The following is a 57,671-nucleotide window of genomic DNA, read 5'->3' on the forward strand; positions in this document are numbered from 1 at the left end:
TATTTACTTAGCTTACAAATGCTTTAAATGTAATTTCATTATTGCAACATATATACATTATATCTTTATTAACTTATTACTCTTAAATTTATTATAGCTTTCAGATATAATTGTATAAATTTGATCCTTTATATTAGCTTTGTAATCTTCTTTAAAAATAAAGCTTTTTGTTAAAAGATTCTCAAAAAGCTTGTACATACTATAATTATATACACTATAAAAAAAGCGTACCATTTTAATGTATATATGTCAAACTACGCAAATATCTTTATATTTATAAATTAAAAGTGATAAGTATAGAATAAAAGATTAAATTTACAAAAACAACTCTCATTAAATCCCTTTATTCTTAAACCTATCACTTATTATTTCTAATTTATAAATACTTATATATTATCCTTCTTGAGGTGGGTATTCTTTTTGTATTGATTCTGCTTTTTGTTCTGATAGTAGATCATCATAATACACAGTAATTATCTCTTGAATGGACTCATCGTTTGTTTTATAAGCTTTAGTTCTTATTTTATTTGCATATTTTCCACTCATACCATCAAGATATATATTTTTTATAGCTTCTAATATTTTAGGATTGGCTCCTTTCATTTTATTAACATCATACCCCTCCATTCCACTCCATATTGCTATTTGTGTCGCGAAATATGCTTCATTTTCATTATCTAGATTTAACTCAGCTACAGACCTGTTAGGATATCCTGCTGCAACTATATTATTAATATTTTCACTAAGGGCCTCAGGCGTATTAAAAGTTTGACCTGATGGGTAATTCTTATTTATCTCTAAACAATATACAACATTATTACTTCCTTCTATTCTAATTCTTCCAGCAGTAAGATCATATCCATCATATTGAATTGTATATAATGGAGTCTTATCTGTAATAACTTTAAAAGATTCTTGGACATCAGCTCCAATTATAATTCCCATGAGTATAGTAACGCTTATTAAATAACTCAAAAATTTTATAAGTCTTTTCATCGTATCATTTCCTCCTATATATCTATTTAGAAATAGTTTTCGTTTAAATTGTTCAATATATTCAAAATTAACTTAAAAAGTTAATTATTTATAATTTCACTATACATTTTAGTTTTTTGTATTTATAAATTTACTTAATATAAAATACCCTGTATAGTCTATTTAGCTTCTCAGCATAAATTTAGTCGACTTTACAGGGCATCTTTATAAAAGGTTTGAAATTCATGAGAGTGAACTATTTTCAATTTTGAAATACTCTTTAAGTATTTTATCTCACAAACTTCACTAAGTTATGTCATTTCAAAGATACCTGGCATCTTTAAATGCTTCTAGTACATTTTTTGGAGATTCGGCTTATTAACCTAGGTTTATAGTCCTTGTTCGTAGCTTTCTATCATTCTTTTAACCATTTCTCCTCCAACACTTCCATTTTGCCTTGAAGAAAGGTTTCCTTTGTCTGTGCTTTCATAGTTTGATAATCCTATTTCTGAAGCAACTTCAGTCTTTAATCTGTTTAAACCTGCCTTTGCTTCTGGAATTAAAGTTCTGTTATTATTTGAAGCCATATCTATCTTCCTCCCTTAAATTTAATTTTGCCTGGCAGTAATATATTAACCATCATTTTTAAAAATAATCTATTAAAATATTCCCAAAAGTGACATTAAAATGTGGCATTAGATTTGTTTAGACAATATTCCTTTATAAAAAAGAGAACATGCAAATTCCTGCATATTCTCTATAAATCCTAATAATTTAATTTTATTAAATTATAAACTGCATTATCTTATGATAAAGTACCGCTATTTTATTCTGCTTCATTCATTATTCCTAATTTATCGAAAATCATAAAACATATACTTAGTACCATGGCTACTAAAGTAGCTAGTCCCATTCCAGTTATTTCAGTACTTCCTAAAGTTAATTTTATTCCACTTAACCCAACAATAAATATTATTGATGTAAGTATTAAATTTCTAGATTTAGAAAAATCAACTTTTTCTTCAATAAAGGTTCTAAGACCTGAAGTAGCAATTGTTCCAAACAATAGCAGACTAATCCCTCCTATAACAGGCGTTGGAATTGTACTAATAAGCGCTGACATCTTACCCGAAAATCCTAAAATTATCGAAATTAATCCTGCCCCACAAATTACATATACACTATATACTTTAGTTAATGCTAAAACTCCAATATTTTCACCGTAAGTTGTTGTAGGTACTGAACCAAACATTCCTGAGATAATAGTAGATAATCCATCTCCAAGTAAAGATCTATGAAGACCTGGATCTTTTGTTAAATCCTTCCCCATAATGCTTCCAGTAACCTTCAAGTGTCCAACATGTTCCGCTACTACTACAAACGTAGCTGGTATTATTGTTAAAATTGCATTTATATCAAAATGAGCAATTTTGATATTAGGGAGTAAAATGAAACTCGCATTGTTTACTGCGCTAAAGTCAACTAATCCCATGAATAATGCTGAAATGTAGCCTACCACTACACCTATTAATATAGGTATAATCTTCAAAAAACCTCTCAATAAAACATTGCATAAAACTACCGTAACTAGTGTTATCATAGATACAATTACCCAAGGAACGTTTAAAGTCTGCGTATTGCTTCCTCCTACTGGAAAACCTGCCATGTCGGCTGCAGTATTGGCTAAACTTAAACCTATTACAGTTATTATTGCCCCCATTGCTGCTGGTGGAAACAACTTATCAATCCATCCTATTCCTGCATATCCAATAATTAATGCTATTATTGAGAAAAGTACACCTACTGCCACAAAGCCACCTTGTATAGTCTCAAAATTATAACCTTGGCTATATAAAAGTAACACTGGTGATATAAATGCGAAACTTGATCCTAAATAAGCTGGAATTTTCTTTTTAGTAAGAAATGCATATAATAATGTCCCTATACCGTTAAAAAACAAAACAGTTGCCGGGTCAATTTTAAAGATAAGGGGCACTAGAACCGATGATCCAAACATTGCAAACATATGTTGAAAGCTTAATGGTATTGCCCTCTTCAAAGAGATATTTTCTGTAAGTCCTATAAATTCATTTTGCTTTTCTAATACTTCATTATTTATCATTTTTTCCCCCTTCTTAGTTTCTCTGAACTAAATTAAAAGTATACCTTACACAAGGTAACATAAATATATAGACTTTGTCAATAACATTACGAAAATATTAAGTAATATCTTTAATAGTGCAAAATCATGTAATTTTACTAAAATTTTATTGTTATAATTTCTCTTAATATTGACATCGCTGGAATATTGAAGGTATAATATAATTGAAAAGTAGTTAAATATTATTTACCCCTTATTAACTTACTTTTTTTGAATGACTTATTCCCCTAAGTAAGTCATTCATTTTTTATATAATTATTTATTATCTAATCCAAATTTACTCAAAGATGTATAAAACTAAAACACACAATGATTTGAATAAACACATCTATTAAAATCTTCTTATATTTTCTTAACTTCCCTATATATAAGTATTATCATTCTTGATAATTAATTTTTAATTTAGTTTTGAGATTATAGAAAAATTAATAATGATAGAGATATAAAGTGAATAAAGCTAGGGACTATTGAAACCCTAGCTTTATCTTTTCAGAAAGATGAGTGTACTTATGTGACTTTAAAATTATTTTCGGAGTAATCCTAGAATATTATTATTAAAATCATTGTCCATGAGAATCACCTCTTTCATAATTATTGTGTGCAAAACAAAATAAAATATACCTATAATCAATCATAATTACAATTTCTTATATTTAAAGCTTAACATATTTTTTATCTTATCATAACAATTATATTTTATAATTATCTACAATGATAAACTTTTTTCATTTATATTTCCTATTAGAAATATTTATATGTAACAGCTTATTACCCCAATAAGCTGTTTTTTATTAACCATTTGAATTATGGACATAATAAAACATTCAAACCTTAAGTATCTTTTCGTATAGTTTTTACAAGCAATTTACTATAATATTATTTATCATTTTGATTTTGTTGAAATTTTAGGTAACAAAAAAACACTTTGATATATTGATTAAAAATCTAAAAATCAATATATTAAAAGTGTTTCTATTTACATATTTATAGGTTTAAAATTTACGCTTTCATATTCTGATACCAATAAACTAATGACTTTATTAGTTTATTGCTTAAAGACTAATTTCATAACCACTCGGTCAAATTAGCTGACTTTATTCTTAAGTCTTAATTTCTCAGCTATTATAGCTATAAATCTACTATTTGGGGGCTTGCCTTTATAATTATGAATTATATATCTAAATAATCTGTTAGTTTATCCCATTCGTTTTCTTCCCCATGCTTACTAGCTTTTAAAACTTTTAATAAAACAAATTTATTATAATTTTATAGTAATTTTTCTTAATAAAACTGAACTTGATCAGTTTGTTTCAAGTATATCACTTTGTTGGATATACTTTTTATGTAATACTATATCTTTGTTTACTACAGTAATAAATTCCTACATTATAAATATATTTCCTTTTCACTTCTCATTTCTTCACTAACTTCTTTTAATATCCTATTATTCATTTCTACAACCTGTTCTTTGGTAAGCCCCTTTCTTTTGATAGCATTAACAAAAGCATTGGTTATTTGTTCCCAATTATTAATATTATCCGAATGTAATTCGATATCTTTTAATAGTTCATAAATATTTTTATCCATTATTATCTTGCCCCTTATTAATTGAATATTATATACATCATTATAGCGAACTTATGTTCCTATGTAAATATAGAAATAAAAAAATAAGGGTAATAAACAATATTTCTACTGTCTACTACTCTTAAAAATAATCATTGAGCTTGTAAGAATTCTTCATAGCTTTCTATCTTATCCTCTACATTTGTTTTCTTTAACCAACTGTTATATTTTTTAATGACTTCTTCTACTGTCTGTAAATTAAGTTCATTTTTCTTTTTACTTTCATATTCAGCATACAAGTTAATCTTCATTAAATTTCCCATATCTATTTCACCTCACTTTATCAATAATATATTATTTTATGTAAATGATATCAGCTTCACTTTTAAAATAAGGATAGTAAAAATTTTGCTTTTAACTATCCTTATTTAAATTTAATGTTTAAGAAAAAATATATTGTAATTATCTTAGGAGTCTAACGCTATTGCTGTTAGCTTAGTGTGTAAATTAATATTATCATAAATTCATATTTTATACAATACTATTTTTATCGGATTTATTGGTTTTTTAAAATAAGAGCACTAAAGATTCCACTCTACTCCTCTAACTTTGTAAATATAGATGTTTTCTAATAGACTTAGGAATGCCCATTAGTATTACTAATTCCATTTATGCAATAAGATACTATTATAAAATATTTAATATATACTAATAATGATTATTAATTCTTTCAAATTAAATTAGAATCCTTTTCAAATAACAAAAGTTTTATTTTCAAATAATTTCTCTAATATTTCAATTTTATTATCATACTTATCAACTTTACAATCATGTTCTTCTATCTTTTCTGCTATTAAATCTTTTTCTCATTTATTAACCTCCATTAATAAACATAATATAATTTTCAGGATAACTTATTGTTCCCTGATAAGCTACCCTTTTTTATTTATTTTTTAATATAAAGTTTATATAAGTTTAACGAACTTATTATAATATCGTAACAATTGTTGCTTATAATAATACTATAATAATGATTTAGTTTTTTCATCGTTATTTTTCCCTTAACACACTGTACAGTAAAAAGGATAGCTCTTTTAATAGGTTATCCTTTTTATTTATACTTTAATTTTGAGTTAATATATTTGTCATAATACTGTCACAAACCAATAATATAATAAAATCATAAAATATTTAAGAATTATTATTTCCCCTAAAATAATAATATATATAACACAGTATTCAGGATGGCTTGTTAAGGAACAGGTTGTCCTTTTTATTTTTCAACCATTTGCTGTAACTCTTGAATTAAACTATATTAAGTTTTAACGTATAACTTAATTGTTTTAACAGATAAATTTTTGTAACTCCAATAATAAAAAAAATCTTGAATTAAATTTATTATTTGTTTGGATTTTTTAATAATTCTTGGCAAACAAAAATACCTTTTGTATATTAGTCTTTAAAACAATATACAAAAGGTGTTTACCTAATAATTCAATTTAATAGTTATATACATAAATCAGTAAAATCTATAGCAATTTTTATTATGTTTATCGACATAAGATTTCTGCTAAATGGTACCATGCGGTCAAATTAGCTAACTTTATTCTTAAGTCTTAATTTATCAGCTATAATAGCTATAAATTCACTATTTGTTGGCTTGCCTTTATCATTGTGGATTGTATATCCAAATAGTCTGTTAATAGCTTCTATTTGGCCTCTGCCCCATGCTACTTCTATCGCATGTCTTATAGCCCTTTCAACTCTTGAAGCTGTTGTATTATACTTTTTAGCTATTGATGGATATAATTCCTTTGTTACTGCTGATAACAACTCCATATCGTTTACTACCATAGTTATAGCTTCTCTTAAGTACATGTATCCTTTTATGTGTGCCGGAACACCTACTTCATGTATTATGTTTGTTATTTCTGTTTCTAAATCTACAGGTGCTTTTGATTTAGTTTCTGATACTGAAGACATCATTGTTGATGATTGATATGAACTTCTAATTGACGTTTCTCTAGTTATATTATTACTGAACATTTCTCTTATTCTCTTTGTAAACACTTCCATATCAAAAGGCTTTACAGTATAATAATCTGCACCAAGAGTTATTGCTTGTTGAGTAATTTTATCTTGACCAACAGCTGATAAAATAATTATTCTTGGAACCTTTTCTAGATCCATGGTATTTAATTTTTCAAGAACACCTAATCCATCTAAATGTGGCATAATAATATCTAGGATAACTAAATCCGGCTTTTTCTCTACTATTAATTCTAATGCTTCCCTACCATCCTTGGCAATTCCTGTAACTACAATATCTCTTTGGTTTAATAAGTAGTCATTTAATATGCTGCAAAATTCTTTGTTATCATCTGCAATAAGTACAGATATTTTTGAATCTTCCATAATTCTTTCTCTCCTTTTGTCCATTCTTTTTTATGTTTAGTATTTAATATATAATTTTAACCCTTCTAACCACATCTTATTCAGTAATTATATAATCATATTCTGTTACATTATTGCTTGTGTATTTTGCTAAGACTTCGTTTCATTATCAGGGTATGTACTAAGGTATTAATAATACATAATAAATCCTATTAATATATTTCTTTTTACATAAATCTTACTACATATAATTATCATAATGCAATTATCTTCCACTATTTGTAAATTATACACTTTTTTTCTCGTAAAGTAAATACTTTATTAAAAAATACTTTTTAGGCGTTCTTTTATAAAAATGCAACTATATTTTTCCTTAGCTATCAATTATTAAATTATTATATATTTATTATATAATTATATTTATTTTTCTACAATGTATATAGTGTTTTTATTTAAGAAGTTTTATCCAAAATTCACTTTTTTTATTTTAACTATATATTTTTAATAATATTTCATAATAAATAAAAAAATGCTGTAATAAAAGCATGTTTTTATATCTTTAATATTAAATATATTTAAGAATAAAGCAAGGTGGAATTTTATTAAATTCCACCTCACCTAACATTACTTTATTATTCCTGCATCTTGAAGCATCCATTCTATATATATCCCATATCCTGTATCAGGCTTATTAATTAGTACATGTGTCACTGCTCCTATTATTTTATTATTTTGAATTATAGGACTTCCACTCATTCCTTGAACGATACCTCCAGTTTTTTGTAATAATCTTGGATCTGTGACCTTTATCACCATACTCTTAGAATTTGGAACAGATTGATTTAAAACTTTCTCAATTTCAATATCAAATTCTTGCGGTCCATTTTCATCAATAGTTGTAATTATCTTTGCTTTACCTACATATATTTCGTCTCTAAATCCAACTTTAAGTGGCTTTACACTTTTATTTAAGCATTCTGTGTTCGTAACTTCTCCAAAAATTCCACTTTGAGTATTTTTTTCAATTGTTCCACTTGGATTATTTTCGTTTAAGAAAATGCCTTTTAGTTCACCTGGCAGTCCTTTTTCGCCTTTCCTAACGCTTATTATAGAAGATTCCAGCATATCTCCTTTTTTAATTAAAAACGGCTCATTTGTATCACAATCTGTAATTGGATGTCCTAATGCACCAAATGTTTTAGTTTTATCATCGTAAAATGTCATTGTTCCAACTCCAGCTGTAGAATCTCTAATCCATAGCCCAATTTTATAGTTTTTACTATTTTCTTTCTTTAAATGAATTGTCTTTGTAAGATTTTTTCCGCTTCTTAATATATTGACCTTTATATACTCATTATCAGATTCTTTTATTGTTTTTAGTAAATCAAGAGAGTTTTCCATATCTTCACCATTGACTTTTAAAATCACATCTCCAATTTCAAGACCACCAGCTTTTCCCGGACTTTCTTCTTTTTTGTTATCAACTTCAATATCAGAATATCCAACCACAAGCACACCCTCACTATTTACCCTCACACCGATAGGATTTCCACCTGGACATATCTCTAAGTCTTTTATTTTTTGAACTTCTACTGATTTTAATGGAATCATTCCTAAAAATTTTATTTCATATTCATTTCCAACATTTCCGATTTTTTTGATTGTATTTCCTATAGGTGCAATAGACTGAACCGTTTTATCATCTTTAGTATATATTTTGCTTGGCAATTTTCTTATACTAATTGCAGTAATTAAAATCAAAATAAAGATTGGAGTTATAATTAAACCAGTTGTACATAAAAGTTTTTTCTTCATATTTCTCTCCTCCTTTACTTTCTAATTTTAATTTTCCCACTAGATTAATGTCTTATCCTATAGGAAGTCTGTTATTCTAGACAAAAAATTTAGCATATACTAAATTTTTAATGTATAATAATTTTATTTCTTTTATATAAACAAAATTTCTTTAATTTACGATAAAAAAATAAAACCATGCATCACTCACATGGTTTTATTTTTACCAATTTTTTATTGTATATGTATTTATTTTTTAATTTCTATTTTTTTTTGCTCGCTTATTTCTATCATCTCTCTTACATTATTTAATGTTGCTTCTGTCACGCTATCTCCTGCTAACATTTTACATATCTCAAATTCTTTTTCCTCTTTTGATAAAACTTTTATTTTGGTAAATGTCTTATCATCTCTTACCTTTTTAGCAACAAAATAATGGTAATCAGACAATACTGCTATTTGTGGCAGGTGAGTAATACATAAAACTTGATGTGTTTTTGACAATTGATACATTTTCTCGCCAACTCTTTGAGCAACAGCTCCGCTTATTCCTGTATCTATTTCATCAAATATCAAAGTTGGTATTTCATCCTTTTCAGCAAAAACACATTTTAATGCTAACATTATTCTCGATAGTTCTCCACCCGATAGCACTTTTTCCAGAGGCATAAGAGGCTCTCCAGGATTTGTTGAAATTAAAAAGCTAACCTCGTCAAATCCTCTGTCATTAAAATCTTCTTCGCGGATAACTTTTATCTCCATCCTTGATTTTTCAAGTCCTACAAACACAAGTTCTTTTAAAATTTTTTCTTCCAATAACTTACCTTTGCTTACTCTAAGTTCATGAATAATCAAAGCCTGTTTTTCCATTTTAGATAAGATTTCTTTTTCCTTTTCCTTAAGTTCTTCTATTATTTTCTCAGAGTTAACTATTTCATTATATTGTTTTTTTATTCTCTCATGATATTGTAATATTTCCGGAACAGATGGGGCATACTTTTTCTTATACGTATTTATTTCATAGATTCTTCCATTAACTTTGTCTAAAGCCTCTTGATCAAAGACAACCTCTTCAGACATATCACGAATTTCATGACTAGCTTCTTCTATTGCATAATATGCCTCTTCTATTGCTTGTTTATTTTTCTTTATCCTCTCAAAATGGCCTTCAACACTTGCGAGTTCTGCAATAACCTTTGAAATTGAATCAATCACACCAAATTCTTCATTTCCATTCAGTATTCCATAAGATATTGCCAAACTATTATTTATCTTTTCCACATTTGCTAATATATTATACTCTTCTTTTAATGTCTCTTCTTCATTTTCCTTAAGCTTTGCCTTTTCTATATCTTCAATTTGAAATTTCAAATAATCTAATAATTTTTCTCTATCTGAATTTCCATTAATTCTTTTGATTTCTTCTCTAATCTTAATTAAATCTTCTCTTAAGCTGCCAAACTTATTTAATGGACTTTGTATTTCATTTCCTATAAATCCATCTAAATATGATATATGAGTATTTCTTTGCAAAAGTTCTTGATTTGCATGCTGGCCATGAATGTCCAAAAGTTTTGCTCTTATTTTCCTAAGCTGAGATGTAATTAAGCTTTTTCCGTTAACCTTTATTAAATTTTTGCCACTGACATGACTTTCTCTTGAAATTATTAATATATCTTCATATTCAATATCTAGTTCATCTAAAACTTCGCTTACTTTAGACTTATCAAGAGTAAATAAAGCTTCCACATATGTTTTTTCTTCACCTGTTCTTATTAAATTTTTAAAAAATTTTCCGCCAAGAACACAGTCTATTGCATCTATCATAATAGACTTTCCTGCTCCTGTTTCACCTGAAAGTATATTAAATCCTTCACTAAAGTTTATTGTTATTTCCTCTATTAATGCAAAATTTTTAATATTTAATTGAATTAGCATTTCATCCCACCCTTAATATCTATGATGACATTCTTTTTCTAATTTTATCTACTAAATCTTCAGCACTTTCAATGCTTCTTACTAAAATAAAAATAGTATTATCACCCGCTACAGTGCCTGCTATATCAGCACTTTCCAAATTATCTATTGCTTCAGCTGTAATTGGTGCTGAACCTGTTATAGTTTTTATAACAACCATCTTATCTACATTTTCTACTGTAAGTACAGTGTTAGCTAAAATATTACTCAACCTGTCAATAATATTCTTCTGTTCTCCTGCTGATACAACATACTTAGATTTACCATTAGATGATTGCATTTTTATTAATTTTAAATTTTTAATATCTCTAGATACAGTTGCCTGAGTTACATCAAATCCTTCTTTTTTCAATGCTTCTGCTAGTTCCTCTTGAGTTTCAATTTCTCTTGAACCTATTATTTCAAGTATTTTTGTATGCCTTTTTGATTTCAAAGTTCATCACCATCACATTCTTTAGAATTATTTAAAACCTTACTTCTTAACACTTTAAAATAGTCATAATCGTCAAATAATAGTAATTTTACATTTTTATTATTCTTACTTAATTTTATTGAAGTATCGTCATCAACTTTAATTGATTTCTGACCATCTACTGTTAAATAAATATTCTCATCCTCATGGTCTGCACATACTTCTATAACACTATTACCATTTAATATAATAGTCTGCATGCTTTTAGTATGTGGACATATAGGAGTTATTGATATAAGTTCCAAATCCGGATATATAAATGGTCCTCCAGCAGAAAAAGAATATGCTGTTGAACCAGTAGGTGTTGCTATAATAAGTCCATCACCTTTAAAGGTAGAATATATTTTACCATCTACATATATTGTGAATTTTACCATTCTCGATAAAGTTCCTCTAGCTATTACTACATCATTTAATGCTCTAATATCCTCTTTGTATTCTTGCGATTCAACTTTACAGTTTAACATCATTCTTTCCGCTATGTTATATTTGCCTTCTTCTATCTTATCAAGAGCAGCATCAATATCAGATATATCAATACTTGTTAGAAATCCCAAGTTTCCTATATTTATCCCTAAGATAGGCGAATGGAAAGTTTCATTTAAAGCTCTTGCTATTCCTAAGAGAGTTCCATCTCCCCCTAATACAACAAGTAAATCAATACCTGTCAAGTCTTGTATTTCCATATCGTAAGCATTAAATACAAAAATATCTTCTAGCTCAAACCTATCTCTGAATTTCTTTATAACCATATCTAATATTCTATTATCTTTATCTTTTAACGAATTAATTGCAAATCCAATCCTTTTCATAGCCCCTCCTAAAGAAGTTAAATTTCCACATGCGATGCTTCAACTACTATATCAATATCTTCATTTTTAAAATCGCTTTCTTTATTTTTATCCTTTGTAAAATAGACTAAATATTCTATATTGCCTTCTGGACCCTTTATAGGAGAGTATCCTACGCCTAAGATATTTAATTCCTGTTCAATTAAAAAATCTATAATACCATGAACAACCTCTTTATGAGTACCTATTTCCCTTACAACACCTTTTTTACCTACTTTTTCACGTCCTGCTTCAAATTGTGGCTTTATTAAAGCTACAACTTCACCATTTTCATTTAAAAGATTTAAAGTCGCCGGCATTATTTTTTTTAATGATATAAAGGATACATCAATGGAAGCAAAATCTAATGATTCTCCTATATCTTCAAGAGTTACATATCTTATGTTCGTTCTTTCCATGCAGACTACTCTCTCATCAGTTCTAAGCTTCCAGGCAAACTGTCCATATCCCACATCTACTGAAAATACCTTTTTAGCCCCATTTTGAAGCATACAATCAGTAAAACCTCCTGTAGATGCACCTATATCCATACAAACCTTACCTTCTAATGAAATATTGTATGTGTTCATTGCCTTCTCTAATTTAAGGCCACCTCTGCTGACATACTTAAGCGTTTCACCCCTATATTCTATATTAGAACTAATACTTACCTTTTCTCCTGCCTTATCTACTTTTTGATCATCTACATATACTTTACCTTCCATAATGCAGGCTTTTGCTTTTTCCCTAGAAGTAATTATGCCCTTTTCAACTAAAAGTATATCAAGTCTTTCCTTTTTTTCCGCCATTTGTTTCTCCTTTTAATCATAAAGCTCTATTACAGCTTTACTTATGTTTTCGCAATCTAGTTTATATGTTTTGTATAAAATCTCCACATTTCCTTGAGGAATAAACTCATCGTCATATCCAAGACACCTAATAGTTCCTCTGTATTTTATTTCACTCAAATAATCCTTTATAGACGAGCCTAATCCACCTTTTAAAATATTGTCCTCTATAGTTAAAATATTGTATCCTTCTTTATTAATGCTTTCCAGTAAGTTTTTATCAATTGGTTTTATAAATGTTGCATTTATTATAGTTGGATTAAGGCCCTTTTCGTATAATATATCTTTAGCAAGCATTGCATGCTGAACCATTTTACCTGTTGATATTATACATACTTTAGAACCTTTGTTTATTATCTCCCATTTTCCTTCTTCAACAGCTTTAATCGGCGATAAGGTATTAATAATATTTCCACCTCTTGGATACCTTACAGCAACCGGAGCCTTCTTATCAATAGCCCATTTTAATAAAACATCAACTTCTTCTAAACATTTTGGTGCAACTATATGTATATTAGGCATCATAGATAAATAGGATAAATCATTAATGCCCTGGTGTGTTTCTCCATCTTCTCCAACTATTCCAGCTCTATCTATTGCAAATACCACTGGAAGGTTTTGAATACAGACATCATGCAATACTTGATCAAAAGCCCTCTGTAAAAATGTAGAATAAATTGCAAACACAGGTTTTAATCCATTACTAGCCATGCCTGCTGCCAAAGTAACTGCATGCTCTTCTGCAATACCAACATCGAAAAATCTATCTTTGTATTTAGTTGAAAAACACTTAAGTCCAGTACCATCAGGCATTGCTGCTGTAATTGCAACGACTTTCTCATCTTGAGCTGCAATATTAACTAACGATTTTCCAAAGGCCTTTGAATAACTGTTTTTAGGTGACACTTTTAATTCTCCACTTTCTAAATTAAAAGGACCCACTGCATGATATTTACTCGGACTCTCTTCAGCTGATGCATATCCTTTTCCTTTTTGAGTTAATACATGTATTATTACTGGGCCATTAATTTCTTTTGCTTTTAAAAATACATCTGTCATTGCATCTATATCATGACCATCAATAGGTCCAATATACTTTATTCCTAAGTTTTCAAAGAACATAGATGGAACAACCAATTGTTTTATACTATCCTTAACCTTAGATATTTTTCCTGCAATGTTTTTTCCTAAGTTCGATGTGTCTAGTGATGCATGTATATCAGTTTTAAGCTTATTATAACCTGGTGCTATTCTAAGCTTATTTAAATATCTTGATAGTCCACCAACATTTTTTGAAATAGACATTTGATTATCATTTAATATGATTATTAAATTCGTTTTTCTAAAACCAACATCGTTTAGCGCTTCAATTGCCATTCCACCAGTTAATGCACCATCACCTATAACTGAAATAACATTATAATTTTCTCTCTTTATATCTCTAGCTCTTGCAATTCCAAGAGCAGCTGATATAGAGGTACTGCTATGACCTGTGTCAAAATAGTCATACTTACTTTCATTTCTTTTTGGGAATCCGCTCATTCCTTCAAACTGCCTAAGTTTTTTAAACTTATCTTTTCTTCCCGTTAATATTTTATAAACATAGCTTTGGTGTCCTACATCCCAAACAATTTTATCTCTATCAAAATTAAAAGCCTTAAATAAACTTAATGTAAGTTCTACAACACCTAGATTTGATGCCAAGTGTCCACCTGTTTTTGATACACTATCTATTAGAAATTCCCTAATTTCATCACTTAAGACATTATAATCATTTCCATTAAGCTTTTTTAAATCTTCTGGGAAGTTCAATTTATCTAATAATTTCACAATAATCATTCCCTCTATTAATTTTCTCTATTTAAAAGATTGTATGTTAAGCTTATTAAGCATTCTGAATTAACACTTAAATTCTTGAGAGCTAAGACACAGTCTTTTGTTAACGAATCACATAATTCATTACATTTTTCAATTCCAAAAACCGATATAAAATTAGTTTTATCATGTTCTTCATCAGTATGGATGTTCTTTCCAAGCTTTTGAGCATCACCAATAACATCTAATATATCATCTTTAATTTGGAAAACCAATCCCAGTTTAGCTCCATATTCCTCTAATATTTTCAAATCTTCTTTTGGTGCATTCGCTAAAATTGCACCAGCAACTATTGATGCCTTGATTAAAGCTCCAGTTTTCTTTGAGTGCATATATTCAAGTTCATCTTTTGAAATTTTCTTGCCTTCAGACATAACATCTACTACCTGACCACCAATCATTCCTTCTGCTCCAGCAGCAAAGGCTATTTCATGCGCAGCTTCTAATGCATTTCCTTTATTCTTCAAAGCATAATTCATCATGATTATCATTGATTCATTTAATAATGCATCTCCTGCCAGAACTGCTATATTTTCTTGAAATTTAATATGATTTGTAGGCTGACCTCTTCTTAGGTCGTCATCATCCATGCATGGAAGATCATCATGAATTAAAGAATACGTATGAATCATTTCTATAGCTGCTGCCATTGGCATTACTTTTATATATTCTTCTTTATAAATATAATAAGTCAATGCAAGTAATATAGGTCGAATTCTTTTACCTCCTATATTTAAGCTGTAACTACATGAATCATATATAATCTTGTTATATGTTCCTTTTTCTTTAAAATATTCTTTTAAATATTCATCAATATCTTCTTTTAATTTATTTATCTCCATAATTTTCACTAAACTCCACTTCTCTATCGTCTTTAATTACAGAAACTTTTGATTCATATGAATCTAAAATCTTGTAAATCTTATTTACAAGTTTAACTCCTTCTTCATAAGATTTCATTGAATCCTCAAGATTTATCTCATCAGTTTCTAAATTATTTAATACTTCCTGAAGTTTAGCTAACATATCCTCATAACTTTCTTTCTTAGCCATAATAAAAACTCCTTATACTAGCAATAAAAAAATAATTACACTATCTCATTTTATTTCATATGTCCTAAAGGTGTGAAGTTTCCATTAACTTCCCCATCTTTTAAAATAATTTTTAAATCTTTGATTTCCTTTAATTGTTCTTTTGATGTTATTAGATTTTTTTCATCATCTTCTATTATAGCATATCCTTTTGATATTACATTAATAGGGTTATGTGCAAAAAGAAGATTATTTAGACTTTTTATTTTATTCTTCTCATCCCTAATCTTTGCCTTTATAATGAAATTTAATCTATCTTGTAATTTATCTATTTCTAAATATGAGTTAGATATTTTAGTTATTGGAGAGTGAAGCTTTAAAATTCTTTCTGCAGAAATTAAATTATTTTTGCATTCACTCATTTTATCATCCATTATTTTATCCAAATCTTTAGAAATCTCAAAAAGCTTTTCTTTTATTATATTACTTAACGGAACTGCTATTTCAGCGCCTTGAGATGGTGTTGCCGCTCTAACATCTGATACGAAATCACATATTGTAAAATCTATTTCATGTCCCACGGCTGAAATTATAGGTATCTTTGAAACAAAAACAGCTTTAGCTAATTCTTCTTCATTAAAATTCCATAATTCTTCAATTGAACCTCCGCCACGGCCTACTATTATTATATCTACTGATTTCTTTTTATTAAAATAATTGATACCACTGATTATTTCCTTATATGCATCTATTCCCTGGACTTTAGCTGGATATAATACAAGATCAACTAAACTACTCCTTCTAGTTGATACATTTATAATATCTCTAATTGCTGCTCCTGTAGGTGATGTAACTATTCCTATTCTCTGTGGATACTTAGGCAATGATTTTTTATGAGCTTCATCAAAATAGCCTTCCTTAGATAATTTTTCTTTAAGCTTCTCAAATTTAATAAATAAATCTCCAAGGCCTTCTTTTTGTATTTCATCACAATAAAGCTGAAAGCTTCCTGTTGCTGGATATATTGAGGCCCTGCCTTTGATTACGACCTGCATTCCTTCTTCTAATGCAAAATCCAACAAAATTGCATTACTTTTAAACATAACGCAATTTATTCTGCCATTACCATCTTTAAGAGTAAAATAAATATGTCCACTGCTGTGATATTTCAAATTAGAAATCTCCCCTTTTACAGAGAGATTACCTAAAATAAAATCATTGTCCAGCATTCTTTTAATATAATTGGTGACTTCAGAGACTGTTAATGTTTTAATGTTCATCTTCTCTTAAAGCCTCACATGCATTTTCTATTAAAAGAGTAGTTGTAAGTGCTCCAACTCCTCCTGGAACAGGTGTTAAAAACTTGCATTTATTTATAACCTTATCAAAATCGACATCACCAGTTATCTTTCCTTCAAAGGATGAAGTTCCAACATCTATTACGATAGAATTTTCATTAACATAAGTTTCATCAATAAATTTTGGTCTTCCAATTGCAACTACTAATATATCTGCCACTTTACAAACTTCTTTCAAATTTTTAGTCTTTGAATGGCATATTGTCACTGTAGCATTTTCATTTAATAACAGCTGTGCTACTGGCTTTCCAACTATATTGCTTCTACCTAGAACCACTACATTTTTACCTGTAATATCCATATTTAAACTTTTAATCAATGTAACTACAGAATTAGGTGTACAAGGCAAAAATCTTGGTTCTCCCATATATAACTTTCCTTGGCTTTCAAAAGTAAGACAGTCAATATCTTTACTTGGAGATATTTCTTTAATGATTTTCTTTTCATTAAATTTCTTAGGAAGAGGTAATTGTAAAATAATGCCTTGAATATCATTATCATCATTTAATTTATGTATATCTGCTATTACATCCTCATCACTGCAACTTTCAGGCAATATTACCTTTAAAAACTCCACTCCTAAAGATGTAGCTACCTTTTCCTGGCTTCCCATATAATAAATTGATCCGCCATCATTTCCCACTAATATAGATGCAATTTTAGGTATTTTTAAATTTCTTTCTTTCCTGTTATTAACAAAATATTTAATTTCCTCTTTTATTTTTAATGCTACTTCTTTACCATTTATAATTTGCCCCATTATAACACCTACCTACTTAATTTAGTTATGAGTTAAAAGTTATGAGTTATGAGTTAAGGAAGAAAAGCCACTGGCTTTTCTTAAATAAAAATATTCTTTATAAATTTCTTTAGGAATTTCATCCTCAACTCCTCACTTTAACTTATCACTTTTTACTCTCAATTTGTAACTTCAACTTATCTCTTACCACTTATTACTTTTATTTATTTGTTATCTATATTATTATTTTTTCTTTTTTACAAAAATATATATATGTTGCAATAATAAAATTACATTTGGAATAGCTATAGTCTAAGTAGATATCTCGATATAAAATGCATAAAATTAATTGCAACATATGTATAATACTTTAATCGATGGTAATGTATACATTATGTAATTCTACAATATATAGAACTAATTTTCCTTAATTTTGTCTAATACTCCATTTATAAATGCTACACTTTTTTCATCTGAATATCTTCTAGCAATTTCTAAAGCTTCATTAATTGCAACATTTCTTGGAACTTCCTTATCGTACACCACCTCATATGTTGCAAGTCTTAATATACTTAAATTTACTTTAGATATTCTATCTATCTTCCAATTATGTAAATTAGCCTCAATTACCTTATCAATTTCTTCTTTGTTATTTTCAATACCAATTAATGCTTGTTTTACATAAGTCAAATCAATTTCTTTTATATTTCCTTCGTAATTTTCTACAAATCCTTCTACTACCTCTTCTATTGTATCTTTACTCAAAGTCATTCCAAATAATAACTCCATAGTTTTTTCCCTTGATAACTTTCTATTCATATATTCCTCCTAAAACACGTATCATAGTTATTATGTACGTTTATAATTATACACATTTTTAATTTCTTTTAAACCTATTAGACACATGAAAGAGATTAACAGTCAAATATATTATGATTATTTTTCAGCATGCAAGAAGGTAAATTATCTTCATAAATAATATCCTATTAAGACAGTCTGCTGATAAACAGTAACTTAATAAGTATAAATATGCTAATTGAGCTTCCTTAAGTAAAAAATAGACCGCTAACTTTGAATGTGCCTCACATAGAAACACCCTCTGAAAGCTTCAGAGGGCGAAAATCAAACTAGTTAGATTCACTTTCTTCCTTTTTAGGTAAGTAAATATTCTGAACACAAATGTTAACTGCCTCTACATATAGTCCAGTCATTGCCTCAACAGTTTTTTTCACATTATCTTGGACTTGAGATACAACATCCATAATTTTTCTTCCATACTCAACTGATACGTTCATATCAATAATTGCTCTGTCCTCCTCCAATGTTACTTTACTTGCTCTGGCAGTGTTTTTTTTACCTTTAAATATGTTTGTTAAGTTATTTGTAACACTCATTTGACCATCTAATATTCCATCAACTTCCTGTGCCGCGATACCAGCTATGACACTCACCACTTCATCAGAAATTTTAACTACTCCAATGTTCTCTTCCCTAACTAAATCTTCCATGTTGCGTAACCTCCTAGGTTTTGTAATAACAAAACATGATAATCTTGTGTTTATTATATCAAATATAATTTAACATTACAAATACATTATGGTTTTTTTGCTATTTTTGAACTTGTATTATTACATCTTTTATTTTTGATATATCTTGAACAATTTCTTGTATGGCTACAGTTTCATTTTCTTGTAACTCTGTTGCCGATTTAACGATTACTGTAGCTTTATTTGAATCTAATCTGCATAAAGCATCTTCATATCCCTTATTTTTAATACTAAGCTCTATTCTTCCTTCGTTGTCTTTTGTCATTGTCTTTTGAGTTAATTCTTTTGTAGCTTCATCCTTTTGCTCTTTTGATGTATTGGCATCTGAAATTATCGAATTTAATGTTTGAATCGTAGCTGAATCCTGTTGATCTCTTTGGCTTTTAGCATCATAAAAATTATTTTGTTGATTTAATGCCTCTGCATCCTGTTCACTAGTTGATTTATCAGCAGATAAAACTTGACTTAAATCTGTTGGATCATTTAATCCTCCATTATTAAGTTTTGCAGCTAGCATCCCTACACATAGTATTAATGCTAATAATGTAAAAATAATCCCACATTGTTTCTTTGTCATAATAAACTTCCTCCCATTCTTTTTCTATAAAATTATATGCTACTTCTTCATGCTATATACATTAACCTTATCTAAACTTAAGTTATATAGTTTAGATAATGCTTGTTCTATTTCATATTTTATCTTGCTGTTTTCAGCTCCTTCAGCAAGTACTATAACTCCAACAATTTTAGGTTTATATGTTTTTAATATGAATGGCTCATTATTTCCATCTGATGTTGACATAACAATTTTTGATGAATCTGTATCTTGATTATTTACTCTCTTTCCACCTTCTGTATCAGTTTCCTCTGTAGTTGATTTTTGAACATTTTTATCATATGCCGGAACTTTCTCTTCTCCATTTTCAAATGTCATCATTACCTCAACGTCACCAACTCCATCCATCTTTTTTAATATATTCTTTAAGTCTATCTTCTGTTTTTCTTCATAATTTACTTCTTCTTCACCACTTAGCTTAGTTTTATCTCCACTATCTGCAGTTGTTATAGCCTCTGATTTATTATTATTAATTAAGTTCTTATTACCAGATGTTAATACATTCATAGCTATCAAAATGAACACCAAAACTAAGCATATTATTATTAAATTTCTAAAATTTTTTTGTCCCAATATTTTATCAATTTCTTTTTTCAAGTTATTTTTATCCATGTTTTACCTCCTATTCTTCTTAATCACAAACAGTGTGTATATAACCATTTAATCTTTGAATCAACTAATTTGAATCCTTTTTCATTGGATATACCTCTATCTTATCTTTTGAAATATCTAATTCATCAGATATATAATTTACTATTTCTGTATATTTCTCATTTTCATCTTTTGCATTTTCATTACTGTTATCGCTTATCACAATTTTTTTCACCTTGTTTACCTTGTTATCAGCTACACCTATCTTTAGTTTTTTTACATTAAAAGTTATATTAGAAAAATCTATATCACAGTCAACTTCACTTTTAAAGTCCTCATTTTTAAATTTATTTCTAAGTAGATTATCACAATTTTTATTAAAGTTATTTACAAAAGCTTTTTTCCTGCTATTTTCATTATCATCTTTTGTAAATGCATCTCCATTATCAGAATTGATTTTATTTTCTTCCCTTGAAAAGACCTCTTCATAATTTTTAATATTGCTTATAACATCCCTTCCTCCATTTGATACAAGCTTTAAAATCGGATTTAAAATCGCAGTTATGAGTATTAATCCTAATACAAATTTAATATATTTCTTCATCTTGTTATCGGGAGCCATAAGCTCTACTGCACTTATGAATATAAGAACAGTAACAAGATTTATCACAATGCTCTTTAAAGTTTCTATAAACATAAGCTATTCCTATCCTCCAACTATAAATCTTCCAGAAGACGCCATAATGCTAATGAGAACAAAGAAAACTAAAGTTACAGTAAGAACACATGAAATTATTAATACCATTGAACTCCCTGCCGCTTCTATAGATTTTGTTATCCTCGAATCACTTATTGGCTCAATCAATGCTGCTGATAATTTATATATAAATGTAATAAGTATTAATTTAATAAGAGGATGCAATAGAATTAAAATAATAACAACTAAGCCTATTGAACTTATTGCATTCTTTATGATGAGTGAATATCCTGCAACAGAAGCGATAGCATCTGAAAATGCTTTCCCCACTATGGGAATAAAATTATCTACAGCAAATTTTGCTGTCTTTAATGTAACTGCATCAATTGTAGTTGATGTTATTCCTCTAATTGTTAATAATCCTATAAAAATTGTAACTAGTATTCCCTGAAACCATACGATAACTTGCTTAAATAACTTGCATAGATTTGTTATCTTGTGTTCTGTCGAGATATTATTAGCAAATTCAAGAACAAAGCCCATTAGTATCATTGGAATTATGACATTGGAATATATCTTTGGAATGAATACCACTGCACCAAGTACGATAGGATCCAATGTTGCAGCTTGGCTAATCCCTCCTGCAAGTGAAATCATTGTAATAAGTACTGGAAGCAAAGCATTCATAAAATTCGAGACATCACTTATTACATCCTTTGCAACTGAAATTGAAATAATAAAACTTTTTGATAACAATACTATAATTAGAGAGTAACAGGCATAAAAAGCAATCTGTGATATACTTTCACTCGAAAACGCTTCTTGCAGATTCTTAAGCAGTGAACATATTATTGCTATTGTAACTATTGAGATTATAAGTGTTAAAACGCTCTTAACTTCTTTAAAAGTTATGCTTAAAACAGCCTTTAAAATTGTATCAAGAGAAAGATTTCCCTTTCCTTCTTTTATATATGTCTTTATATATTCTGCTGGATCTAAGTTGTCCATAAGTTCTTCATCGCTTTTCATCTTGCTAATGTAATCATATAGCTTATAAATTTCTTCCTTAGCACTCCCGTCCAATTGCCCTATATTATCATCTGTGTTTTCTGTAACTTGTTTATTCTCTTCTGGCTTATTATCATAGTTTGAATTGAAATTAGATTTAGCATTCGTATCCTTATTACTATTTTCTTCTGCTGCATAAACCGTATTTATTTTTAAAACTTCAGTACCTGGAATAAATGAGACTGAGACAATAATATTTATTGCAAGACTCATTATTAATAGAAATGTAACTCTTTTTATTATCTTCATAATCTACACCTACATTATTTGCAATATAGAATTTAACACAGCCATAAGTATTGGAATTGCAAGTAATAAAATCATTATCTTGCCTGAAAAATCAATTTGTGTTGCAAGACTATCGGCATTAGCATCTTTGCAAAGTGCACTTGAAAATGATGCTATATATGCTATTGCCAAAATCTTTAATACAATTCCAATATAAACTGTATCAATGTTTGCTTTATCAGCAATTTCCTTTATAAAGTCAACTATTTCTTTAAGTGGTTCTATCATAATAAGAAGGATTAACGCACTCGCTCCTATACAAAGTAGTGGTCCAATTTCACTGCCAGATCTTCTAATAAGTACTAGAATAAATAATGCTGTAAAGGCTAATGCTACAATTTTTAATATAAGCATAATATCACCTACATCACAAACATCGTCTTAACAGTACCGAATAAATCACCAATAAGTGAAACTATCATAAGGAGAATTATTACAACTCCTGCTATGTTAGTAATAGCTGCTATTTCAGCTTTTCCGCTACTAGTTAACACCTTATCTAAGACCACTAAAAGTATCCCCGCGCCGCCAATTTTAAATAGAATACTTATATCATGCATTCATCTTCCCCCAGTCATATCATATTAGAATTCATTATCATCATGTTTTATATTATAAATATAATTATCATTGCCCCTAAGCACATTCCAAGATATCTATACAACTTTATATTTTTTTTAGCGCTATCATCAGCATCATTTAAATTCATTCTTATACCCTCAATAGCTAAAAAGAATATCTTTTCTTGACCATACACCCCAGATTCCCCAAGAGACTTAAAAAAATCCTCCATAATCTTTTTATCATCTTTATTTAAATAAAATTCTTTATCTAAACCCTTGAATTCTTCCACTGCACCTTGATGAACGCTTTCAACATTGCCCTTTGTTAGCCTGTTTGCAATAGCTTCTGTAAAACTACTTAGTGGACTGCATACTTTATGTGAAAGATTTTCTAGTGCTTCTGGTAAAGGGGTCGTTCCATACATAACATCATTTTCAAGAATGGTTAATGCTTTTAATATTTCCTTAAGTTGATTCTGTCTTTTTCTGAAAGTTTCTCCATATGCAAAGCCAATATAAGTGCTTAAAATAAATATGCATATTGATAAGCTCAATTTAAGCACATGTTGTCACCTCCTTTTAGGCTATACACTTTCTCTATAGTTCCAACACCATTTCTATTGCTTAATATTATCGCTCTCTCTAATATTTCATTATCAAGTAAATCACCTAAAACTTTTCGTTTGTATAAATCTTCAATAGTAAATCCATGAATTGTAGTAATTATATTAACTCCAGAATTAAAAGCCATAATAAGTGCTTCAATATCTCCTTTAGTTCCTATTTCATCACAAATCAATACTTCTGGAGAAAGGCTTCTAATTGCCATAATAAGTCCTTCTCTCTTTAAGCAATTATCTAATACATCAGTTCTTATTCCTAAATCACTTTGTGGAACTCCAAAATGACATGCTCCTATTTCACTTCTTTCATCTATTACTACCACTTTTCTTCCGTTTAATCCTAAAGAAGATACTCCGTTCGATATATTCCTGGCAATATCTCTTAAGATTGTTGTTTTACCACATTTAGGAGGTGATATCACTATTGTGTTATAAATTCTATGGGAAGAAGCTATATATTTCATTACTTTATCTGAACATCCTATAACTTCTCTGCAAATTCGCACATTAATAGATGAAATATTCCGTATAGTTTTAACTTCACCCTTTTCCATAACACACTCACCTGCTATACCTATTCGATGTCCTCCTTTAATCGTAATAAAGCCCTGCCTTATATCTTCTTCATATGCATATAATGAATAACTAGAAATCCTCTGAATCATGCTTTTCATATCTTCTTTTGTAGGAAAATAATTTATGATACTTTCTCCATACTTTGAATAAACTAAAATTGGTTGTCCAATCTTAAGTCTAAACTCATGAATTTGTTCATTTAAAAGCCTCTCCCTAAGTAATTCTCCTATTTTAAGCGGAAAAATTGCTACAATTTCCTCTTCACCTATCAAACTTCTCACTGCCTCCTCCACTGTTCTTTTATTTAATTAATATGTAATGTTATTCTAAAATATTACTTAATTATGTTTAGATAAAAATAGTTTATTTAGAAATTATAAATTTAGAATTTCTATTAAGTTCTCACTCTATTTCTTTGCAAATACAAAAAGGACTACCTTAACTTTTTTGTTAAGATAGTCCTTTTTGTATTTATATTATTAAGATAATTATATAATGTACTAAAAGTACCCACTAATATATAGTTTTATCCCTTAATGTTTTTATTACAATATGGACATGGAATTTCTTCGTTATTGCTTAGAGCAGATTGTTCTATAAAAATTTGTTTATGACAATGAGCACAATTTATTTCTTTATATTCATCTTCCATATCATTTAATTCATCTATCGATAATTCCTCAAACAATTCATCTTGAATATCAGATAAATCATCATCCATAAACCTTATATTCTCTTCAATGGCTTCTTGATTTATGGTTAATTCTTCTAGTTTTGCGGTCATTAATTCTAAAATAGACGATATATTATTAAAATATTCTTGATATTGTTTATTTTCTATTTTAGATAAACTCTTTTTTAAGTTTTCAACCTCTTTGCTAAGCTCTTCCATATCTTTTCACTTCCTTCTCAATATTTGCAGTTAAATGTTTGGCATACGCATCATACATATATAAATAAAGTTGCCAAGCTTCATGCTTAGCAACCTATGTATGCCTAAACTCTTTCCATATATTCGCCAGTTCTTGTGTCTACTCTTATAGTATCTCCTTCATTAACAAACATAGGAACATTTACTACTGCACCTGTTTCAAGTGTTGCTGGTTTCATTGCATTAGTAGCTGTATTTCCTTTAACACCTGGTTCAGATTCTGTAATTAATAATTCAACAAAGTTTGGTGCATCTACTGAGAATGCTTCACCCTTATAGAATTTAATTGTTGCAAACATATTTTCCTTTAAGAATCTTATTGCATCAGCAACTTTTTCGTAATTTAAAGGAATTTGTTCATATGTTTCTTGATCCATAAAGTAATACAATTCTCCATCTGAATAAAGATATTGCATTTCCTTTCTTTCAATTACAACATCTTGTAATTTTTGAGTTGGATTAAATGTTGTATCTGTAACTCCACCTGAAATTACATTTCTAAGTTTAGTTCTTACGAATGCTGCTCCTTTTCCTGGTTTAACATGTAAAAACTCTACTACTGTAAATACTTGTCCATCCAATTCAAAAGTTACACCTTTTCTTATATCTCCTGCTGTTATCATTAAAGATCCCTCCAAATTTATAAAACTAATTACACTATAACTATATCCTCAAACATTAAGCTTAATACACTTAACCGTTGACATAACACTCATATTTTATCAAAAGACGATAACAATTGCAATCTTTCTAATTATTTTATAGTAAAAATTTATAATTTTATCATTATTTAAACACTTTCTTTAGCACTTAATTCCAACTCTACATATTTTTCTTTTTCATTTTTATTCACTATAAAATTACTTATATCATAATCTTTTAGTTTAGATAATTCACTTATCAGCTGATCTTTATCTCCCTTTATTCGTACTTTTACATGCCACTTTCCACCAGTATATGTCGCAGATACAATTGTTTTATCATTTATGTAACTTAAATCATTTGTAATCTCAGTTATAGTTTTATTTTTATATTTATAATTCTGTGCATTGAATGCATTAATATTGTTCTCTCTTTCTATAGCATTTATACAAAATATTTGCACAAAAACTAACATAATCAATAATATTATTATACAATATTTACATAATTTATTCATTTAAGCCTACTCCTAGCTTATACCTGTTATCATTATCCAAACTCACATCATTTATATTTATTGAATTATCTAAATTCAAATAATTAATTTTATCAACACTTTCTACTATAATTTCTCCATTATTATTGTTAATATATGCTTCTTCAATATCATCTTTAAATACGTTTCTTATCCATGTATTAACATTATTATAATTAATATTATTTTGTTCTGTAGTGCTATGAGTTATAGGCTGCTTATGATAACTTTTTCTAATATACTTAAAAGTTGTTGAAAACAAAGATAAATTTATAAGTAAAAATAAAATTATAACTCTTCTTTCATTTTTCTGCTCTTTTAATTCCATTTTATAATAAAATTTTTCCGGAATAAAATTTTTGTTTTTCATATATTTTTTCATTAATTAAATCTCCTACGTTTAATTTTATTATCTTAACCTTGTTCTTAGAAGAAAATATATCAAAAACATTATTGTCCATGTATATTTCCTCAGAATCATTAATTTCATTTAAAATTAACTTCTCATTATCATTAACAAAACCATAATTAAATAATCCTTTTTTAAAGCTAGTAAAGTAATAAAATTCATTAAGCTTCACTACTACATCTGCATTAAAATTATTCCGTTTTAAAATTTTCTGCATTACTTCTTTTATTATAAATTGGATTGGCTTAATCTCCAAAAAGCTCGAAGCTACTGATAGCTTCTCTACTCTTTTAGCACCCTTTATAGAATATATAACAATAATGTTATTCTTCTTTTCAAAATCATATAATAAATCTCCTGTTTGAGGAAAATTATTATTAATTTTATTATTTACGAATTCGTACATCCTGTGCTTTTTAACCTTATCATTGAATTGTTTCACATAAAGATTTTCTTCTAATATGACTATTTTTAACCTAGGTTTAAATAAATCAACTATTTCATTTATTCTATCGAAATTATATTCTTTATTATTAAATACAAAAGAACTTTTATTAATTAGTATTATAGATTTTTTCATATTTTCTCCTAATTTCAGACTTATAGTTATTATTCCCTTTTTTATAAGTTTTTATTCATCCTCATTCATAAATTTATATGTTGGAATTAAAATCATCTCATCCTTTTTAAAGATATATGAAATCTCTCGCTTTCTAATTCTGTCATTTCTATTTTTAGTATTCAAAAAAAATTTATCGTCTTGAGCTTTATAATTGAGACTGCTGTCATCATCTATTTCTATATCAAAATCATTTAAAAACATGCTTTCCGCCTCATTTAATTGATTTTCTTTATATTTATCATTTAGTTCTTGCATGCATTTATAAAGAATCTCTTCTTCATCTTTATCCAAATCATAAATGTCTTTATCAAACTCATAAACACTGCGTAATTCATTATTATTTCTCATCATTTCAAATATAAGACACCCGAGAGTAGTCATCAAAGCTAGGATGATTATCGTACTTATTAAAACTGTTCCTCTTTTCTTCAGATACACTTTATAAATTCCTTTCCTTCTTTATCACGTACTATTAGATAAATTAACTTTCCTTTCTTTCTCACTTCAAGATTATCTATATCTTCAATTATTGTATTTATAGTTTTTGTAACATTCCCATCTACGTATTTCACAACAATCGCGCCATTATATGACTTAATTATTTTATCCGAATCCTCTACATCGCTATTTTTCAATAACGTAATACTATTATTATCTACCATTACCTTTTCAAAGCGTCCTCTGGATATTATGTTATCTAAATTTATAAAAAAATCCTGACATTTGTCATATTTAATAGATAAATTAGCATCATCTATGTATGATTTATAAATTGAAATATATAAATTTATTCCTTCTGATAAAATTATTGTTGTCAAAAAAATATACACTAACGATTCTATAATTGTGAATCCTTTCTTTTTCTTATACCTCATCCATCCACCAGCTTTTAGTAAACTCTTTTTCTAAAACAACTTCTTCTCCATTAGAATTAATTTTTGCTTCAATTTTTAGTTTCACTCCCATATTATTTTCACTTAATCTGCTTATTTTAATATCATCTCCGCGTTCAAGATCCTTAACATCTGTATCAACTAATCGTCTTGATAAATCCTCTTTATATTTCAGTCCTATTTTATCATCTTCTCTACTTAGCATGTCTTCTATTTCTTCTTTAGTTAAGTTATATTTAAACTCGCTGATCATATTACATATAGTCCGACTTACTTCTTCCTGCAAAATTCTTTCTTTCAACATATTTCTGCTTTGTATAATCGTACTCACCATAAATGTTGTAGTCACCATCAAAATCATAGCAGCTGCTATTACTTCAATTAAGATACTCCCTTGTTTTTTCATATAATAATCTCCACTATCCTCACGCCTTAATCTACTCCTACATTAATTGTTATATCATGTCTTTCTCCTAATCCATCAAGTATTTTTATTGTATATCCTCTTGTTATTTTTCCAGTAGGTGTTATCATTAAACTAATATCATTACTGATTATCCTCATTCCACTTGGCAGCTTAATAATCTTTTCTATACTATCCCAGCCTTCTATAAATCGCACTTCATTTTTGCTCGCCGTTATAGTAATCTTCCCATATCTATTTTTTTCTCTGCATACAGCTTTAGCATATGAAAGTAAATCTTGTATCTCATAATTATATCCTATTCCCTTAATATTATAGGATATTTTATTGCTTAATCCACTTAAAGAACTTCCTACACTAAATAAAAGAGTCAATATAAATATACTTGCCATTGTCTCTATTAATGTAAATCCACGCCTTTTCATCATCTAATTCCATTTTGAAGATTATTAAATAGTGGCAACACAAATACCAATAAAAACACAACTATAAATCCTGCCATTATCAACATAAAAGCAGGATTTATACACTTTAAATATTTTTTTATCTGCTCTGATAATTTATATTCTAAATCTTGTGATAATTCCTTAAACCCCTGTTCAATTGTTCCACTTTCCTCTCTAATTTTTATTATAGCTAGTGTATGCTTAGAAAATATTCCACTTAACATCAAAGATTCTGTTAAAGTCTTGCCTTTTAAAATATTTAAATTTATCTCCCCTGCCTTTTTTCTCAGATAAGCAGAATTTATACTCCCTTCACAATATTCAAGTGCGTGGGATATATTAATTCCAGTACTTGTTATTATTGAAAAAAGTAAAACCATCATATACTCAAAAAAGCCTTTTACTATGGGTATTCTGCTAAATTTATCTATAGTAATTTTTTTAGAACACTCTTTTAGAATAATTAATATAACTGACGTCCAACATACTATTGTTATTCCTGTTATTAGTGGATCATCTCTCATATTATTATTTATATTATATAGAATTTGGCATGCTGCAGGTAATTTAACATTCATTGATTTATATATTTCACAAAAGTTAGGGATTACTGTATTTACAAAAAATATACTTAATGCAACTAAGGATATAAGTACAAATATCGGATAAATACATGCATTTTTAATTTCAGTTTTAATAAATAGCAATTTACTATAGAATTCACTAAGACCTTTTAACACCTGATATAACTTACCAGTATTTTCTCCTATTGCAATCATTCCCACAAATAAATATGGATATAACTCTTTATATTGTCCAAAACCTTGTGATAAACTCTTTCCTTCTTTAATGTGTATTAATATATTATATAGACTGTTTTTATATACCCTATTTGAAAGAATATCAATTACTAATTCCACAGCCATAGCAATAGGTATTCCTGCATTGTACATTTGAGCTAAATTTTCAGCAATAAAAGCAAGTTGTTTTTCATCTGCTTTTTGTTTAAATATTCCTCTTAATCTGAATTTCTTAAAAACTGAATTTTCAAATATTTCACCACTTTCTTCCTTTGAAGAATAATTTCCACTAAAATTCATTTAATCTCTCTCCTTCAATGAATTCTAAATAATCCTCTTTTGATATTTTGCCTTCATATAGTAGTTTTTCTAAATCGTGCTTCATATTCTCATTTGATAAATAGCTATTATCTTCATGAAGCTCCTCAATTTTCTTTTTGTTCTTTTCCTCTAAAAAGTGAACTGCACTAATAATTTCTCTTCCCCCATATCCAGAGTAATTGCAAGTTTTACATCCGCATTTCTTATATATTTTTCTCCCATCAACTGAGTTTTCATTATCTAGTTCCTTACATCTCTCGCACAAAGTCTTTATTAATCTTTGAGAGATTATTCCAACTAACGCATCGCTTAGTAAATAAGGTTTAACGCCCATGTTTTCAAGCCTTATGTATACTTCTCTTGCCGATCTGCAGTGAATTGTGCTATAAACCTTATGACCTGTAATTGATGCTCTTACTGCCATATTGGCAGTTTCTTCATCCCTTATTTCCCCAATCATTATCACATCTGGGTCCTGCCGTAAGATGCTTCTAAGTCCATTAGAGAAATCTATGTTTAATTTTTTATTTAAGCTCATCTGATTTATATTTGGCATTACAATTTCAACTGGATCTTCAAGTGTCGTAATATTTTGAGCTTTAGAGTCAATTTCTTTTAATATTGTGTAGAGAGTAGTAGTTTTGCCACTTCCGGTCGGACCGCAAGTCAAAAATAATCCATTCTTTAAAGATATAATTTTTCTAATAAGTTTAATTTCATTTTCAGAAAACCCTAAATCTTCAAGGCTGTAATCAAAATTATCACAGTATAGTATTCTTATTACCAGCTTTTCCCCGTAAACTACTGGGATAGATGATATTCTTAAATCATATTTTAGATTTTTATAATTAACCATTATTTTTCCATCTTGTGGTTTCCTCTTTTCAGTTATGTCCATGTTTGCTTTTAATTTTATTTTTGACGCAAGAGTAGTATACTCATTTGAGTCAATTTTGTGAACCAAAACCAAGCTTCCATTTATTCTGTATCTTACAAAGACGCAGGTTTTCTGCGGCTCTATATGAATATCACTGGCTTTATCTCTTATTGCATTGAATATTAATACATCTTCTAAATTTTTATTATCTTCGCCAAAAATAATATTTTTTAGATGTTCAAAGTTGTTTTCTTCTACAGTATCGATAACTATATCTTTATTATAGATGAATTTTAAATATTCCTTGGCTTCTTCAGTAGCTTCATAGGCTAAAACTATTATCTCGTTTGTTTTTTCCTTTATCGGTATGATCTTATACTTTTCGCAAATTTCTTTTCTTAAATTCCTTGCTGTCTTTAAATCTACATCTTCAATTTTATATTCCTTTATTTAAAAACACCTTCTTTTATCAATTTGAATTCACTTATATTATAAATTTTAGACTTGGTCATGGAAAAATATTCATAATTTTTGAGATAAGAATGAAAAAAGGAGGTCAAAAGAAAAGATGATTTATAATAGTAGCTAATTTTAATGATAATTAACGCATTTAAAGAGGTTAAATCTATTATTTCAATTTCCTTGTTATACATCTTGTTATATAATTTTTACTCATACTTTAATAAAAATGTAATAAATTCACTCTCAGAACAGTATAATACCAACAATTAATATGAATCAAATCTTAATTTCTACTTTTACTAAATTCTAAAAGTTTATTGATTAACTCGTACTTCTCTTCACTAGTCTCAGAATCATATTACCGCCAAAGATTAATGTATATGCTGCTAATCTTAGCCAATTAATTTTCTTATAATTTAGTAATATAAATACGATATGAACATATGCTAGTAAATAAAATAAGTAGGCCCATCCTTGTAGCTCTTTCCACTGCAGTCCTTTCATTTTTGGTCTTACTTTTCTTAATGATGTTATAAACAATGGTATCATTAAAATAAATCCAATTATTCCACCTATAATGAAAATATTTTTAATAATAGTATTACCAAAAATAACAAATGAGCCCCTCTTTGCAGGAGCTCATTTGTTATTTTTTAAATTTCTTGCCATCTTAGTATTGTGAACTATTCTTCTACTTAATACATAATTTCTTTTCCTCTCATCTAACATATTCTGATAATTTTTTCTCAACTAAATATTATGAATATTATTATTGACAAGACGCAAAATAAAATTGAAAGGTGGTTACATATCGATGAAAAAGTTCATTATATTCGTAATTTTATTATCTTTATCATTTAATATATTTTTATCAATATCTGCATTTGCAGTCACTACTTTTAAAGAGGGTATATATAAATTATCCGATTTTAATATTTCACCTAATAATAGGTATACCATTCAGAATATTTCTCCTAGTCAAAGTGTGTATATACTACTCTTTGATGAAAATCAACTCCAAATACAGTCTATACGCTTAAAACCTAATTCAGAAAGTTATAGTCTACTACCTTTGCAGCCTAATTACAGAATTATAGTAATTGGTAATGGTGAAGTAATCATTCAATAAAAGGTCTTTTACTATAAATTTTCTACATCTTGAATATTTGTTTCCTAAGTTCACATAATAACAATGCATTTAATTGGCTTAAAATAACTTTAGAGGTGGTTAGTGCAATGAAAAAGTTTATTATTATATTTTCTATTTTCTTGTTTGTATCATTTAATTTAAATGTTATTCCCATTAGTGCCCAACCTCCAGGAACATTTTCTCAAGGTATTTATAAAATAAGTGATTTAAAATTACTTTTAAATGTTGAGTATGCTGTTCAAAATGTTTCACCCGCTGAAAGTTTCCTTATTATATTTGATAGCAACAAAAGAATAGAACAATCTATACGTTTGGAAGGAAACTCTATAAAATATGTCTTAAAACCTATGGAAGAAGATTATAGTATTATAATATTTGGTGATGGGCAGCTAGATTTCACTCCAGTAAATCCTATTACGTAATAATATTTTTAATTTTTATAATTTGTTTATTTAATAAGCTTCTTTATGTATAGAAGCTTATTTTTTTATTACTATAAATTATCTGCACATTAATGCTATTTAACTTTTCCTTTATCTTTATATTCATTTTTTCATTATCCTTGTTCTTCTTATTAATTTATTTTGTCCATATTTGCAATTTCCATAAGTAATAATTTTTTTACCAATTGGACAAAATTTAATATTTCTCTTATGATACTACGAACTTTTTTAATATAATGCATTAAAAAAACCGCAATTCAAATATCTTGAATAATGCGATTTTACAATTTAGTATTTAATTTTATTAGTTCATGATTTAATAAAATGCCTCACCAATTCCTTGCAATGCTGCAAATTGTATATTTATGAATTAATCGTATATTACATTTTTTCCTTCATCATTTAACTTTTTTAAAGATGAAAGCATATGATTTATTTCCTCATCAGAATGTCTTTCCCATGAACCTAATTCGGCTATTATTTTCAAAGGAGATTTAGACCTATAAGAGCGTGTTGGATTTCCAGGAAATCTCTTATCAGTTAAGTTCGGATCATTTTCAAATTCACCTAATGGTTCTACAATATAAATTCTTTCTTTTGATTTAGATGTGGCTAATTCAGCACCCCATTTAGCAGCATTTAATGTTGCAGTAAAATAAATATAATTAGATTTTTTATTTTGGTAATTTGATAAATGTTGTGGTTCTAATAAATCTCCAATTTTTAGTTCTGCTTTAGTACCATGAAAAAAAGGACCATTATCTAAAACATCTTTTTTGCTATTCATGCTGATACACTCCTTTTATATTTTTAAATTTGTGTACAATATATAGTATCCAACTTACAAAAAAATTGATGAACAATATATTATCGCTATGAATTTATTGTAACATACATTGCAAATATCACATTATTCAATTTTCAAAAGCACTTTTTTATTAATTACTGAACCAAATTTACATATTATAACTTAAATTTGTCACCCTCTTGACACATTGGCCAATTATAATAAAGTTACAAAGTTAATAATATTTTCTTCATTAGCATTTACTCCACAAGTAAATTTACTATAAAAAGAGCAACATATTTGATATGCTGCTCTTTATTTGATTTCAAACAATTTTTACTCGTGTATATTTTAATATTATCGTACAGTTCAATTCACTATTTTTCTTTCAATTTGACAATTTCGTCTTCAATTATTATTTGATCAGTTTCCTCTAAATAGTTCAAAGTGGGTTCCATAAGCTCCATTGGCCTTAAAAGTGTTGATCCGATTAAAATTTTATTATAAGTTGCAAAACAGACTTCATTCAATTCACGAAAACTCATACCATATGGTTTTATTTTAAGATTCATAATAACTCTTTCTATTGCATTCATAATTCTCACCATCCTCATATAATTAATTATACAAAAATTAGAAATTTCCTTTCAAATTATAGCAACTTTAATAATCATATAATCATTACTTTGTTCATTAGACAATCATCAAAAAGGTAGCATATCATTGAGTAATTATATGAAAGTTGCTATTTACTAAAAAAAAATCTAAATATACAGAGAAAGGTGATTTTATTAAAATAATATTATCAAACAGATGATATAAAATGTGGTATAATATAAAGATTACTTAAAGAAAATCATGGAGGTCTGTTTATGGATAAGAGTATATTAAAGATGGTACTTATAGTAACAATTATAGCAATTACGTTATTAGTTGGCAGCTTATGTATAGCAATGCATTATGGAGGCTTAATGATGCGCTCTATAAATACATCAAGTCAAGAAAATTAAAATAATTGAATTTAATATAATAGATATATTTATAATCCATTAGCAATCTTATAACTACTTTCTAATTCTCCTGTTATATAACTTTTTTGTATGTCTCTTATATCCCTTTCTGCTAATTTTTCTGCTAATGAATAATAAGTTAAATATAAACATAAAAACAACCCACGAAATCCATATTTTCGTGGGTCTTATTATAGAATTGGAACATAATCTTTAAAATTATGCAATGAATTTTAATTATATGATTTCCTTCACTATTTATATAATTACTTAAATACTTTAATACGTTCTTCTAATGGCTTAAATTCTTTTTCACTTGGCTCTGCTGTGGGTTTTCCAAATGGCATTTGTCCAATAATCTTCCAGCTATCAGGTATATGCCATTCTTTCTTCACATCTGTTTCAATAAGTTCATTATAGTGTTGTAATGATACTCCAAAACCTTCAATTTCCAATGCTGTCCAAATAACAAATTGATGCATTCCACTTGATTGCTGCGACCAAATTGGAAAGTTATCCTTGTAAAGCGCAAATTTTTCTTGAAGAGACTCTATTATACTGTTATCCTCAAAGAATAAAACTGTGCCATATCCACTTTTAAAAGAATTTATCTTATCTTCAGTATCCTTAAACTTGTCAGCTGGCACGATCTTTCTTAAAGCCTCCTTTGTAATGTCCCATAATTTATCATGTTCATTGCCGAGCAATAAAACTATCCTTGCACTTTGTGAGTTAAATGCTGATGGAGTATGTTTAACAGAATGCTCTATAATTTCTTTAATTCTTTCATCTGAAACAACTGTTTCCTTACTTATTCCATAATATGAACGTCTATCTGCTACTGCACTTAAAAAATCTTTTGACATAAATCATTCCTCCTCATTTATAAAACATATTTATAATAATTTTTAATTATAATGAAATCTACTATTCTTTTCTCATTTCTAAAACTAGAATATGAGAATTTTCCTTTGCTTTAATTAACACATCTTCTTCAACTATTTCTAGTCCATCTTGAGCATTTAATTCGATATTATTTATTTTAGAAGCTCCCTCTATCTGAACTAAATACGCTTGCCTTCCTTCATCTACAAAGAATTTAATTTCTTTTTCTTTCTCAAGTTCTAAAGAGTAAATATTTGTATTTTGATTTATTTTTATTGGAGCATCTCCTTCTTTACTTGAAACCATATGAAGCCATTTATTTTCTCTGTCATTCCACTTGAACCTATAGTCTCCATAATCAGGATTATGCCCTGATTTGTCTGGTAATATCCATATTTGTAACAATCTTAATCTTTCTTCACCATAATTAAATTCACTATGGTATACTCCTGTTCCAGCGCTCATGTATTGGACATGTCCGCGAGTTATTGTGTTTTTATTCCCCATACTATCTTCATGTGTAAGATCACCATTAATTACGTATGTTATTATTTCCATATCTTTATGAGGATGTGTATCAAATCCGGTATCGGGTTCAATTAAATCATCATTTATAACCCTTAAAGTTCCAAACCTAATATTAAATGGATTATAATATTCTGCAAAAGAAAAATGAAATTTACTTCTTAACCATCCCAGATCACTACTTCCCATACTCGTATTATCAATCTTTCGTAACACTTTACATCCCTCCTATTCATTACTATTAATATATAATCAAAATATCCCAAATCTTTCTATTAAATTCAGCGAACTTACAAAAACTCATTTAAATAACTTAATATAGTTCATTACTTTTAGTAACTAACTATACATAAATTATAATACACTTATTATTGCTGGTCAATAATATTTAAAACTATTTTTCTAAATATTATTTTAAATACCAGTTTTTCATAAAAGCTAAAAAAGTGGCTGCCTCAAATTCATTTTGATTAAGCCACTTTCTTATACATTTTATAATATATTAGCTAAGTCCATTTTTCTGCCCATTTTTGAATTTCATCCATAGCGCTTTGAAGATCTCTTCCTTTTTCCGTCAACTCATATTCTATTCGTACTGGAGTTTCTGGATAAACCTTTCTTATAATAATTCCTTCCTTCTCCAATTCCTTAAATCTTTCTGTAAGCATACGAGCACTCATATTAGGAATTGCTTCTGCTATATCTGAAAAACGATTTTGATCATTCAATAACGTTCTTATAATCAAACCGGTCCATCTTTTCCCTAGTAGTTCAAAGGCATTTTCAAACTTTGGACACATATGAAACTTTTCCATTTTCAATCACCACCTTTAGTTATTTTATCACACTTACTTTATAATAGTAAGTACGTTATTTTATTCTTAATCTTTGATTATAATTAAACCACCTTTTCTGATGAAAATTAGATTTGTAAATCAATTTTACATCAGAAAAGGTGGTTTTAATAATATAAATTTAAATTTTAATATATTATAATCTTATTGTTTCTCCACATTTAACTTCCACAGCTTTATCGTCTACGCTAATCCATACTGTTATTGCAGTAGGGTTATATACAATATCTCCTTTTGCAGAGAATTCAAGTTTTTTTAATGCCTTAATATATCTCATTACCTCAATGTTTGTTGCAAACCAAATTTCTTTATTTTTAGAAACTAACTCGCAAAAATTCTCAATCAAATTCCAGTTATTATTTCTTTCAAACTCAAAGCTATGTCCCCAAACATACATCAGCTTTAACTTTCCCTTAAATTCATAATCAGAAAATTTTTGTCCAAGCTCCATAAGATTATCATCGTGATGACAAGTTGCATTCCAAGCCAAGAAATTTTCTGGAATATAAAAATCATGATGTGAAACTACAGTTCTTGAATACTGAATTCCAAGACTCTCAAGAGTTTTTATAAGCTTTCCATTAAAAGCTCCATAAGGATAAGACATTCCTTTAATAGGATAATCAACTAAAGACTCTAAGCATTTTCTATCTTCAACTATTTCTTCTATGATACCTTCAACTGGTATGCAGTCTAAAAATGGATGCGTTTTTGCATGTAGGGAAACCTCATGACCTTCATAAAGCTTTGCAACTTCAGCTTTAGTTATAAAATTCTCCTTATCTAGGATTCCTGAGTTTAAATGAAACGTACCTTTTATTCCATACTTATTAAATATGCTTATTAATCTCCTATCAAAAATTTGTCCATCATCATAACTCATGGTTAATGCTTTTGTTTTTCCTTCTGGAAATAAATCAAAATTAATATTCATACCTTTCACCTCAAATTTTATATTTTTAACTCAGTAAAAAACAATATACCAACGCTATAACATATATTTATTCTTAATCATTCCCCTTGACTAAATGCTCTTTGGAACAGATTCAACTAAACTTAACTACAATATAAAATTTCATCTAAAAAGTCTAATTTGTCTTATACATATGACTTTAACTTTTTGCCCTCATAACCTTATTTCCACATAGAGTTGTTGGGATATGGACAATCTTTCTCCTGCTGCAAGGCTCTAACCTGCACAATACATCCACATTCTCTGCAGGTTGTATTATACTCTAGATATTTACAGCTTTCGCATTTCTGAAGTCTTCTACTATACACTTCCTCAGATACTAAATTAAAATTTTTGCTATTAATAATACTTAAGATCATTGCTTTTATATCCTCTGGTGGAACCTTGACACTTGCCGAGCACCCTTTACAGTTATCTATATATGCCATCTAATTACTTTAGCTCCAATGTAACTAAGGACATAGCAGGAAGTACTGCTGTAAGTCTTCCTTCTGCTATACTTGCAGCATCAAATGATTTTAGTGATACTTTATCTGGATCTTCAAAGGTATTATGAGCATTCATTGCATCTGCAGTAAGTATAGTTCCTGTCACCTTATCCATTACTTTCCCTCTAAGCTCGCACTGAATATCAGCGGATTTTATAGGACTTAAATTACATAATGATATATGGAGCTTGCCATCCTTGTCCATCGAGGCAGTAGCCGTTACCTGTGGTATCTTATCTTCACCAAAAATATAGTCACCTGATTCAATATTTAGATCAATTAATTCAGCATCATGGTGAACCTTATACATATTAAAAGCATGATAAGTTGGAGTTAATATCATCTTTGAACCTTCTGTAAGTATAACAGCTTGAAGTACATTTATGGTCTGAGCTATATTCGCCATTTGCACTCTATCACAGTGCTTATGAAAAATATTAAAATTTACTCCAGCAACTAAGGCATCCCTTATTGTATTTTGTTGATACAAAAATCCCGGATTTGTTCCTGGTTCAACATCAAACCAAGTCCCCCATTCATCCACTATTAAAGCAACTCTCTTCTCTGGGTCATATTTATCCATAATTGCTGAATGCCTTGCAAGAAGCTCTTCCATCATCATTGATTTTTTTATGGTAAGAAACCATTCTTCTTCATTAAACTCCGTAGCAGAACCTTTACCTAGCCAGAAATCCCCCGGTATTGTGTAATAATGCAAGCTCATTCCGTCCATAAATTTGCCTGCCTCTCTCATAAGCACTTCAGTCCAGTTATAATTATAATCATTAGGACCACAGGCTATTTTGAATATTTTATTATCCCCAAAGTTCCTTACATAGGTTGAATATCTTCTATATAGATCAGCATAGTATTCTGGACGCATATTACCACCACAGCCCCAGTTTTCATTTCCAACGCCGAAGTATGTAAGCTTCCAAGGCTCTTTATTACCATTTTCTGCTCTTAAATTTGACATTGGTGACTCTCCATCAAAAGTCATATACTCAATCCATTCTCTCATTTCTTGAACAGTTCCGCTTCCTACATTACCACAAATATATGGTTCTGCTCCTAACAGCTCACAAAGTTCAAAAAATTCATGCGTACCAAAATGATTGTTTTCTGTAACTCCACCCCAATGTACATTCACCATCTTAGGCCTTGACTTTTGATCACCTATACCATCTTTCCAATGATATTCATCAGCAAAACATCCTCCTGGCCATCTAAGAACTGGAAGCTTTAACTCTTTTAAAGCTTCTACTACATCTTTTCTTATCCCATTTATATTTGGTATTTTCGAGTCCTTTCCTACCCAAAACCCACCATAAATACATCTCCCTAAATGTTCAGCAAAATTACCATAAATATTCTTATTTATTTTTCCTTTCTTAATATCTGTATTAATAATTATCTTTGCCATTTTACACCTCTCAAAACTAATTTTTAGTGCACAGAAATAAAAACAAATTATTACTATTCAATCATTTTTTAACCATGCATCATACAAATGCTTTATATTATTCCTTTACTGCACCAGCAATAAGGCTCTTTTGTACTTGCTCACTTAAAAGTATATATATCACTATTGTTGGTATTGTTGCAATAACAAGTCCTGCACCTATATCTCCCCATTTTGTTACATAATTACCTACCATAGACATAATACCTACAGTAAGCGTTTTAAATTCAGCTTTATTTATAAAGGTTACTGCAAACATCAGCTCATTCCATGAAGATAGATATGTGAATATAGCTACGGTTGCCATAGCTGGTCTTATAATAGGAATAATTATAGAAAAGAATATTCTAAAAATACCGCATCCATCTATTACTGCCGCTTCTTCCAATTCCTTTGGAATCCCTTGTAAAAATGCTGCTAATATAATAACCGCCATTGGAATAGCAAAAGCTGTGTAAGGTATTATCAAGGCCCAATATGAGTTTAACATTTTTAAATTCTTAAGAACCATAAATAACGGCAATAATGCTGCATGAATTGGCACCATCATTCCTATTAATATTATTATCAAAGTAGGTTTGCTAAGTTTCCATTTCATACGGCTGATTGCATAAGCTGTCATAGAAGACAACAAAAGCACTAAAGCTATAGTGATTACTGTAACAATTACACTGTTAAGGAAATATTTCATGACATTAGCCTGTTTAATAGCACTTTCATAGTTTTCAATACGCCACACATGTGGAAGGCCAGCAATGTTACCACCAAATATCTCACCATTATCTTTAAAAGAGAATAGCACCAACCATACAAGTGGATATATCTGTATTATTGCAACAATAATGAGAAATATCTGTACAGGTATTTTACCTATCATCCTTTTACCGTTTGAAGAACTTTTAAGCATTTTCATCCTAACTCACTTCCTTCCATTTTTACTCTGTTTTAATAAGTCTATCGAGCATTACTGTAAGTATCAAACATTCTATTATTATAAATACCGACATTGCACTTCCATAGCCGTATTTATAATTATCAAAAATAGTAGTATACATCAAGGTACTTGGAACTTCTGTCGAGAAAAATGGCCCACCATTAGTTAATACATAAATCAAATCAAATACCTTCAACGCACCAATCAATGAGAAAGTCATACAAACCTTTAAAATAGGTTTTAAAAGTGGAATAGTAATATACCATGCTGTTTTTATAGGAGAAGCTCCATCTATCTTTGCTGCTTCGTTAATATCTGAAGAGATTGACTTTGCTCCAGCATACATAATCAACATATGATAGCCTACATACTGCCATAATATAGGAATAAAACAACTTATTAGAGCTGTATCTTCTTTTCCTACCCAGTCATGGGCTAATTGGCTTTGTCCAATAGCTCTAAGTATAGTATTTAGTAGTCCATAATCAGCATTATATATTTTAATCCATAGTTGTCCAATTACAACAGTAGAAATAATTACAGGTATAAAATACACTGTGCGATAGAACTTTTCAAATTTAACTCCTGAAGCTAAAATTAACGCTAAAAGAAGAGATATTGGCAATTGGATTACTATAGAAACAAATGCAAATAATAATGAATTCTTAACTGAATGCAAGAATCTTGCGTCCATAAACATATTCTTATAATTATCTAATCCAATAAATGTTCCGCTTCCTACACCACCCCAATCAAGCATGCTATATTTTACCGATAAGATAATCGGAATAAATATAATTGTAAACATTATGATTAACGTTGGAAGCACAAATATACAAATTGTTTTTTTACTTGATAAAATAGAGTTTATGATAATCACTCCTTTAATAAAGCATGTGGTAAAACCTTTTTGCTTTACCACAAGCCCTATGCTGTTTTACTTTTCCCCTTCTACTTTAGACATTTTATCGCAGAATTCTTCTGGAGTAATCTTCTTTCCTAAAAGTTCTGCAATGAGATTTTTATGTGTCTCTGAAGAATCTGCAGGGAGTATATTATCCCACCAGTTAATAAATGATGTACCTGTTGCCATTAGCTCTGCTGATTTCTTTGTTAAATCAGAAACTGTAGAGGTATCCAATCCTTTTGTATCCCAGCATGGTAGACCTGCATTTGCTAAATAACCTTCTTTACCTATTTTTTCACTTAAGTAAATTAAGAATTGAGCAGCCTCCTTAGGATATTTTGTATTTGCATTAACATAGAAACCATCTACCCCGCCGCCATAAAACTCTGTTGCCTTACCCGCACCATCTTTAAATAAAGGAAATGGCACTGCTACAGTTTTTCCACTACTAGCTGCTGATTTATCTTCTATTGGTGAGTTTACCCAATTCGCTTGAAACATCATTGCAGAATTACCTCCTGTGAAAGCACCTAACATTTCATCGTAACTCATACTAAACATGTTATCGTTAAAGGCTCCAGCATCAGCCATTTCCTGAATCTTTTTTGCAGCTTCTATGAATTGAGGTGAATTAAATTTTGATGGATCTTTTAGTGCTGCCATGGCTGCATCATTTCCTGCCTGACGCATAGCAAAGATATCAAACCAATACATTCCAGGCCATCTATCTTTTTCTCCTAGTGCTATCGGAGTTATATTGGCTGCGCGTAACTTCTTTACAGCATCAAGCAATTCATCATATGTGGTGGGTATTTTGGCTCCAGCCTTATCAAATAACTCTTTATTGCAATATAAGCTTGCTATAAATGAATACATTGGCAAACTATAAGTCTTCCCATCAACTACGCACCCATCTATAGTACCTTTAACTAGCTTGTCTTTAACGTCTTGAGTAAGATATTCATCAAGAGCCAGCATATTTCCTGATTGTATATAAGGTTTAACAAAACTTCCTCCATACATATACTCTATATCAGGCCCCTCATTTGCTGCTATAGCTGTTTTAATCTTTGTTTTGTATTGCTCCCCTGTAACTCCATCTTGTTCTACAATTATATCTGGATGTTCTTTGTTCCACTCTTCAACAGCTTCTTTTAGTAATTTTGAAGTTGGATCAGTATCGCCAACAGATTGATGCCACATTGACAATTTAATTGTTCCATTTCCTCCACTAGAACTATCTACACTTGTTGAACTTGAACATGCAGTGAAGGAAAGCGCCATTGCACCAACAAGTGTAGCAGTTATTATTTTTAAGACATGTTTTTTCATTAAAGATCCCCCTTATATATGTTTTTTACTTCTCTTAATATTCTAGAAGCATCTGATATTGTTTACAATTCAATATCTGCACATAAATATTCAAAAAAACAACATGTTATCTAGACTTTTTTAAACTTTTTAAATTCATTAATGCAAAGTCCTGTATGCTTTTTAAATAGAATGCTTAGATAATGGGAATCACTTATTCCAACCCTTTCACTAATCTGAGATCCATTTAAATTTGTTTCCAGCAAAAGTTTTTGAACTTTTTTAATTCTTATTTCAGTAAGATACTCGATAAAAGTCTTAGAAGTTTGCTGTTTAAATAGACGTCCCAAATGTCCTGAGCTTATAAAGAATTCTTTTGCAACACTAGATAGTGATAAATCTTGATTGGAAATATTGTTATTTAAATATTCCTTTACATTTTTAATAAATGTATTCGCTTTTACTGCATTCGATTTTTGCATCAATTCAGTAATGTCTTTTACACATTCTCTCATGCACTGTTTTAGTTCTGGCAAATTATCAGCTTTTAAAATTAATTCATTTATTTTTTCATGGCTTTTCCAAATGTCTGTAGGAGTAATTTTCTGTTCACTAGCAATGCGTTGGCAGACAAATAACACATCTAAAGCCTGTAATCTAGCTTTTTTCATAGCTTCCAGATAACCAATAGCTGAAATGGTAAATATCTGTTCTAAAATTTCTAAAGCATTTTCCTTTGCTCCTGCATTAATGAATAGGCTTAACTTCCCCATCCTATCTTCATCTCTGTTATGAAAAATATTTTCACCTACATGTATGTCAGTGTAACTTATAACCTGGTTCTTTCCAGCAATAACTTTGTAGTTCACTGCTTCTATGGCCTCTTTGTAAGAAAACCTGATATTTGGAGCCTTTCCTTTTTTCATACCAACTCCCAAACTAACAGAACACTCTAACTTGTCTATAATTATTTTTTTTAGTAATTCACAGCTTTCTATTAAATCTACCTTCTCACTATTTGATAATATTGCAATTCTTCTTCCATTATCAAAAAATACAAAAACATAATTATCTTCTTTAAAGAAATTTTGTATAATATTAAAGCACTGCATAGATAGCAAAATTTTATTTTCTTCTTTTCTCTCATCTTTTATTAAATTATCCACTTCTATCAATGCTATCTGGAATACATTATAGTAAGGATCTGCATTAATCTTAAAATACTCAAATTTACTCATGATCTCTTCCGAAGTTAGCTGATCAAATAAAAGTTCATTCAAAAATTTCTCTTTTAAAATTGGTAAACTTTCATGAACCTGATTTTTCAATTGATTATATTCCTCTTCATGATTTCTTTCTGAGTTTATTATATTTCTAAGCTTACTTAAGGTCTCCATAAGTTCAGATGAATTTATAGGTTTTAAAATAAAATCATATATTCCAAGTTTAATACCACTTCTTGCATATTCAAAATCATCATAACCTGTAACAATAATAATTTTAATATCCGGATACTTTTCTATTATATTCTTGCTAAGTTCAATTCCATCTATAGAAGGCATGCATATATCAGTAAATATAATGTCTGGATTTAATTTATCTATCAATTCTAAAGCTTGCTCTGCATTTCCTGCTTCTCCCACAACTTCCATATTTACATCTTCCCAATTAACCTTCATCTTTATGAGATTTCTAATTAAATATTCATCATCTACAATAATAACCTTTAATATACCTTTCATTTTTATAACCATTCCTTTCTTGAAGCATAAAGCATTATGAAATCATTTCTTTCAGACTTCAATAGTCTTTATGCTCGGTATTTATATACAATAAAATTTTCGTTCCTCCTCCAAGCTTGCTTTCAATTTTGCAAGCTTCATCATCCCCATAAAAAATTCTAATTCTTTCAAAAGTTCCTCTAAGTCCAAAGCTTTTATTATTGTTACTTATAATATCTTTTATTTGCTTCTCACTCATTCCAGCGCCATCATCTTCCACTGATATAATAATAATTTCGTTATTCATATAAACTCTAATTTTGATAGTTCCACTTTTCCCATTTTCTCTAATTCCATGATATAGTGCATTTTCAACAAGTGGCTGCAAAATAAGCTTAGGAATCTTATAATCTAGGCAGTTTGCTTCAATTAAATATTCTGCTTTGAATAAATCCGGATATCTTATCTTTTGAATTTTGAGATAGTTTTTAACCATTTCTATTTCTTCTCTAATTGTTATAATTTCCTTGCCTTTACTAACGCTTGTCCTATAATAATTACCTAAAGCCTCTACTAATTCGCTTACCTCTTTATTGCATCCTGAAAGAGCCAGTGAATTAATTGAATCTAACGTATTATATAAAAAATGAGGTTTAATCTGAGCTTGAAACGTATACAATTCTGCTTTTCTGATTGTCTTTTGTTCTTCTATAACGTGAACAATAAGTTTTTTTATTTCTTCTATCATTATGTTATAGCCGCTGCAAAGTTTTTTTAATTCATAACCATAAGCCTTAATATGTACCTCATTGAATACGCCTTTCTCTATATCTTTCATAGAATTCAACAAATATCCAATAGGCATAGTGAAAATTCTAGATATACCAATGGAACAAACAAACAGGATAATGCCATTAAACAATATAACTATAAAACCAATAAATATCATAGTCATATTTTCTTTATAAAGTTTAGTAAAAGGAATAACACTTACAAATTTCCAATTATAATCATTTTTAGAGCTGTAACTAATAAGATATTCTGTTTTATCTATTTTTTTCATCTTATAGCCTATATCCTTACCTACAAACTCATCCCCTGCTCGTATCATTTCATTATCTATATTTATATTCTCTTGTACACTTCCCTCTTTGCTATTTAGGCTTTTTAATGATGTAATATTCTGATTTTTTTCATCTAATACTGTTATATTAGTTTCAACATCACTAGAGATATTATCAAAAACTTGTTTAAATGATTTTTGTGGAATATTAATTACTAAAACACCTAACTTATCTACATTATCCATATCTCTTATTAGACGTATCAAAGAAACATAGTTATCTTGGCTATTTTCAAAGGTTACCCCTCCTCCATTTAATTCCAGTATAAACCCTCCGTTTTTTTCCTTTACACGTTTATACCATTCTGCATTAATAATTTTATGAGCTGAAAGACTTGGTAATACATCTGCTCCTACTGAATAGACATTGCTAGAGTTATCTAAAATATACACTGAACTTACATAAGTTACAGACTGAATAAATTTATACAAGTATGAACTTACTTTAGCCTGTGCATTTAAATCCTCATACATACCACCTTGCCTTAAAAGCTTTTGCAAATCACTATTGGATAAAACCATTTTAGACAAGCTGTCTGCATTATTAATCATCAAATTAATATTTGTCTGTATAGAATTTAATGTTTGAACAGACACTTCACTGACTTTTTTCTGTGTAATATTAAAATATATTTTTTCATAAAAAAAACTACTTACAAAAGTCGAAGCCACAATAAGTACAAAATAAAACAAAGCTATTATCAGTCCAATTTTACTATCAGATAATTTTTTATTTAGTTTTTTAATCAACATTCCTATACACCCCATAAACTCAAATTCCACATTTATCGTAAAATTCAACAATTATCCCTTGAGAACTTACAGCATTCCCCATTTAGAAGTTAATTTTCCAGAAATAATTTTGAGAACATTGGAATTACTTTTTCCATATTATATCCTCTAAAATAAATTATGAATTAAATAAATCACACAATACCATAACATCAATTATTCTAAAAATTATATCACAATTAAGTTGTATATTTTATCATTTATTGTAAATAATGTATTTTATATATTATTTAAATAAAATCATTACTTTAAAAAGATGTAATTAAATAAAAAAGTCCCCACAAAAATCCAACTGTTAGATTTTGTGGGGCTTGTTGATATAAGAAAATTTAACTTTCTAAATCACGAAAAATGTTTAGATTCGCTTTGAATAATCTATCTAATATTATTAACTCAAGATATTTAATCTATAAGTGTATACATGAGCTTTCTAAGTTCACCCTTATCCCTGCCATTCCTCTTAACATAATCTTCAAACTGATCTTCATCAATTTTATTAATGTCAAAATACTTAGCATTCTTATTTCCAAAATAAAGGCCGCAGGTGCTTGCTGTTGGGGACATCATATAACTATCCGTAAGTTCTACTTTTAACTCTCCCTCTTTATCAAGAAGATTAAATAGTTTTACCTTTTCTGAATGATCTCTAAGGGAAGGATAACCTATTGCTGGTCTTATTCCTCTATAGTTACCTTTAAAGATATCTTCCATTAATAAGTTTTCCTCTTTTGAATATGCCCAGAATTCTTTTCTTACTTTTTCATGAATATATTCTGCAAAGGCTTCTGCAAGTCTATCTGCAAGTAAGATTACCATTGTTGCACTGTAATCATCACCAGAAGCTTTAAGTTTATCTGCGTATTCCTTTGCTCCTACTCCACCTGTAGTAATGAAGGCACCTAAATAATCTTTTATTTCACTATTCTTTGGTGCTATATAATCTGATAAACAAAGGTACGTGTTATCTTTTTTCTCCTCTTGTTGTCTAAGAAGATTAAAAGTGGTTACCTCTGAGTTATTATAAACTTCAATATTATCACCTACAGAATTAGCTTCAAAAATACCAAAAGCTGCATTTGCTTTTAGGATATTTTCACTTTCTATTTTATCAAGCATCTTTTCAGCATCAGCTAATAATTTTTTAGCTTCTTCACCGTATTTGGGATCTTCAAGTATTTGTGGATATGGCATTCCCATATCCCAGCCTATGAAGAAAAAGCTCCAATCTATATACTTTCTTAATTTTCCTATAGGAAAATCTATGAATTTCTTTATTCCTAGCATCTTAGGTTTATCTATTTGTTCCTTATCCCACTCTATCTTTAAGTTATTTTTTCTTGCATAATCTAATGGAATGAATTTTCTAGGCACTTTGTTGAAAAGTTCTCTTATTTTTTCATATTCTGCTTCTAAAGCTTTAAGATATTCGGCTTTTTTATCTTTATTTAAAAGATATTTCGCGGCCTCAACAGCTTTTGATGCATCGGTTGTATGAATTACTCCACCTGAGTATTTTGGTGCAATTTTAATTGCAGTATGAGCTCTCGAGGTTGTTGCTCCACCAACCATTAGTGGAATTTTAAAGCCCTGCTTTTCCATCTCTTCAGCGACAGTTGCCATTTCTTCTAGAGAAGGAGTTATAAGGCCGCTTAAGGCTATAATATCTGCATTTTCATTTTTAGCTGTTTCTAAAATAACTTCTGTAGGTACCATTACTCCAAGGTCGATGACTTCAAAGTTATTGCAAGAAAGTACCACTGATACAATATTTTTACCTATATCATGAACATCACCTTTTACAGTTGCAAAAACTATTTTTCCTGCACTAACACTTCCACTGCTGCTTTTTTCTTCTTCTAGATATGGCATTAAAACTTCAACAGCCTTCTTCATAACTCTTGCACTTTTTACAACCTGAGGTAAAAACATCTTTCCGTCACCAAAAAGTTTGCCTACTTCATTCATACCATCCATAAGAGGTCCTTCTATTACCTCTAAAGATTTGCTATATTCTGTTCTTACTTCTTCAACATCCTCTTTAATATATTTATCTATACCTTTTACTAAGGCAGTTTTTAATCTCTCTTTAACATTTTCGTTTCTCCAAGCTTCTTTGCTCTCTTCTGCTTTGTTGTAAGCTTTGTTGTAGGTTGCTGCAAATTCCAAAAGCTCCTCTGCTGCATTTTCACTCTTATTAAAGATAACTGCTTCTACTTTTTCAAGTAACGCTTCATCAATTTCATCATAAATCTGTATCATTCCAGGGTTTACGATGCCCATATCCATTCCAGCTTTAATTGCATGATATAAGAACACTGAATGCATAGCTTCCCTTATTACATTGTTACCTCTAAAGGCAAAGGAAAGATTACTTACACCACCGCTTACTTTTGCATAAGGTAAATTTTCTTTTATCCACTTAGTTGCATTAATAAAGTCCACGGCATAATTATTATGTTCTTCTATTCCTGTTGCAATTGTTAAAATATTAGGATCAAAAACTATATTTTCTGGAGGAAATTTAACTTCGCTTACTAAAATATCATAAGCTCTTTTACAGATGCTTATCTTTTTCTCATAAGAATCTGCCTGACCATTTTCATCAAAAGCCATGACAACAGCCGCTGCCCCAAAGTCTTTTATAACTTTAGCCTGTCTTTTAAATTCCTCTTCTCCTACCTTAAGACTTATTGAATTTACTATTGGTTTCCCTTGAAGTGCTTTAAGTCCAGTTACAAGAACCTCAAACTTAGAGGAATCTATCATTACTGGCACTTTAGAAATTTCAGGTTCACTTGCTAAAAGTTTAAGGAAATTATCCATCTCCTCTTTTGCCTCTAAAAGAGCATCATCAAAGTTTATGTCTACTACTTGAGCTCCATTTTGAACTTGATCTTTTGCGATAGATAAAGCTTCTTCGTAATTTTTCTCTCTTATTAATCTTGCAAATTTCGCTGATCCTGCTACATTTGTTCTTTCACCAATATTTATGAAATTATTTTCTTTATTTGCTCTAAGGGCTTCTAAACCGCAATAAACTGTTTCCTTCTTAACATCAGGTATCTTTCTTGGTGGTATATCCTTTATTGCTTCACTTATTGCTTTTATATGATCTGGAGTTGTACCACAACAACCGCCGACAATATTAAGACATCCATCCTCTGCTAAACTTTTTATTAAAGCAGCTGTATCTTCAGGTTTTTCATCATATTCACCAAAAGAATTTGGAAGTCCTGCATTTGGATACATGCTTATAAATCTATTTTGAGATTTTGAAAGATATTTTACAAAAGGTATTAAATCCTTTGCTCCAAAGGAACAATTTAAACCTATTGCAATTATGCTTTCATCAACCATGGTATTTACAAATGCTTCTAAGGTCTGACCTGAAAGAATTCTTCCACTTTTATCTGCGATAGTCCCAGAAATTATTATAGGTAAATCCTTGCCCTTTTCTAAAAATGCAGACTTTGCTCCCATAAGAGCAGCTCTTGCATTTAATGCATCAAAAATTGTTTCTATAAGAATTAAATCTACTCCGCCATCTATAAGTCCTAAAACCTGCTCTTTGTAAGCCTCCATTAATTCATCAAAGCTTATGTTCCTATAACCTGGATTTTCAACATCTGGAGATAAAGATGCAGTTTTGTTTGTAGGTCCAAGTGACCCTGCTACAAAACGAGGTTTATCTGGATTTTCTGCTGTAAATTTATCTGCAGCAGCTCTTGCTAGCTTTGCTCCTTCAAAATTAAGTTCATAAGTTTTATTTTCCATTTCATAATCCTTTTGAGATATACTCGTACTATTAAATGTATTTGTTTCAATTATATCTGCTCCAGATTTTAAATACGCCTCATGAATCTCTCTTATTATATGAGGATTTGTAAGATTTAAAATATCATTGTTTCCCTTTTGATTGCAGGAAAAGTTTAAATTTCCTCTATAATCATTTTCTTCTAATTTATAATTTTGAATACAAGTTCCCATGGCTCCATCTAGAACTAATATTCTTTCTTTCAAGAAATCTTTAATTTGTAGTTTCATTAAGTTTCCTCCCCAAGTATTTCATCTTATTGCTTATCTTGTTTTCATCCATCTAAATTCAATAAGAATTTATGAAATTATCTTTTAGTATTATATAAAAATCCGCTTTACCTGCTACTAAAAGACAAATATATATTTAATTTTAAATGATTTATTGCAAAGAGTCCAATTTTTTATGTTTTATTATATTTTTTTACTTTTCACCAAACGCTTATATTCATACATTCGCGCATCAGCTATTTTTAATAGTTCATTAAATTTCATTCCGTCCCTCTGACCGTTGACTATTCCATAACTATAACTGCAAACAATAGTCCTCTCACCAAAGCTTATTGGATTGCTCTTAAAACTCTTAGCAAGTTCCTCAAATCTATTCACCAAATCTCCTTGATCTATATCAAAGAAAATCCCTATAAATTCGTCCCCACCAAATCTTCCTATAATGTCAGAAGTTCCTCTTAAAGTACTTAATCCTTTGGCAAAAGTTTTAATCAACTCATCACCACACAAGTGCCCATAATTATCATTAACGAATTTTAAACTATTTAAATCAAAAACAGCTGCACAAAATTCTTTTTTATCTGCACTCTCACTATAAATATTTGTATTAACCAATTGCTCAAAATAACTTCTATTATAAACATTAGTTAATTTATCGTACCTAGATAAATACAAGGTTTCTTCATAAAGTTTATGTTTGGCAATTGCAATGGAAGCTTGATTTCTCATATACTCCATTAACTCTATATCTCCTTCATTAAATGCATTATTATATATACTATCAATATTTAAAAATCCATACAATTTACCCTCTATAATAATAGGCGAACTAATAGAAGACCTTATTTTTACTCCTTCCATTGTATCTAGCATATTTATATTCTGCGATTTATATATATCATTGAAAATAACAGTTTCATTTATTTTTTCTCCGTTATTAAATCTTAAACGATGTTCATCCAGTTTAATTGAAAATGTCTTAATTTCTTCTGAATCATAACCTTTTGCTACAGCTATTTTTAAATTTTTATCTTCATCCAAAAGTAATATTGAACCACTGTTTTGCTCATCAATGCAATTAATAACTTCATCTAATATTAGTTGGAGTAAATCATTAATATTAGTTATTTCATTAATAGAATACCCTATCTTAACCATTACTTCCTTTAACTTTAATAGCTTATCTATTCTTTCTCTATTCTTCTTTTCTTCTGTAATATCCATTATTACACCGACTAAGCCCTTATTTTTGTCATGCTCATCTTTAACAACTGATTTACTAAAAATCACATCATGATATGTATTATCATTATGTTTAAGCTTTGATTCATAAACTTGAGTCCCATTTTTCTCAATTAAATTTCTATCAGATTCATAATATCTTTCTGCTAGACCCTTTCCAAATACATCATAAGCAGTGTTTCCTATAAGTTCTTCTTTCGTTATTCCCAAAAATTCTATAAATGCAGTATTAAAGTGGTTATATCCCCCCTGTTCATCTTTAGAATATATTGGATGAGGAATAGCATTCATAAGAGTTTCAAGAAATTTAAAATTATCAGCCAACTTCTTTGCATGAAGTTTAATTTCAGTAACATCGTTAAAAATTAAGATTTTTCCAATGATTTCATCATTTTTTCTATATATATTGTTTATATTTATCTTAAAATATCTAAGCTTATCATAATTTTTTATTGTTATTAAACTTTCATTATAAGAATCGCTATTTAAAGCTTTCAATACTTCCTTATATTCCTTTAATACCTCATCTATTTTTTTATCACCAGCTTTTATATTTTTTAATTCTGAAATTATATTTTGAGATGAATCATTAAAGTTAACTATATTATTTTCAGAATCTAGTATTATGACTCCATCTAACATATTAGAAAAGACTTTTTCTAATGCTATTGGCGCAAGTTTTAATAGTTTAAAATTTAATATAGCATAGCTGGAAATTATCCCTGAAAAAGAAAATGCTAAGGGACACAAATCTAAATTAAAAGGCATTAATCGCAACGTATAAACAATATCTGAAATCCATGGAATTATCCAAGCCATTATTAAGAGTAGTATTTGTTTTCTTACTATTGATACTGCTTTAGAATAGGCAAATATAAATATTATTAATCCTGCCAGCATTGAAGAATATGTATAAACAATATTCAGCCAATAAAAAGGTCCTTTTACTATTTCTACAATTGGAAAAATGCCATCATTATTCATATATAAACTCTCATAAAACAAATGATGAAAATCATTTGTATAATTCATTATTAATGTAATTACAGGTACAATATAAAATAACTTTAAAGTACTCTTTTTTAATCTTTCTTCATAACCATTAAAATTAAGTGCAAGCATTAGCCAAACCACAGGTAAAAACGCTATTCCAAGATACTCTACTTTTATCCAAAACTTCACCTTTTCAAGGCTTGTACTTAATATTTCAAAGGCATATCCAAACTCATATATTGACACAGGAAGCAAGCACATAGACATATATACTTTATTTCTTTTCCATGAAAAATATCCTATAAAAACTAAAACTACTGCTGACACAAAAAGTATTAAACTAAAATAATAATTTACGTTCAAAACATCACACCTCATCCGTATTATCCTAATGCAACCCATAATCATACATTTTTCTTTTGTACAATTTAGCTTAACATACTGTATTAATACTTAACTATAATTTATATTTAAACCAAGATTATTACCCTAAATACCATCTTGCATTTTCTACGATTATAATTTTTTATAAATTCTTATATATATGTTGCAATTGGTTTTCTGCATTTTGCATCTGTATATTTACTTAGCAGATAGAAACATCTTAACTATAATTTTATTATTACAACATTTATATACAGGCATACAATTATTACTTCTACTAATTAATAATTATCATTTCTTAGAAACTTTTAATATCCATACGCTCTCATTATTTTGTAAAAAAACGGCCAGTATAAAAAATAAAAATATAATAATTTATATTTTTTATGCTGGTCGGTTGTACCAATCACTCAAAGTTATCCAGGTACCCAAATACAGAAAACTTATCATAGTGTCCAATTTATATATTGTATTTTTAGTATAATCATTACCCATTTCTTGTGGTAATGTTACCATGTTTGTGGAAAAAAATCAATGTCTTCTATTTATACTACATAATTGAATATTTTATATAAAAAGTATATTAAAAACATTCTAAGTCTTATAATTTATACAACGTAAATTAACTATAGCTTAAAATATCTTATAAATTAATTTCAAAATAAATAACTCACGAAAATCTAACTTTAGATTTCCGTGAGTTCTATTATGGAGACTATTATTTCTACAACTTATCTTTACTAAAAACAATAGAAACAAAATTGGGACTAATAAAAGGTTCTCCCCCCTCAAAATACATAAATGCTTCATAAGGATATGCTTCATTAAAATACGGTGTACTTTTAGAAACATCAATACTATTAACACAATGAATCAGCCTATTTAATAATTCTTTGCTATAAAGTTCAGCTGAATGAGAAGTAAGATTAATATCAAATTCTAATTTATTTAACTTTTCAAGGCTATTGAGATATTCACTTATGTTTTTACTTTCTTTTAGGAACATCCATACATGCTGTAATATTGTATCACCTGAAAGCAGTAACTTATTCTTTCTGTCAATTAGTGCAATACAGCCATCAGTATGCCCTGTACAATAAATTACTTCAAGCTCATATCTTCCTAAGCCAAATACTTGCCCTTCTTCTACCGGAATATAGTCTATCTTATAAAGCCTATTTACATAATCTTTTTCTTTAAAATCTTTTGGAAGCATTGCATTTTTCTTATAATTACCAATAGTTTTATTTCTCTTGTCTGATAATAGAATATCCTTTACTAAGGCTATATCATCTTCATGAATGTATACTTCATTAAATTGATAATTCCCTCCCATGTGGTCAAGGTGACCATGACTGTTAATCACAATAATAGGTAAATCCGTTAAATCTTCAATTACTTGTTTTAAATCTCCAATACCATAACCCGTATCAAATAATAATGATTTTTTACTTCCTACTATTAAGGTGCAGCATATCTTGTTCGGATCGCTTATATGATATACTCCATCCATTATTTTCTTAATATTATAATATTGATTATCCATACAAACACCTCTGTTCTTAATACAATGTTTTAGTTTCATAGCTTACCTATTTTTATTAAACTTCCTTAACCAAATGTTCATTGCACTTATCCCAATAATCACCAGTCAGCCCCTCTATAATAGCTCCACTTGCCCATGGCATTAAACAAAACCATGTGCTGGCAAGAGATCCATCATCATATTTTTCACATACCAAGCCTTCAGAATGACAAAATCTTTCAGACATCCAGCCTTTTTTCCCATAGTCATATTCTCTATCATAAGTGTTATAGGTTTGACATCCCCAGCCTATTACATCCATCATTCGATCTTTAACATATTTATCTTCCATATTTTCCGCAAAATACAGCAATTCGTCTATAAGATTACTTGACATTGGATGAATATGAGGATTGGCAATAGAGGTTACGCTACCTCCACAACTAGACCAGCCACTTTTACTAAGAGGCGGTACTTTAACAGGAGAATTGTAACAGAACTTAAAAGAAAATTCATAACAAATCGCATCTTTCATATGCTTTAGGTAACTTTTCTCACCTGTTAAAGCATGTAAAAATCGGATAGCTTTTATGTAGGCTAAAATCCCTTCTGAATCAGTAGCTTTATCCGTATCCAGCGGTGCCCCATAGCATTCCATCTGCTTAACATATTCTTCATAATAATGATTTTCACTCTTTCTCAAACTATCCATATGCGATTTATCCCCTGTAAGATAACAGTAATATGCTAAGGCTGCCATGCACCAAGCACCACTGAATGAATCATATTCAATACCAGCCCCTGTTTTCTCTGATAAAATAAATGGATATTCCTCATCAGTATTTTTTGTTTTTTCAACTTTTATAAGAATTTCTTTCACAAATGTGAGCCAATCCTCATGCTGACAATTTTTTAGCTTATTTTCATAATCGTAAGCCTTTAGAACATAGAATAGTAATTGTCCTATCAAATAAGAACTATGCCCCGGTGTATGCATTCCATCAAACCACCATCCATTAACAGACCATTTTCCATCACTGTAAGCCTCGTAAGGTAATCCTGTGATAGGGCTTAGAGAATTTTTTATAATATTCTTAATGCAGGATAATGCCTGATCACGCATTGGTTCATTGACAAGCCTTAAAGCTGCCATTAGTATCGGTGTTGCTACTGATAATCCGTTAGTCCAGGCAATAGATATAATTTTGTTATACCTATAACCGTCACTATTCTTATCCTCAAAAACCTGGCCAGAATAGCTAAGGTCTTCCGGCAGCCATGCATCCTGATAAACAGCCTGTGCCAAATCAGCTACTGTTGTTAGTATATCACTAACCTTTCTTGGGCTTTGATGATAACGATAGTATACTTCTTCTATGACGGCATTAACGTCAAGTACTGCTTTAGCGTCAAATTCATATACATCCAATTTAAATTCAAATCTCTCTCCAGATTTTAGTTCAAAACAATTTTCATCTAAAGCTGCTCTTTCTCTAACGTCATGTGACTTTACAAATAGCCACGGTGCATTTTCATACCCCAAAGTATAACCTACAGTTCCTTTAGCTAATGAACAAGTATATCCTGCATATTGATAAAATTCCCCTTCCACTTCAGGTTTCCATTGCTCTTTTATGCCATTACTCATTGTGAAATATGGACTTGCACTAAACCCATATATTTTTTCTGTGTCATACGCCAAAACTACTGGATGAGATAGCCTGTCACCTCTTACCATCCACCAAGGAGATGAAGGCCGTATTGTTTCTTCTCTTAGCCTTGGAAACTCATTAGGAACATTCTGCGGACACTCACCACGATTTCTACCATACATAAACGCTGGCATAAAATAACGTGGATTTATTTTATCAAATGATAGTTCTATATGAATAACACCACTCCAACTTGTTTCATTTTTATTATTAACACTTATATTTACTTGAAATGGGTTCTTAATATTTCCATCTCCACCTACTATCTCTACAGATGTATCTAATCCCTGCTCATACAATGTCAGGTAATCATTATTTTCTTGTTCTTTATTTCTCGCTGTAATTATAACTTCCATCTTAATCACCTCCTGATTATCATCCATACGTTCTATCTATACATACATGTTCGCTATCTGCAATTTATAATTTTTCAGACTACGTCTATTAACTATTC

Annotated in this window: 58 protein-coding genes, 1 pseudogene and 1 riboswitch (1 of these 60 running past the window's edge); of the genes and pseudogenes, 3 read left to right on the forward strand and 56 right to left on the reverse strand. The window is 29.0% G+C overall.

Annotated features, from left to right (window positions below; translation table 11 throughout):
• Positions 1–393: 393 nt before the first annotated feature.
• From CLOBL_RS05170 to CLOBL_RS05350, 38 genes and pseudogenes are all read right to left on the reverse strand, one after another.
• On the reverse strand, positions 394–996 hold the full coding sequence (locus tag CLOBL_RS05170; protein WP_077858042.1) for a thioester domain-containing protein: 603 nt from the start codon (positions 994–996) through the stop codon (positions 394–396).
• A 368-nt stretch (positions 997–1,364) separates the two neighbouring features.
• The gene (locus CLOBL_RS05175) at positions 1,365–1,562 is read right to left on the reverse strand and encodes an alpha/beta-type small acid-soluble spore protein (RefSeq protein WP_009170450.1); all 198 of its coding nucleotides are present in this window, start codon (positions 1,560–1,562) and stop codon (positions 1,365–1,367) included.
• Between the two features lie 239 nt (positions 1,563–1,801).
• On the reverse strand, positions 1,802–3,097 hold the full coding sequence (gene uraA / locus CLOBL_RS05180) for a uracil permease (protein ID WP_077858043.1): 1,296 nt from the start codon (positions 3,095–3,097) through the stop codon (positions 1,802–1,804).
• Between the two features lie 1,123 nt (positions 3,098–4,220).
• Positions 4,221–4,358: pseudogene (locus tag CLOBL_RS27440) on the reverse strand (sporulation initiation factor Spo0A C-terminal domain-containing protein); the annotation flags it as partial.
• 164 nt (positions 4,359–4,522) lie between these two features.
• Positions 4,523–4,723 (reverse strand): hypothetical protein, encoded by a 201-nt coding sequence (locus CLOBL_RS05185; protein WP_009170448.1) that lies wholly within the window; start codon positions 4,721–4,723, stop codon positions 4,523–4,525.
• Between the two features lie 131 nt (positions 4,724–4,854).
• Positions 4,855–5,025: a hypothetical protein gene (locus CLOBL_RS27880; RefSeq protein WP_009170447.1), complete on the reverse strand. Its 171-nt coding sequence runs from the start codon at positions 5,023–5,025 to the stop codon at positions 4,855–4,857.
• Positions 5,026–6,295: 1,270 nt separating this feature from the next.
• Positions 6,296–7,117, reverse strand: coding sequence for a sporulation transcription factor Spo0A (gene spo0A, locus CLOBL_RS05195; RefSeq protein WP_009170415.1), 822 nt, complete (start codon positions 7,115–7,117; stop codon positions 6,296–6,298).
• A 603-nt stretch (positions 7,118–7,720) separates the two neighbouring features.
• Positions 7,721–8,911, reverse strand: a complete 1,191-nt coding sequence (gene spoIVB, locus CLOBL_RS05200; protein WP_077858045.1) for a SpoIVB peptidase — start codon at positions 8,909–8,911, stop codon at positions 7,721–7,723.
• A gap of 228 nt (positions 8,912–9,139) precedes the next feature.
• Complete coding sequence (recN, locus tag CLOBL_RS05205) at positions 9,140–10,828, reverse strand: DNA repair protein RecN (protein ID WP_077858046.1); 1,689 nt, start codon at positions 10,826–10,828, stop codon at positions 9,140–9,142.
• Positions 10,829–10,847: 19 nt separating this feature from the next.
• The gene (locus tag CLOBL_RS05210) at positions 10,848–11,300 is read right to left on the reverse strand and encodes an arginine repressor (RefSeq protein WP_077858047.1); all 453 of its coding nucleotides are present in this window, start codon (positions 11,298–11,300) and stop codon (positions 10,848–10,850) included.
• Positions 11,297–12,151 carry an NAD(+)/NADH kinase gene (locus CLOBL_RS05215; RefSeq protein WP_077858048.1) on the reverse strand — a complete coding sequence of 285 codons (855 nt, stop codon included), beginning with the start codon at positions 12,149–12,151 and terminating at the stop codon, positions 11,297–11,299. The genes CLOBL_RS05210 and CLOBL_RS05215 overlap by 4 nt, the downstream gene beginning before the upstream one ends.
• Positions 12,152–12,168: 17 nt before the next feature.
• The gene (locus CLOBL_RS05220) at positions 12,169–12,978 is read right to left on the reverse strand and encodes a TlyA family RNA methyltransferase (protein ID WP_077858049.1); all 810 of its coding nucleotides are present in this window, start codon (positions 12,976–12,978) and stop codon (positions 12,169–12,171) included.
• A gap of 12 nt (positions 12,979–12,990) precedes the next feature.
• Positions 12,991–14,847 (reverse strand): 1-deoxy-D-xylulose-5-phosphate synthase, encoded by a 1,857-nt coding sequence (gene dxs / locus CLOBL_RS05225; RefSeq protein WP_077858050.1) that lies wholly within the window; start codon positions 14,845–14,847, stop codon positions 12,991–12,993.
• 17 nt (positions 14,848–14,864) lie between these two features.
• Positions 14,865–15,734 (reverse strand): polyprenyl synthetase family protein, encoded by an 870-nt coding sequence (locus CLOBL_RS05230; RefSeq protein ID WP_077858051.1) that lies wholly within the window; start codon positions 15,732–15,734, stop codon positions 14,865–14,867.
• A complete protein-coding gene (locus CLOBL_RS05235) occupies positions 15,721–15,945 on the reverse strand; it encodes an exodeoxyribonuclease VII small subunit (protein WP_009170407.1) in 225 nt (74 codons plus the stop codon). Before CLOBL_RS05235 ends, CLOBL_RS05230 begins: the two co-directional genes overlap by 14 nt.
• Positions 15,946–15,995: 50 nt before the next feature.
• On the reverse strand, positions 15,996–17,204 hold the full coding sequence (gene xseA / locus CLOBL_RS05240) for an exodeoxyribonuclease VII large subunit (RefSeq protein WP_077858052.1): 1,209 nt from the start codon (positions 17,202–17,204) through the stop codon (positions 15,996–15,998).
• A complete protein-coding gene (locus tag CLOBL_RS05245) occupies positions 17,194–18,042 on the reverse strand; it encodes a bifunctional methylenetetrahydrofolate dehydrogenase/methenyltetrahydrofolate cyclohydrolase (protein ID WP_077858053.1) in 849 nt (282 codons plus the stop codon). The genes xseA and CLOBL_RS05245 overlap by 11 nt, the downstream gene beginning before the upstream one ends.
• Before the next feature lie 396 nt (positions 18,043–18,438).
• The gene (gene nusB / locus CLOBL_RS05250; RefSeq protein WP_077858054.1) at positions 18,439–18,840 is read right to left on the reverse strand and encodes a transcription antitermination factor NusB; all 402 of its coding nucleotides are present in this window, start codon (positions 18,838–18,840) and stop codon (positions 18,439–18,441) included.
• 308 nt (positions 18,841–19,148) lie between these two features.
• On the reverse strand, positions 19,149–19,529 hold the full coding sequence (locus tag CLOBL_RS05255; protein WP_009170403.1) for an Asp23/Gls24 family envelope stress response protein: 381 nt from the start codon (positions 19,527–19,529) through the stop codon (positions 19,149–19,151).
• 100 nt (positions 19,530–19,629) lie between these two features.
• Positions 19,630–20,145 carry a SpoIIIAH-like family protein gene (locus CLOBL_RS05260; RefSeq protein ID WP_009170402.1) on the reverse strand — a complete coding sequence of 172 codons (516 nt, stop codon included), beginning with the start codon at positions 20,143–20,145 and terminating at the stop codon, positions 19,630–19,632.
• 39 nt (positions 20,146–20,184) lie between these two features.
• The gene (gene spoIIIAG / locus CLOBL_RS05265; RefSeq protein WP_077858055.1) at positions 20,185–20,796 is read right to left on the reverse strand and encodes a stage III sporulation protein AG; all 612 of its coding nucleotides are present in this window, start codon (positions 20,794–20,796) and stop codon (positions 20,185–20,187) included.
• Between the two features lie 64 nt (positions 20,797–20,860).
• The gene (gene spoIIIAF, locus CLOBL_RS05270; protein WP_077858056.1) at positions 20,861–21,472 is read right to left on the reverse strand and encodes a stage III sporulation protein AF; all 612 of its coding nucleotides are present in this window, start codon (positions 21,470–21,472) and stop codon (positions 20,861–20,863) included.
• A gap of 9 nt (positions 21,473–21,481) precedes the next feature.
• Positions 21,482–22,789 (reverse strand): stage III sporulation protein AE, encoded by a 1,308-nt coding sequence (gene spoIIIAE, locus CLOBL_RS05275; protein WP_077858057.1) that lies wholly within the window; start codon positions 22,787–22,789, stop codon positions 21,482–21,484.
• A 9-nt stretch (positions 22,790–22,798) separates the two neighbouring features.
• Positions 22,799–23,182, reverse strand: coding sequence for a stage III sporulation protein AD (gene spoIIIAD, locus CLOBL_RS05280; RefSeq protein ID WP_009170398.1), 384 nt, complete (start codon positions 23,180–23,182; stop codon positions 22,799–22,801).
• Positions 23,183–23,190: 8 nt separating this feature from the next.
• Positions 23,191–23,388 (reverse strand): stage III sporulation protein AC, encoded by a 198-nt coding sequence (gene spoIIIAC / locus CLOBL_RS05285; protein WP_009170397.1) that lies wholly within the window; start codon positions 23,386–23,388, stop codon positions 23,191–23,193.
• A gap of 47 nt (positions 23,389–23,435) precedes the next feature.
• Entirely contained in the window at positions 23,436–23,954 is a 519-nt protein-coding gene (spoIIIAB, locus tag CLOBL_RS05290) for a stage III sporulation protein SpoIIIAB (protein ID WP_077858058.1), read from the reverse strand.
• Positions 23,942–24,862, reverse strand: coding sequence for a stage III sporulation protein AA (gene spoIIIAA, locus CLOBL_RS05295; RefSeq protein ID WP_143323839.1), 921 nt, complete (start codon positions 24,860–24,862; stop codon positions 23,942–23,944). Before spoIIIAA ends, spoIIIAB begins: the two co-directional genes overlap by 13 nt.
• 254 nt (positions 24,863–25,116) lie before the next feature.
• Positions 25,117–25,482 carry a CD1247 N-terminal domain-containing protein gene (locus CLOBL_RS05300; RefSeq protein ID WP_077858060.1) on the reverse strand — a complete coding sequence of 122 codons (366 nt, stop codon included), beginning with the start codon at positions 25,480–25,482 and terminating at the stop codon, positions 25,117–25,119.
• A 104-nt stretch (positions 25,483–25,586) separates the two neighbouring features.
• Entirely contained in the window at positions 25,587–26,144 is a 558-nt protein-coding gene (gene efp, locus CLOBL_RS05305) for an elongation factor P (protein ID WP_009170393.1), read from the reverse strand.
• 167 nt (positions 26,145–26,311) lie between these two features.
• Complete coding sequence (locus tag CLOBL_RS05310; protein WP_077858061.1) at positions 26,312–26,680, reverse strand: hypothetical protein; 369 nt, start codon at positions 26,678–26,680, stop codon at positions 26,312–26,314.
• The gene (locus tag CLOBL_RS05315; protein WP_077858062.1) at positions 26,673–27,080 is read right to left on the reverse strand and encodes a hypothetical protein; all 408 of its coding nucleotides are present in this window, start codon (positions 27,078–27,080) and stop codon (positions 26,673–26,675) included. The genes CLOBL_RS05310 and CLOBL_RS05315 overlap by 8 nt, the downstream gene beginning before the upstream one ends.
• On the reverse strand, positions 27,028–27,687 hold the full coding sequence (locus CLOBL_RS05320) for a hypothetical protein (RefSeq protein ID WP_077858063.1): 660 nt from the start codon (positions 27,685–27,687) through the stop codon (positions 27,028–27,030). Before CLOBL_RS05320 ends, CLOBL_RS05315 begins: the two co-directional genes overlap by 53 nt.
• A gap of 51 nt (positions 27,688–27,738) precedes the next feature.
• Positions 27,739–28,167 carry a hypothetical protein gene (locus tag CLOBL_RS05325; RefSeq protein ID WP_077858064.1) on the reverse strand — a complete coding sequence of 143 codons (429 nt, stop codon included), beginning with the start codon at positions 28,165–28,167 and terminating at the stop codon, positions 27,739–27,741.
• Positions 28,158–28,604: a hypothetical protein gene (locus tag CLOBL_RS05330; protein WP_077858065.1), complete on the reverse strand. Its 447-nt coding sequence runs from the start codon at positions 28,602–28,604 to the stop codon at positions 28,158–28,160. Before CLOBL_RS05330 ends, CLOBL_RS05325 begins: the two co-directional genes overlap by 10 nt.
• Positions 28,594–29,028 carry a hypothetical protein gene (locus CLOBL_RS05335; protein ID WP_077858066.1) on the reverse strand — a complete coding sequence of 145 codons (435 nt, stop codon included), beginning with the start codon at positions 29,026–29,028 and terminating at the stop codon, positions 28,594–28,596. The genes CLOBL_RS05330 and CLOBL_RS05335 overlap by 11 nt, the downstream gene beginning before the upstream one ends.
• A gap of 26 nt (positions 29,029–29,054) precedes the next feature.
• Positions 29,055–29,474 carry a prepilin-type N-terminal cleavage/methylation domain-containing protein gene (locus CLOBL_RS05340; protein WP_179117684.1) on the reverse strand — a complete coding sequence of 140 codons (420 nt, stop codon included), beginning with the start codon at positions 29,472–29,474 and terminating at the stop codon, positions 29,055–29,057.
• Positions 29,471–30,592, reverse strand: coding sequence for a type II secretion system F family protein (locus CLOBL_RS05345; protein WP_077858068.1), 1,122 nt, complete (start codon positions 30,590–30,592; stop codon positions 29,471–29,473). Before CLOBL_RS05345 ends, CLOBL_RS05340 begins: the two co-directional genes overlap by 4 nt.
• Positions 30,582–31,940, reverse strand: a complete 1,359-nt coding sequence (locus CLOBL_RS05350; RefSeq protein WP_179117691.1) for a GspE/PulE family protein — start codon at positions 31,938–31,940, stop codon at positions 30,582–30,584. The genes CLOBL_RS05345 and CLOBL_RS05350 overlap by 11 nt, the downstream gene beginning before the upstream one ends.
• 826 nt (positions 31,941–32,766) lie before the next feature.
• On the opposite strand from CLOBL_RS05350, the gene CLOBL_RS28465 reads away from it, so the two are divergent.
• Both CLOBL_RS28465 and CLOBL_RS05365 read left to right on the forward strand, forming a co-directional pair.
• Positions 32,767–33,081, forward strand: a complete 315-nt coding sequence (locus CLOBL_RS28465; RefSeq protein WP_077858070.1) for a hypothetical protein — start codon at positions 32,767–32,769, stop codon at positions 33,079–33,081.
• 107 nt (positions 33,082–33,188) lie between these two features.
• Positions 33,189–33,524, forward strand: a complete 336-nt coding sequence (locus CLOBL_RS05365; RefSeq protein WP_077858071.1) for a hypothetical protein — start codon at positions 33,189–33,191, stop codon at positions 33,522–33,524.
• Positions 33,525–33,915: 391 nt separating this feature from the next.
• On the opposite strand, the gene arr is transcribed toward CLOBL_RS05365, so the two are convergent.
• On the reverse strand, positions 33,916–34,332 hold the full coding sequence (gene arr / locus CLOBL_RS05370; protein ID WP_077858072.1) for an NAD(+)--rifampin ADP-ribosyltransferase: 417 nt from the start codon (positions 34,330–34,332) through the stop codon (positions 33,916–33,918).
• A 377-nt stretch (positions 34,333–34,709) separates the two neighbouring features.
• Positions 34,710–34,928, reverse strand: a complete 219-nt coding sequence (locus CLOBL_RS05375; RefSeq protein WP_077858073.1) for a hypothetical protein — start codon at positions 34,926–34,928, stop codon at positions 34,710–34,712.
• A gap of 276 nt (positions 34,929–35,204) precedes the next feature.
• Here CLOBL_RS05375 and CLOBL_RS27890 point away from each other — a divergent pair, with 276 nt between their 5' ends.
• The gene (locus CLOBL_RS27890; protein WP_179117683.1) at positions 35,205–35,342 is read left to right on the forward strand and encodes a hypothetical protein; all 138 of its coding nucleotides are present in this window, start codon (positions 35,205–35,207) and stop codon (positions 35,340–35,342) included.
• Positions 35,343–35,608: 266 nt separating this feature from the next.
• Here the strand turns inward: CLOBL_RS27890 and CLOBL_RS05380 are convergent, their stop codons facing one another.
• The 16 genes from CLOBL_RS05380 to CLOBL_RS05455 all read right to left on the reverse strand — a co-directional run.
• Positions 35,609–36,208, reverse strand: a complete 600-nt coding sequence (locus CLOBL_RS05380) for a nitroreductase family protein (RefSeq protein WP_077858074.1) — start codon at positions 36,206–36,208, stop codon at positions 35,609–35,611.
• A 61-nt stretch (positions 36,209–36,269) separates the two neighbouring features.
• Positions 36,270–36,968 (reverse strand): pirin family protein, encoded by a 699-nt coding sequence (locus CLOBL_RS05385; protein ID WP_077858075.1) that lies wholly within the window; start codon positions 36,966–36,968, stop codon positions 36,270–36,272.
• Between the two features lie 290 nt (positions 36,969–37,258).
• A complete protein-coding gene (locus CLOBL_RS05390) occupies positions 37,259–37,567 on the reverse strand; it encodes a helix-turn-helix domain-containing protein (protein ID WP_009170374.1) in 309 nt (102 codons plus the stop codon).
• Positions 37,568–37,742: 175 nt separating this feature from the next.
• Positions 37,743–38,540, reverse strand: coding sequence for a polysaccharide deacetylase family protein (locus CLOBL_RS05395; protein ID WP_077858076.1), 798 nt, complete (start codon positions 38,538–38,540; stop codon positions 37,743–37,745).
• A 200-nt stretch (positions 38,541–38,740) separates the two neighbouring features.
• Entirely contained in the window at positions 38,741–39,007 is a 267-nt protein-coding gene (locus CLOBL_RS05400; RefSeq protein WP_035301812.1) for a DUF6171 family protein, read from the reverse strand.
• 4 nt (positions 39,008–39,011) lie between these two features.
• Positions 39,012–40,490, reverse strand: a complete 1,479-nt coding sequence (locus CLOBL_RS05405) for an alpha-N-arabinofuranosidase (protein WP_077858077.1) — start codon at positions 40,488–40,490, stop codon at positions 39,012–39,014.
• 97 nt (positions 40,491–40,587) lie between these two features.
• Positions 40,588–41,442 carry a carbohydrate ABC transporter permease gene (locus tag CLOBL_RS05410; RefSeq protein ID WP_077858078.1) on the reverse strand — a complete coding sequence of 285 codons (855 nt, stop codon included), beginning with the start codon at positions 41,440–41,442 and terminating at the stop codon, positions 40,588–40,590.
• Between the two features lie 22 nt (positions 41,443–41,464).
• The gene (locus CLOBL_RS05415) at positions 41,465–42,334 is read right to left on the reverse strand and encodes a sugar ABC transporter permease (RefSeq protein WP_077858232.1); all 870 of its coding nucleotides are present in this window, start codon (positions 42,332–42,334) and stop codon (positions 41,465–41,467) included.
• 66 nt (positions 42,335–42,400) lie between these two features.
• Positions 42,401–43,702, reverse strand: a complete 1,302-nt coding sequence (locus CLOBL_RS05420) for an extracellular solute-binding protein (protein WP_077858079.1) — start codon at positions 43,700–43,702, stop codon at positions 42,401–42,403.
• 110 nt (positions 43,703–43,812) lie between these two features.
• On the reverse strand, positions 43,813–45,423 hold the full coding sequence (locus CLOBL_RS05425) for a response regulator (protein ID WP_077858080.1): 1,611 nt from the start codon (positions 45,421–45,423) through the stop codon (positions 43,813–43,815).
• A gap of 58 nt (positions 45,424–45,481) precedes the next feature.
• Positions 45,482–47,278 carry a sensor histidine kinase gene (locus CLOBL_RS05430; RefSeq protein WP_077858081.1) on the reverse strand — a complete coding sequence of 599 codons (1,797 nt, stop codon included), beginning with the start codon at positions 47,276–47,278 and terminating at the stop codon, positions 45,482–45,484.
• A 441-nt stretch (positions 47,279–47,719) separates the two neighbouring features.
• Complete coding sequence (metH, locus tag CLOBL_RS05435; protein ID WP_077858082.1) at positions 47,720–51,361, reverse strand: methionine synthase; 3,642 nt, start codon at positions 51,359–51,361, stop codon at positions 47,720–47,722.
• Between the two features lie 183 nt (positions 51,362–51,544).
• Complete coding sequence (locus CLOBL_RS05440; protein ID WP_077858083.1) at positions 51,545–53,974, reverse strand: histidine kinase N-terminal 7TM domain-containing protein; 2,430 nt, start codon at positions 53,972–53,974, stop codon at positions 51,545–51,547.
• A gap of 388 nt (positions 53,975–54,362) precedes the next feature.
• Positions 54,363–54,446: riboswitch (cyclic di-GMP riboswitch) on the reverse strand.
• A gap of 258 nt (positions 54,447–54,704) precedes the next feature.
• Complete coding sequence (locus CLOBL_RS05445) at positions 54,705–55,526, reverse strand: MBL fold metallo-hydrolase (protein ID WP_077858084.1); 822 nt, start codon at positions 55,524–55,526, stop codon at positions 54,705–54,707.
• 55 nt (positions 55,527–55,581) lie between these two features.
• The gene (locus tag CLOBL_RS05450) at positions 55,582–57,573 is read right to left on the reverse strand and encodes a hypothetical protein (RefSeq protein WP_077858085.1); all 1,992 of its coding nucleotides are present in this window, start codon (positions 57,571–57,573) and stop codon (positions 55,582–55,584) included.
• Positions 57,574–57,665: 92 nt separating this feature from the next.
• On the reverse strand, positions 57,666–57,671 hold the end of the coding sequence (locus CLOBL_RS05455; RefSeq protein ID WP_077858086.1) for an alpha-glucuronidase family glycosyl hydrolase. Its footprint extends 2,073 nt past the window's final position; 6 of the gene's 2,079 nt are visible here — the last part of the coding sequence; the start codon falls outside the window, past its right edge; it ends in the stop codon at positions 57,666–57,668.

It is taken from the genome of Clostridium sp. BL-8, assembly GCF_002006495.1.
Taxonomy (GTDB): Bacteria; Bacillota; Clostridia; order Clostridiales; family Clostridiaceae; genus Clostridium.

Bases quoted from the DNA above. Each gene is read 5' to 3' on its own strand.
- CLOBL_RS05365 (WP_077858071.1), top strand. From the start codon at position 33,189: ATGAAAAAGTTTATTATTATATTTTCTATTTTCTTGTTTGTATCATTT.
- CLOBL_RS05380 (WP_077858074.1), bottom strand. From the start codon at position 36,208: ATGTCAAAAGATTTTTTAAGTGCAGTAGCAGATAGACGTTCATATTAT.
- nusB (WP_077858054.1), bottom strand. From the start codon at position 18,840: ATGAATAGAAAGTTATCAAGGGAAAAAACTATGGAGTTATTATTTGGA.
- CLOBL_RS05235 (WP_009170407.1), bottom strand. From the start codon at position 15,945: ATGGCTAAGAAAGAAAGTTATGAGGATATGTTAGCTAAACTTCAGGAA.
- arr (WP_077858072.1), bottom strand. From the start codon at position 34,332: ATGAATAGCAAAAAAGATGTTTTAGATAATGGTCCTTTTTTTCATGGT.
- CLOBL_RS05345 (WP_077858068.1), bottom strand. From the start codon at position 30,592: ATGAATTTTAGTGGAAATTATTCTTCAAAGGAAGAAAGTGGTGAAATA.
- CLOBL_RS05430 (WP_077858081.1), bottom strand. From the start codon at position 47,278: ATGTTGATTAAAAAACTAAATAAAAAATTATCTGATAGTAAAATTGGA.
- CLOBL_RS05450 (WP_077858085.1), bottom strand. From the start codon at position 57,573: ATGGAAGTTATAATTACAGCGAGAAATAAAGAACAAGAAAATAATGAT.
- CLOBL_RS05405 (WP_077858077.1), bottom strand. From the start codon at position 40,490: ATGGCAAAGATAATTATTAATACAGATATTAAGAAAGGAAAAATAAAT.
- CLOBL_RS05175 (WP_009170450.1), bottom strand. From the start codon at position 1,562: ATGGCTTCAAATAATAACAGAACTTTAATTCCAGAAGCAAAGGCAGGT.
- spoIIIAC (WP_009170397.1), bottom strand. From the start codon at position 23,388: ATGCATGATATAAGTATTCTATTTAAAATTGGCGGCGCGGGGATACTT.
- CLOBL_RS05245 (WP_077858053.1), bottom strand. From the start codon at position 18,042: ATGGGGCAAATTATAAATGGTAAAGAAGTAGCATTAAAAATAAAAGAG.
- CLOBL_RS05330 (WP_077858065.1), bottom strand. From the start codon at position 28,604: ATGAGGTATAAGAAAAAGAAAGGATTCACAATTATAGAATCGTTAGTG.
- spo0A (WP_009170415.1), bottom strand. From the start codon at position 7,117: ATGGAAGATTCAAAAATATCTGTACTTATTGCAGATGATAACAAAGAA.
- CLOBL_RS05400 (WP_035301812.1), bottom strand. From the start codon at position 39,007: ATGGCATATATAGATAACTGTAAAGGGTGCTCGGCAAGTGTCAAGGTT.
- CLOBL_RS05395 (WP_077858076.1), bottom strand. From the start codon at position 38,540: ATGAATATTAATTTTGATTTATTTCCAGAAGGAAAAACAAAAGCATTA.
- recN (WP_077858046.1), bottom strand. From the start codon at position 10,828: ATGCTAATTCAATTAAATATTAAAAATTTTGCATTAATAGAGGAAATA.
- efp (WP_009170393.1), bottom strand. From the start codon at position 26,144: ATGATAACAGCAGGAGATATAAGAAAAGGTGTAACTTTTGAATTGGAT.
- spoIVB (WP_077858045.1), bottom strand. From the start codon at position 8,911: ATGAAGAAAAAACTTTTATGTACAACTGGTTTAATTATAACTCCAATC.
- metH (WP_077858082.1), bottom strand. From the start codon at position 51,361: ATGAAACTACAAATTAAAGATTTCTTGAAAGAAAGAATATTAGTTCTA.
- CLOBL_RS05220 (WP_077858049.1), bottom strand. From the start codon at position 12,978: ATGGCGGAAAAAAAGGAAAGACTTGATATACTTTTAGTTGAAAAGGGC.
- spoIIIAG (WP_077858055.1), bottom strand. From the start codon at position 20,796: ATGGATAAAAATAACTTGAAAAAAGAAATTGATAAAATATTGGGACAA.
- CLOBL_RS05390 (WP_009170374.1), bottom strand. From the start codon at position 37,567: ATGGAAAAGTTTCATATGTGTCCAAAGTTTGAAAATGCCTTTGAACTA.
- CLOBL_RS27880 (WP_009170447.1), bottom strand. From the start codon at position 5,025: ATGGGAAATTTAATGAAGATTAACTTGTATGCTGAATATGAAAGTAAA.
- spoIIIAE (WP_077858057.1), bottom strand. From the start codon at position 22,789: ATGAAGATAATAAAAAGAGTTACATTTCTATTAATAATGAGTCTTGCA.
- CLOBL_RS05310 (WP_077858061.1), bottom strand. From the start codon at position 26,680: ATGAATAAATTATGTAAATATTGTATAATAATATTATTGATTATGTTA.
- CLOBL_RS05445 (WP_077858084.1), bottom strand. From the start codon at position 55,526: ATGGATAATCAATATTATAATATTAAGAAAATAATGGATGGAGTATAT.
- CLOBL_RS05425 (WP_077858080.1), bottom strand. From the start codon at position 45,423: ATGAAAGGTATATTAAAGGTTATTATTGTAGATGATGAATATTTAATT.
- CLOBL_RS05185 (WP_009170448.1), bottom strand. From the start codon at position 4,723: ATGGATAAAAATATTTATGAACTATTAAAAGATATCGAATTACATTCG.
- CLOBL_RS05420 (WP_077858079.1), bottom strand. From the start codon at position 43,702: ATGAAAAAACATGTCTTAAAAATAATAACTGCTACACTTGTTGGTGCA.
- spoIIIAF (WP_077858056.1), bottom strand. From the start codon at position 21,472: ATGTTTATAGAAACTTTAAAGAGCATTGTGATAAATCTTGTTACTGTT.
- CLOBL_RS05335 (WP_077858066.1), bottom strand. From the start codon at position 29,028: ATGAAAAAACAAGGGAGTATCTTAATTGAAGTAATAGCAGCTGCTATG.
- CLOBL_RS28465 (WP_077858070.1), top strand. From the start codon at position 32,767: ATGAAAAAGTTCATTATATTCGTAATTTTATTATCTTTATCATTTAAT.
- CLOBL_RS05315 (WP_077858062.1), bottom strand. From the start codon at position 27,080: ATGAAAAAATATATGAAAAACAAAAATTTTATTCCGGAAAAATTTTAT.
- CLOBL_RS05320 (WP_077858063.1), bottom strand. From the start codon at position 27,687: ATGAAAAAATCTATAATACTAATTAATAAAAGTTCTTTTGTATTTAAT.
- CLOBL_RS05255 (WP_009170403.1), bottom strand. From the start codon at position 19,529: ATGGAAGATTTAGTTAGGGAAGAGAACATTGGAGTAGTTAAAATTTCT.
- uraA (WP_077858043.1), bottom strand. From the start codon at position 3,097: ATGATAAATAATGAAGTATTAGAAAAGCAAAATGAATTTATAGGACTT.
- CLOBL_RS05375 (WP_077858073.1), bottom strand. From the start codon at position 34,928: ATGAATGCAATAGAAAGAGTTATTATGAATCTTAAAATAAAACCATAT.
- CLOBL_RS05170 (WP_077858042.1), bottom strand. From the start codon at position 996: ATGAAAAGACTTATAAAATTTTTGAGTTATTTAATAAGCGTTACTATA.
- CLOBL_RS05340 (WP_179117684.1), bottom strand. From the start codon at position 29,474: ATGATGAAAAGGCGTGGATTTACATTAATAGAGACAATGGCAAGTATA.
- CLOBL_RS05440 (WP_077858083.1), bottom strand. From the start codon at position 53,974: ATGAGGTGTGATGTTTTGAACGTAAATTATTATTTTAGTTTAATACTT.
- spoIIIAD (WP_009170398.1), bottom strand. From the start codon at position 23,182: ATGCTTATATTAAAAATTGTAGCATTAGCCTTTACAGCATTATTTATT.
- CLOBL_RS05260 (WP_009170402.1), bottom strand. From the start codon at position 20,145: ATGACAAAGAAACAATGTGGGATTATTTTTACATTATTAGCATTAATA.
- CLOBL_RS05230 (WP_077858051.1), bottom strand. From the start codon at position 15,734: ATGGAGATAAATAAATTAAAAGAAGATATTGATGAATATTTAAAAGAA.
- CLOBL_RS05410 (WP_077858078.1), bottom strand. From the start codon at position 41,442: ATGAAAATGCTTAAAAGTTCTTCAAACGGTAAAAGGATGATAGGTAAA.
- CLOBL_RS05300 (WP_077858060.1), bottom strand. From the start codon at position 25,482: ATGGAAGAGCTTAGCAAAGAGGTTGAAAACTTAAAAAAGAGTTTATCT.
- CLOBL_RS05215 (WP_077858048.1), bottom strand. From the start codon at position 12,151: ATGAAAAGGATTGGATTTGCAATTAATTCGTTAAAAGATAAAGATAAT.
- CLOBL_RS27890 (WP_179117683.1), top strand. From the start codon at position 35,205: ATGGATAAGAGTATATTAAAGATGGTACTTATAGTAACAATTATAGCA.
- xseA (WP_077858052.1), bottom strand. From the start codon at position 17,204: ATGAACATTAAAACATTAACAGTCTCTGAAGTCACCAATTATATTAAA.